A 57,671-nucleotide genomic window follows, 5' to 3' on the forward strand; every position below is an offset into this window, starting at 1 on the left:
ATACTCCCCCGGGCGGTCCCGGAGCACCGGGCCTGCTGGGCGCCGCGGGGGCCCTGGCTTCCGGGGTTCCGGGGGGGGCCCGGCGGCCCGGCCCCCCGCGCCCCCGCCGGCGCCGCGACGGTGATGCCGACGCCGGGCATGTTCGTGGAGTTCAGCAGCCAGGGCGGCCTGGCGGCCGACGGCCGCTGCAAGGCGTTCTCCGCACAGGCCGACGGGTTCGGCCTGGCCGAGGGTGTGGGCGTGCTGCTTCTGGAGCGGCTGTCGGAGGCCCGGCGCAATGGCCACCCGGTGCTTGCGGTGGTGCGGGGGAGCGCGGTGAACCAGGACGGGGCGAGCAACGGCCTGACGGCCCCGAACGGGCCGAGCCAGCAGCGGGTGATCCGCGCGGCGCTCGCGGACGCGGGCCTGTCGGCGAAGGACGTGGACGCGGTCGAGGCCCACGGGACCGGCACCCGCCTGGGGGACCCGATCGAGGCGCAGGCGCTGCTCGCCACGTACGGGCAGCAGCGTGCTGAGGAACGGCCGTTGTGGCTGGGCTCCCTGAAGTCCAACATCGGCCACACCCAGGCCGCCGCCGGTGTCGGCGGCGTGCTGAAGATGGTCCTCGCGATGCGGCACGGACTGCTGCCCCGGTCCCTGCACATCACCGAGCCGACGCCTTACGTGGACTGGAGCACGGGCGACGTACGCCTGCTCACCGAGCCCACACCCTGGCCGCGGGGCGAGGGGCCCCGGCGGGCCGGGATCTCCGGTTTCGGGATCAGCGGGACGAATGCGCACGTGATCGTGGAGGAGGTGCCGGAGGAGGTCGTCGAGCAGGCTCCTGAGGTGGGTGTGCCGGTGCCGTGGGTGGTGTCGGCGAAGTCGCCGGAGGCGTTGCGGGGGCAGGCGGAGCGGCTGCTTGAGGTGTGCGGTGAGGATGTGCGGCTGGGGGACGTGGGTCTCTCGCTGGCCGTTACCCGCGCGCTTCACGAGTACCGGGCCGTGGTGGCCGGGGACAGGGAGCAGCTGCTGTCCGGTGTACGGGCGTTGGCGGCCGGTGAACCGTCGCCGTTCGTGGTGTCGGGAAAGGCGTCGGGGCCGGGAAAGACGGTGTTCGTGTTCCCGGGGCAGGGGGCGCAGTGGGTGGGCATGGCCCGTGAACTCCTGGAGGAGTCGGCGGGGTTCGCGGCTTCGATGGGGGAGTGCGAGGCGGCCCTTGCGCCGTTTGTGGAGTGGTCGTTGCTGGATGTGGTGCGCTCGGGTGAGGGGCTTGAGCGGGTCGATGTGGTGCAGCCGGTGCTGTTCGCGGTGATGGTGTCGCTGGCGCGGTTGTGGCGCGCGTACGGGGTTGTTCCTGATGCGGTGGTGGGGCATTCGCAGGGGGAGATCGCGGCGGCGGTGGTGGCCGGTGGTCTGTCGTTGGCTGACGGGGCGAAGGTCGTCGCGTTGCGCAGCCGGGCGATTGTGCGGCTGGCGGGGCGTGGCGGGATGGTGTCGGTGGCGTTGCCGTCCGCCGAGGTGGAGGAGCGGCTTGCCGCCTGGGGTGGGCGGTTGTCGGTGGCCGCGGTCAACGGGCCGTCGGCGGTGGTGGTGTCGGGTGACTCCGACTCCCTGGATGAGTTGTTGAGCAGCTGTGCGGCCGAAGGGACACGGACCCGCCGCATCGATGTCGACTACGCCTCGCACTCGGCGCATGTGGAGGCGATCGAGCATGAGTTGGCGGAGGCTCTGAGGGGGATCGAGCCGGTCGGTGGTGACGCGCCGTTGTTGTCGACGGTGACGGGGGAGTGGCTGGACACCTCGGAGATGGACGCCGCGTACTGGTACACGAACCTGCGCCGCACCGTCGGCTTCGAGTCGGCCGTCCGCACCTTGGCTGCCGACGGCTTCGGCGCCTTCATCGAGGTGAGCCCGCACCCGGTGCTGACGATGGCGGTCGAGCAGACGCTGGAGGCGGCCGGGCGGAGCGGTGTGGTGCTCGGCACGCTCCGCCGCGACGAGGGCGGCTCGCAGCGCATGCTCCTGGCCCTCGGCCAGGCCCACGCCCACGGCATCCCCGTGGACTGGTCGCCCGCCTTCGACGGTACCGGTGCCACCCGCGTCGACCTGCCCACCTACCCCTTCCAGCGCGAGCGGTTCTGGCTGGAGACCCCGTCGACAGCGGCCGGTGCGGCCGACGGGACGGACGGGCTGTGGGAGGAGCTCGCGGCAGCGGAACCGACGCGTCTCGCCGAGACGTTGAGGGTGACCCCCGCTGCCCTGGACGAGGTGCTGCCCGCGCTGACCGCCTGGCGGGCCGGCCGGACGCGGGAGCGGCGCGTCGACTCCTGGCGGTACCGCGTGGGCTGGCGACCGCTGGACATGCCGCCTGCCCCTGCGCCGTCCGGGCACTGGCTGGCCGTATGCCCCGAAGACGGGGCCGCCGCCGCGGACGTCGTGGGCGGTCTTGAGGCGATCGGCCTCGATCTGACCGTCGTACGGGCCGAAGGGCCCGGGCAGAGCCGCGCCGCGCTGGCCGCCGCGCTGGCAACCGCCGCCGGTCGGCGCCCTGTGGCCGGAGTCGTCTCCCTCCTCGCGGACGAACGCCGCCCCCATCCCGAACACGCCGGACTGCCCGGCGCGCTCGCGCTCACCCTCGCGCTGGTCCAGGCGCTCGGTGATGCCGGGTTCGACGCGCCGCTGTGGTGCGTGACGCGCGGCGCGGCCGGGGTCGGGGTCGGGGAGCGGCCGGGCGCCCGCACGCACGCGGCCGTCGCGGGGCTCGGCCGCTGCGCCGCGCTGGAGCATCCCGACCGCTGGGGCGGCCTCGTAGACCTTCCCCACGAGCCGGACGAACGGACGCTGCGGCGGCTGTGCGCCGTGCTGGCGTCCGTGACCGACGAGGACCAGGTCGCGGTGCGGGCGACCGGGGTCCACGGACGGCGACTGCTGCCCGCGCCGGTGCACGGCGATCCACCCGCGCCCGACGAGGCGTTCCGGCGCGGCACGGTCCTCGTCACCGGCGGCACCGGAGGGGTCGGCTCCCACGTGGCGCGGTGGCTGGCCGCACGCGGCGTCGGGCGGCTGCTCCTCGTCGGCCGACGCGGGCCGGAGGCGCAGGGCGCGGAGGCGCTGCGGGCCGAACTCGCGGAGTCGGGCGCGGCCGTGACAGTGGCGGCGTGCGACGTCACCGACCCGGAGCAGGTGGCGGAGCTGCTCGGGGCACTGCCGGAGGACCGGCCGCTGACCGCTGTCGTGCACGCGGCGGGCGTCCTGGACGACGGTGTCCTGGACGCCCTCACCCCCGCGCGGCTCGCCGTGTCGCTCCGCGCCAAGGTGACCGGCGCCGACGTGCTGCACGAGGCGACCGCCCACCTCGGCCTCTCGGCGTTCGTCGTCTTCACCTCCGTCATGGGAGTCGTGGGCAACGCGGGACAGGCGGGCTACGCGGCGGCCAACGCCGCGCTGGAGTCCCTCGTCGCCTCCCGCCGTGCCGACGGGCTGCCCGGCACGGCCCTCGCTTGGGGCGCCTGGGCCGCGGGCGAGGGCATGCTCGCCGACGAGGTCGCCGGACGGCTGCATGACCGCGGCCTGGCCTCCATGGACCCCGCGGCGGCCGTCACCGCCATCGGGCGCGCCTTGTCGCAGGACGATGGGCTCGTCGTGGTCGCCGACGCGGACTGGCGCCGGTTCGCCGGTACGACGGGGCCGCGCGCCGCCACCCTGCTCTCCGAGCTGACCGGCCGTGACGAGGGCGAGGGCGAGGGCGCGGGCGAGAACCGGACCGGCGCTGGTGAGGGGGCGTTCCGCGAGCAGGTCGCCGCCGTGCCCGCCGCCGAACGGGCGCGGTTCGTCACCGACCTCGTACGTACGCACGCGGCGGCCGTCCTGCGGCACACCGCCCCCGACGCCGTACGCCCCGAACGGGCCTTCACGGACATGGGGTTCGACTCGCTGACGGCGGTCGAGCTGCGCAACCGCCTCGCCGCCGCCACCGGCGTACGACTGCCCGCGACCGTGCTCTTCGACCGGCCCACACCGGCCGTCCTGGCCGACCACCTCCTGACCGAACTCGGTACGCCCGGCGAACTCGGTACGCCCGGCGAACTCGCCAGGGAGGGCACAACCGTCGGCGCCCGGGCCCTGTCCGGGACGTCCGCCGCCCGGGACGGCGAGCCCATCGCCGTCGTCGGCATGGGCTGCCGGTTCCCCGGCGGCGTACGGCGCCCGGCCGAGCTGTGGCGGCTGCTCACCGAGGGCCGGGACGCCGTCACCCACTGGCCGTCGGACCGGGGCTGGGACGCGGCCGGGCTCTACGACCCGGACCCGGACCGGACCGGCACCACGTACTGCACGCAGGGCGCGTTCGTGTCCGGCGCCGCCGACTTCGACGCCGAGTTCTTCGGGATCTCGCCGCGCGAGGCGCTCGCCATGGACCCGCAGCAGCGACTCCTCCTTGAGACCTCCTGGGAGGCCGCGGAGCACGCCGGGCAGGATCCGGCCGCGCTGCGCGGGCGCCGCATCGGCGTGTTCGTCGGCACCAACGGCCAGGACTACATGGGCCTCGCGGACGCCGACCCCGAGGTGTCCGAAGGGCACCTCCTCACCGGCAACACGGCCAGCGTGATGTCCGGCCGCATCTCCTACGTCCTCGGTCTCCAGGGGCCCGCCCTCACCGTGGACACGGCCTGCTCATCGTCGCTGGTCGCCGTGCACCTCGCCGCCCAGGCGCTGCGGCGCGGCGACTGCGACCAGGCGTTCGCGGGCGGCGCGACGGTGATGAGCACGCCCCGCCTGTTCGTCGAGTTCAGCCGCCAGCGCGGTCTGGCCCGCGACGGACGGTGCAAGGCGTTCGGGGCGGGCGCGGACGGCACCGCGTGGGGCGAGGGCGCCGGAGTGCTGCTTCTGGAGCGGCTGAGCGACGCCCGCCGCGCAGGCCACCGGGTGCTCGCCGTGATCCGCGGCTCGGCCGTCAACCAGGACGGCGCGAGCAACGGCCTGACCGCTCCGAACGGACCCGCCCAGCAGGCGGTCGTCCGCGCCGCGCTCGCCGACGCGGGCCTGCGCCCCCACCAGGTCGACGCCGTGGAGGCGCACGGCACCGGCACCGTGCTCGGTGACCCCATCGAGGCGCAGGCGCTCCAGGCAGTGCACGCCGGGCGGCCCGCCGGAAGGCCGCTGTGGCTCGGCTCGGTCAAGTCCAACATCGGGCACACCCAGGCCGCGGCCGGGGTCGCCGGGCTCATGAAGATGGTGCTCGCCCTCGGCGCCGGAGAACTGCCCGGCACCCTCCACGCCGACGAACCGAACCCGCACATCGACTGGTCCGCGGGCGACGTACGGCTGCTCACCGGGCCCACGCCCTGGCCCGAGACGGGTGTACCGCGGCGGGCCGGGGTCTCCTCGTTCGGCATCAGCGGCACCAACGCCCACATCGTCGTCGAACAGGCGCCACCCGCCGAGGTCCCGGCATCGGACGGCGCACCCGACACGGCCGTAGCCGTGCCGCTGCTCCTCTCCGCCCGCACCCCGGACGCCCTGCGCGCCCAGGCCACCCAGTTGCGCACGCATCTCGGCGAACACCCCACCGGCGACCTCGCGGACGTGGCCCGCGCCCTCGCCACCGGGCGTGCCGCGCTGGAGCACCGCGCCGCCGTCCTCGGCCGCGACCCCGACGCGGTCCTCGCCGCCCTGGACGCCCTGGCCGAGGGGGTCTCCGCCGGGCGGCTCGTCACCGGCCACGCGGGCGCCCCCGGCCGGACGGCCTTCCTCTTCCCCGGCCAGGGCAGCCAGCGCCCGGGCGCAGGCGCCGAGCTGTACCGCACGGAACCGGCCTTCGCCGACGCGCTCGACGACGTCCTCACCCACTTGGCACCCCATCTCTCCCCGGACCTCGAACCGCCCCTGCGCGACGTCATGTTCGCCGCCCCCGGCACCCAGAACGCCGCACTCCTGGACCGCACCGGCTGCACCCAGCCCGCGCTGTTCGCCCTCCAAGTGGCGCTGTTCCGGCTCATGGAGCACTGGGGCGTACGCCCGGACGCACTGCTCGGGCACTCCATCGGCGAGCTCACCGCCGCCCACGTGGCCGGAGTCCTCGACCTGCCGGACGCCTGCGCCCTGGTCGCCGCGCGCGGACGCCTCATGGACGCACTGCCCGACGGCGGCGCCATGGTGGCCGTGGAAGCCGACGAGGCGGAGGTACGGGCGCTGCTCGCGGACCCCCGCACCGACGCGAACGGCGCCCCGGTCGACGGTGGCGGCAACCCGGTCAACACGGACGGCGTCTCCATCGCCGCCGTCAACGGGCCGCGCTCCACTGTCCTTTCCGGTGACCGCGCGCCCGTCCTGCACCTCGCCGAGGCCTTCCGGGCACGGGGCCGCCGCACCAAGGAACTCGCCGTCAGCCACGCCTTCCACTCGGCGCGCGTGGAGACGACGCTCGACGCGTTCCGTTCGGTCGCGCGGCGCATGACGTACGCACCGCCGCGCATCCCCGTCGTCTCCAACCTCACCGGCGAGCGCGCCACCGCCGAGGAACTGTGCGATCCCGAGTACTGGGTACGGCACGTCCGCGGCACCGTCCGCTTCCTCGACGGCGCCCGCGCCCTGCTCGCGGAGAACACCACCAGCTGCCTCGAACTCGGCCCCGCCGGCGCCCTGTCCGGCCTCGTCGAGGAGTGCCGCACCGCCGACGACGACTGCCGCGCCGTACCGCTGCTGCGCGCGGGCCGCACCGAAGCCGAGTCGCTGGCCGGGGCCCTCGCCGCCCTGCACGTACGGGGCGTGCCCGTCGACTGGACCGCGGGCACCCCAGGCACCACAGGCGCAGGCACCGCAAGCACCGCGCCCCCGCTGGACCTGCCCACCTACCCGTTCCAGCGCCGCAGGTACTGGCCCGCGCCCCGCCCGTCCCGTACCGCCGACGCGACGGACGCCTGGACCTACCGCGTCACCTGGCGCCCCCTGCCCGACCCGGCCCCCGCCCGGCTGACCGGCACCTGGTTGCTCGTCGTCCCCGAGGCGGACGTCGACGCGCCGCTCACCGAGGCGTGCCGGGGCGCGCTCACCGAGCACGGCGCCGAGGCGGCCGTCCTCGCCGTCCCCGACGGCACCGACCGGTCCGGGCTCGCCGCGCGCGTACCGTCCGGCGTGAGCGGCGTACTGTCGCTGCTCGCCCCTTCCACCGGGCCCGACGCCACCCTCCTGCTCGTCCAGGCCCTCGGTGACGCGGGCGCCGAGGTGCCGCTGTGGTGCGTCACCACCGGTGCCGTCGCCGTGGACGGCAGCGGCCCCGACGACCCCGTACAGGCCCAGGTGTGGGGGCTCGGCAGGGTCGCCGCGCTGGAACACCCGCAGCGCTGGGGCGGTCTCGTGGACCTGCCCGAACGGCCCGACGACACCGCCCTGCGGCGCCTGTGCGCCCTGCTGTCCGGGTCCGTGCGCGCCCACGACGGCGGCTGCGCCGAGGACCAGGTGGCCATCCGCGAGGACGGTCTCCACGGCCGCCGCCTGGTCAGGGAATCGACGGCCGCCGAAGACCGTATGCCCGAACACGGCGCGTCCGCGTGGACCGTACGCGGCACGATCCTGATCACCGGCGGCACCGGCGGTCTCGGCGCCCGGGTGGCCCGCCGTCTCGCCCGAAGCGGCGCCGACCACCTCGTCCTGACGAGCCGTCAAGGGCCAAAGGCCCCCGGTGCGGCCGAACTCGCCCGCGAACTCACCGCGTCGGGCACGCGTACCACCGTCGCGGCCTGTGACGTCGCCGACCGGTCGGCCCTCGCGGACCTCCTCGCCCGCCTCGCGGCCGACGGCGACACCGTACGGGCCGTCTTCCACGCGGCAGGTGTCACCTCCGACACCCGGATCGCCCACTGCACGACCGCACAGCTCACCGAGGAGAGCGCGGCCAAGGTGCGCGGAACGGCCCATCTGGACGCGCTGCTCGGCGACGACCCGGACGCCTTCGTGCTCTTCTCGTCGGTCTCCGCCGTCTGGGGCAGCGGGGGACAGGCCACCTACGCGGCCGCCAACGCCTTCCTCGACGCCGTCGCCGAGCGGCGGCGCGCACAAGGGCGCGCCGCGACCTGTGTGGCCTGGGGACCGTGGGCCGGGGCGGGCATGGCGCAGGGAGAGACCGGCGCGAAGCTGCGTGGCCTCGGCCTGGTCCCGATGGCGCCCGAGGCGGCGCTCGACACGCTGTGGCGGGCCCTGGAGCGCGACGACAGTGGCATCGCCGTAGCGGACATGCACTGGGCGCGCTTCGCCCCGGCCTTCCGCTCGGGTCGTGAGAGTGCTCTGTTCAGCGACCTTCCCGATGCGATGTCGGATGCGATGTCCGAAACGGCGTCCGAGGAGGCTTCCGGGCGGGCGCCCGACGTGGCATCCGACGCGGTCGTCCGCTGGCGCGAGCGGCTCGCCGCCCTGCCCGGCGGCGCCGAACGGCACCGCGCGCTCACCGAGTTCGTGTGCACCGAGGCAGCCGCCGTCCTCGGGCACGACTCGGCGGCGGCCGTCGACGCCGGACGGCCCTTCCACGACATCGGCTTCGACTCGCTCACCGCCGTCGAGCTGCGCAACCGCCTCGCCACCGCCACCGGCCTCACCCTGCCCGCCAGCACCGTCTTCGACCACCCCACGGCCACCGCGCTCGGGGCACACCTGCACCGCGAACTCACTGGCGACGGCTCGGAGTTGCAGGACGCTTCGCCCGCGCCCACCGCCGCTGCCACCGCTGTCGCCGACGAGCCGCTGGCCGTCATCGGTATGGCCTGCCGTTTCCCCGGAGGAGTACGCAGCCCCGAGAACCTGTGGAACCTCGTCACGAGCGAGCGGGACACGATCGGCCCGCTCCCCGACGACCGCGGCTGGCCGCTCGACGCCCTCTACGATCCCGACCCCGCCCGCGAAGGGACCTTCTACACGAGCGGCGGCGGATTCCTCGACGGCGCCGGGGACTTCGACGCCGAGTTCTTCGGGATCTCGCCGCGCGAGGCGCTCGCCATGGACCCGCAGCAGCGCCTCCTCCTTGAGACCTCGTGGGAGGCCCTCGAACGCGCGGGGCTCGACCCCACGACGCTGCGCGGCAGCCAGGGCGGCGTCTACCTGGGAGTCGCCGGACAGGGGTACGGCGCCGGGCCGCAGGACCCCGCCGCAGACGTGGAGGGCCACCTGCTCAGCGGCACGGTCACGAGTGTCGCCTCCGGACGCATCGCCTACACCCTCGGCACCGAGGGCCCCGCCGTCACCGTCGAGACCGCCTGCTCCTCGTCGCTGGTCGCCCTCCACCTGGCCGGGCAGGCGCTGCGTGCGGGGGAGTGCTCCTTCGCACTGGTCGGCGGCGCCGCCGTCATGGCGTCCCCCGACGCCTTCGTGGAGTTCAGCCGCCAGCGCGGGCTCTCGCCCGACGGCCGCTGCCGGTCCTTCGCGGACACCGCCGACGGCACCGGCTGGGGCGAGGGCGTCGGCGTCGTGGTGGTCGAAAGGCTCTCCGAGGCCCGCCGCCGGGGCCACCCGGTCCTCGCCGTCGTACGGGGCTCCGCCGTCAACCAGGACGGGGCGAGCAACGGCCTCACCGCCCCGAGCGGCCCCGCGCAGGAGCGCGTCCTGCGCCGGGCGCTCGCCGCCGCGGGGCTGAGCGGGGGCGACGTCGACCTCGTCGAGGCGCACGGCACCGGCACCACCCTCGGCGACCCCATCGAGGCGCAGGCCCTCCTCGCCGTCTACGGCCAGGACCGGCCCGAGGACCAGCCGTTGTGGCTCGGCTCGCTGAAGTCCAACATCGGCCACACCCAGGCCGCCGCGGGCGTCGCCGGCGTCATCAAGACGGTCATGGCCCTGCGCCACGGCCTGCTGCCCCGCACCCTCCACGCCGACACGCCGTCCACCAAGGTGGACTGGTCCCGGGGCGCTGTACGGCTGCTGACCGAGGCCCGGCCGTGGGACGACACCGGCCGCCCGCGCCGCGCCGGGGTCTCGTCGTTCGGCATGAGCGGCACCAACGCGCACGCGGTGCTCGAACAGGCGCCGGGCGACGCTCCCTTGACGGCGCTGCCCGTCGAGTCCGCCGGGCCCACCGCTCTCGTCACGTCCACCGCGTCCGAACCACTCGCCGGTGACACCGTCGCGCTGCCCCTGTCCGCGGCCTCCGCTCCCGCCCTGCGCGCGCAGGCCCGCCGCCTGTGCGAGCACGCGGAGGCCGACCCCGAGCGGCCGCTCGCGGATCTCGCCCACGCGCTCGCCACCACCCGCACCGCGTTCCGCCACCGCGCCGCGGTGACCGGCCGCACCCGGCCGGAGATCCTCGGCGCGCTCACGGCGCTGGGGAACGGGGCGCCCGCAGCCGGCGCCGTCACGGGCCGCGCGGGCGAGGCACGGACCGTGTTCGTCTTTCCCGGTCAGGGGTCGCAGTGGCCGGGGATGGCGCGTGAACTTCTGGACGGTTCGCCGGTGTTCGCGGCTCGGATCGGTGAGTGTGCCGAGGCTTTGGCTCCGTTCACGGAGTGGTCGTTGGTGGATGTGTTGCGTGGGGTGCCGGGTGCTGCGTCGTTGGAGCGGGTGGATGTGGTGCAGCCGGTGTTGTTCGCGGTGATGGTGTCGTTGGCGGGGGTGTGGCGGTCGTACGGGGTGGAGCCTGCCGCGGTGGTCGGGCATTCGCAGGGGGAGATCGCCGCTGCTTGTGTGGCCGGGGCGCTGTCCTTGGAGGACGCCGCCCGCGTCGTCGCCCTGCGCAGCAGGGAACTCCTGCGCCTCGCCGGGCGCGGCGGCATGGTCTCCCTGGCGGCGCCCGAAGAACGCGTACGGGAAATGCTGCTCCCGTACGACGAGCGGATCGGCGTGGCCGGGGTCAACGGCCCGCAGGCCGTCGTCGTCGCGGGCGAGCCCGCCGCCCTGGAGGCACTCCTCGCCGACTGCGCACGCGAGACCGTACGGGCCCGACGGCTGCCCGTCGACTACGCCGCCCACTCCGCCCAGGTCACCGACGTCGGCGACGCGCTGCGCTCCGCCCTCGCCGGAGTACGGCCGAGGACACCGGACGTGCCGCTGTACTCCACCGTGACCGGCGACGTCGTCGACGGCGCCGTGCTGGACGCGGCCTACTGGTACCGCAATCTGCGCGAACCGGTCGAGTTCGCACGCGCCACCGAGACCCTGCTCGCCGCCGGGCACGACCTGTTCGTCGAGATGAGCCCGCACCCGGTGCTGACCGCCGCGGTCGCCGACACCGCCGAGCGGTCCCGGCGTCCTGTGGCCGCCGTCGGCACGGTACGCCGCGACGACGGCGGCACTGACCGCCTCCTCGCCTCCCTCGCCGAGGCATGGACGCACGGCGCCCCCGTCGACTGGGCCACCGTGCTGCCCCCGCCCACCACCGCGCACACACCCCTGCCCACCTACGCCTTCCAGCACGAGCGCTACTGGCTGCCCACCCCGGGCCGGGCCGCCGGCGCCGCGCCCCGGCCGGTGACCGCCCAGCCGCCCGCGGCCGGGCCGACCGCGAAGGACGGGACGGGCCCCGCGGCCGAACTCGCGGCACAACTGGCCCCGTTGGACGAGACCGACCGCCGCCGCACCGTCCTCGACCTGGTCGTCACGCACGCCGCCGCCCTGCTCGGCCACTCCGGCACCGCGGCCGTCGAGCCCGAACGGCCCTTCTCCGAAGCGGGGTTCGACTCGATGCTCGCCGTGACGTTCAGAAGCCGCCTCAGCGCGGCGACCGGGGTTCCGCTGCCGCCCACCGCGGTCTTCGACCACCCCACGCCCGCCGCCCTCGCCGCCCACCTCCACCAACGGCTGGCCGCGCCACCCGAACCGGAGCGGCCCCTCCTCGCCCAGTTGGACCGCCTCGCCGACGCCCTGGCCACCGCGGGCACGGACACCCCCGACGCCGACGAGATCGGCGCCCGCCTGCGAGACCTGCTGCGCGCCTGGAACGGCCGTCGACCACAGAACGGCGACGCCGACGGGGCGGAGGGCGCCGACACGGCCACCGCCACCGCCGACGAACTGTTCGAACTGCTCGACAACAACTACGGCGCCTGAGGGAGAAGCGAGACACCCATGCCGGACAACGACAAGCTCCTCGAATACCTCAGGCGCGCCACCGCGGACCTGGGAGACGCCAGGCGGCGGCTGCGCGAGGCGGAGGACGCCCGCCACGAGCCCGTCGCGATCGTCGCCATGAGCTGCCGCTACCCCGGCGGCGCCGACACCCCCGAGCGGCTGTGGGACCTCGTCGACAGCGGCACCGACGCCATCACCGAATGGCCCACCGGACGCGGCTGGGACACCGAGGCGCTCTACCACCCGGACCCCGACCACCCCGGCACCTCCGCCACCCGCCACGGCGGATTCCTGCACGACGCCGCCGACTTCGACCCGGGCTTCTTCGGGATCTCGCCGCGCGAGGCCCTCGCCATGGACCCGCAGCAGCGCCTCGTCCTTGAGACCGCCTGGGAGGCCGTCGAGCGCGCGGCCATCGACCCGGCCGCACTGCGCGCCACCCGGACCGGCGTGTTCATCGGCGCGATGCGCAACGACTACGGCAGCGCCTCGCGCGACGTCCCCGAACTGCAGGGCCTCCTCGACACCGGCACGGCAGCGAGTGTCGTCTCGGGCCGCGTCGCCTACACCCTCGGCCTCGAAGGCCCCGCGATCAGCGTCGACACCGCCTGCTCGTCGTCCCTGGTGGCCCTGCACCTCGCGGTCCGTTCACTGCGCGCGGGCGAGTGCTCCCTCGCCCTCGCGGGCGGCGTCGCGGTGATGGCGACACCGGACGCGTTCGTCGCCTTCAGCCGCCAGCGTGCCCTGTCCGCGGACGGGCGCTGCAAGGCGTTCGCGGCCTCCGCCGACGGCACCGGCTGGTCCGAGGGCGCGGGCGTCGTCGTCCTGGAGCGCCTCGCGGACGCCCGCCGCAACGGCCACCGGGTGCTCGCCGTCGTCCGAGGCTCCGCCGTCAACCAGGACGGCGCGAGCAACGGCCTGACCGCGCCCAACGGCCCCGCCCAGGAGCGTGTCATCGCCGACGCCCTCGCGGACGCCCGGCTCGCGCCCGGCGACGTCGACGCCGTCGAGGCGCACGGCACCGGCACCCGCCTCGGCGACCCCATCGAGGCGCAGGCCCTGCTCGCCGCGTACGGGCAGCGGCGGGACTCCGAACGGCCGCTGTGGATCGGCTCGCTGAAGTCGAACATCGGCCACACCTCGGGCGCGGCCGGGGTCGGCGGCGTCATCAAGATGGTCATGGCGCTGCGCCACGGGCGGCTGCCCCGCACCCTGCACGTCGAGGAGCCGACCCCGTTCGTCGACTGGTCGCAGGGCGCCGTCCGCGTGCTGACCGAGTCCCGCCCCTGGGAGACGCGCGGGCGCCCGCGCCGGGCCGGAGTGTCCGCCTTCGGCGTGAGCGGCACCAACGCCCACCTCGTCCTCGAAGAGGACGTCGCACAGGACGCCGCACCGGACGTCGCACCGGACGCCGAGGAGCCGGGGGCCGCGCCCGCCGCGGGCCCGCTGCCGTGGGTGCTCTCCGCCCGCGACGAGGACAGCCTGCGCGCCCAGGCCGCGCGCCTGCTCGCGCACGTCGGGGCCACGACCGGGGATGCCCCGGCCACGGACGGCGCCATCGGCCGGGCCCTCGCGACCACCCGGTCCGCCTTCGAGCACCGCGCCGCCGTCGTGGCGGACGACCGGGCCGGGTTCACCGAGGGGCTGACCGCGCTCGCCGGGGGCGTCCCGTCCCCGCGCCTGGTGCGGGGGACCACCGGGCCCGTCGGCAAGACCGTGTTCGTCTTCCCCGGGCAGGGTTCGCAGTGGCCGGGCATGGCGGTCGGCCTCCTCGACGCGGCACCGGTGTTCGCGGCCAGGATGGCGGCGTGCGAGCGCGCTCTGTCGCCGTACGTGGACTGGTCGCTGGAAGAGGTGCTGCGCGGCACCGCCGGAGCCCCGTCCCTGGAGCGCGTCGACGTGGTGCAGCCCGCGCTGTTCGCGGTGATGGTGTCGCTGGCGGAGCTGTGGCGCTCGTACGGGATCGAGCCGGACGCGGTGGTCGGGCACTCCCAGGGGGAGATCGCCGCCGCTTGTGTGGCGGGCGCGCTGTCCCTGGACGACGCGGCCAAGGTCGTCGCGCTGCGCAGCCGGGCGCTTGGGGAGATCGCGGGGCGCGGCGGCATGGCGTCCGTGCCGCTGCCCGCCGCCGACCTCGGCCCGCACCTGGAACCGTGGGCGGGGCGGCTGTCCGTAGCGGCCGTCAACGGGCCCTCCAGCACGGTCCTCTCGGGGGACACGGAGGCTGTCGAAGGCGTGGTGGCCGCCCTCGTCGCGCAGGACGTACAGGCCCGCGTCATCCCCGTCGACTACGCCTCGCACTCCCCGCACGTCGAGGAGATCGAGGAACGGCTGCACACCGTCCTCGCGGGCATCACGCCGCGCGCCGGCGAGGTGCCGTTCTACTCGACGGTCGACGCCGACTGGGTGTCCGACACGACGGTTCTGGACTCCGCGTACTGGTACCGCAACCTGCGCCAGACCGTGCGGTTCGAGGAAGCCGTCCGCGGCCTGCTCGACCAGGGGCACGGCTTCTTCGTCGAGACCAGTGCCCACCCGGTGCTCACCGTGGGCGTGGAGCAGACCGCCGAGTCCGCGGGCCTCGAGCGGCCCGCCGCCGTGCTCGGCACGCTCCGCCGCGACGAAGGGGGCCAGGACCGCTTCCTGCTGGCCCTCGGTGAGGCCCACACGCGCGGTCTCTGCCCGGACTGGTCCCGCGTGTTTGCGGGGCACGCGGCGGCGGCCGACCTGCCCACGTACGCCTTCCGGCGGCGCCCGTACTGGCTGGAGTCGCCGCCCGCGCCGACCGCGGCGGCGCCCGTCGACCCCGTGGAGGACCGCTTCTGGGAGGCCGTCCGCACCGGCGATCTGCCCGAGCTGACCGCGACCCTCGGCGTCGGGCCCGACGAGCCGCTCAGCGCCGTCCTGCCCGCGCTCGCCACCTGGCGGGAGCGGCGCGCGGAGCTCGCCACCGTCGACTCCTGGCGCTACCGCCCCACGTGGCAGCCCCTGCCCGAGCCCGCAGCCGCGCGCCTGACCGGCACCTGGCTCGTGCTGTCCCCCGCCTCGACCGGCACCGGGGACGCGTGGAGCCTCGCCTGCGTACGTGCCCTGGAGGACGCCGGGGCCACCGCCGTCACCGTCGTCCTCGACGAACCCGACGCCGAACGCGGTCCGCTGGCCGCCCGGCTCACCGACGCCCTGGCGGGCACCGTGCCCACGGGCGTCCTCTCGCTCCTCGCCACCGACGAACGCCCGCACTCACGCCGGCCCTCGATGTCCGTCGGCGCCGCCCTCAACCTCACCCTGGTGCAGGCACTCGGCGACACCGGCGTCGAGGCACCGCTCTGGTGGGCCACGTGCGGCGCCGTCGCCGTCGGTCCCGCCGACCCGCCCGTCAGCCCCGCCCAGCACGTGAGCTGGGGCCTCGGCCGGTGCGCCGCCCTGGAACACCCGCGCCGCTGGGGCGGTCTCGTCGACCTGCCGCCGGAGCCGGACGCGCGGGCCGCGGCCCGGCTCCGCGCGGTGCTCGCCGCGCCCGCCGCCGAGGACCAGCTCGCCGTGCGCGGTGCGGGCGTGCACGGCCGCCGGCTCGTCCGCGCCCCGCTCGGCGACGCCGCGCCGCCCCGCACCTGGACCCCGCGCGGCACCACGCTGATCACCGGCGGCACCGGCGGCCTCGGCGCGTACATCGCCCGCTGGCTCGCCCGGCAGGGCGCCGAGCACCTCGTCCTCGTCAGCCGCCGCGGCCCCGAGGCGCCCGGCGCCGAGGAACTCGTCGAAGAGATCGCCGACTTGGGAGCCCGCGCCACGGTCGCCGCCTGCGACATCACCGACCGGGACGCCCTCGCCGCGCTCGTCGCGGACCTGGCGGCGGACGGCTGCGAGATCCGCTCCGTGCTGCACGCCGCCGCCGGGGGCTCGCTCGTGGCACTCGACGAGACGGACCCGGCCGAGTTCGCCGACACCCTGCACGCCAAGGCGCTGGGCGCCGCGAACCTGGACGCGCTGTTCGACCGGGACACGCTCGACGCGTTCGTGCTGTTCTCCTCCATCTCCGGCGTGTGGGGCAGCGCGATCCACGGCGCGTACGCCGCCGCCAACGCCCACCTCGACGCGCTCGCCGAGAACCGCAGGGCGCGGGGGCTCACCGCCACCTCCGTCGTGTGGGGCATCTGGAGCCCCGAGGACGGCGGCGGCATGGCGGCGAACCTCGCCGAGGACCAACTGCGCGCCCAGGGCGTGCTGTTCATGCCGCCCGCCACCTGTGTCACCGCTCTCAAGCAGGTCCTGGACCACGACGAGACCCTCGCCGTGGTCGCCGACATCGACTGGGACCGGTTCGCCACGGTCTTCACCACCAGCAGGCCGAGCCCGCTCATCGGCGGCGTCCCCGAGGCCCGCGCCGCCCTGGAGCCGGGCACCGCCCCGGCCGATGACGACGCAGCCCCGGCCGCGGGGAGCCTAGGCGAACGGCTGCGCGACCTGAGCGACCCGGAGCGCGAGCGCGTCCTGACCGACCTCGTGCGCACCGAGGCAGCGGCCGTGCTCCGTCACGACGACGCCGACTCCATCGCGCCCGAGCGGGCCTTCCGCGACCTCGGCTTCGACTCGCTGACCGCGGTGGAGATGCGCAACCGGCTCACCGCGGCGACCGGCCTGCGGCTGCCCGTCACCGTCGTCTTCGACTACTCCTCGCCCGGCGCCCTCGCCCGCCGCCTGCGCACCGAACTCCTGGGCGGCCAGGCACCCGCGCCCACCGTGTCCCCGGTGGCGCGGGCCGCCGCGGACGAGGACGACCCGATCGTCGTCGTCTCCATGAGCTGCCGCTACCCGGGCGGCGTCACCACCCCCGAGGAGCTGTGGCGGCTCGTCGCCGAAGGCCGCGACGCGGTCGCCGAATTCCCCGCCGACCGGGGCTGGGACCTGGACGCGCTCCACGACGCCGACCCCGGGCGGTCCGGCACCGGCTCCGCGGCGGCGGGCGGCTTCGTCTACGACGCGGGCCGCTTCGACGCCGACTTCTTCGGCATCTCGCCGCGCGAGGCCCTCGCCATGGACCCGCAGCAGCGCCTTCTCCTGGAGACTTCGTGGGAGGCCCTGGAGCGGGCCGGTATCGACCCGCGCACGCTGAGCGGCAGCCGCGCCGGCGTCTTCGCGGGCGCCGCCTACCAGGGGTACGGCGGCAGCATGGACGACGTCCCCGAAGAGCTCGAAGGCCTCTTCGTCGCGGGCATCTCCACCAGCGTCCTGTCCGGCCGCGTCGCGTACACGCTCGGCCTCCAGGGCCCGGCCGTGACGGTGGACACGGCCTGCTCGTCCTCGCTCGTCGCCGTCCACCTGGCCGCGCGGGCGCTGCGCAACGGTGAGTGCTCCCTCGCGCTCGCGGGCGGCGCCACCGTGATCGGCTCGCCGCTGACCTTCACCGGGTTCAGCCGCCAGCGCGGGCTCGCCTCCGACGGGCGCTGCAAGTCCTTCGCGGCGTCGGCCGACGGCTTCGGCATGGCCGAGGGCGTCGGGCTGCTGCTCCTGGAGCGGCTGAGCGACGCCCGGCGCCTCGGCCACCCCGTGCTCGCCGTCCTGCGCGGCTCCGCCGTCAACCAGGACGGGGCGAGCAACGGCCTCACCGCCCCCAGCGGCCTCGCCCAGCAGCGCGTGATCAACGAAGCCCTCGCCGACGCCGGTCTCACCGCCGCCGACGTCGACGCCGTGGAGGCGCACGGCACCGGCACCACGCTCGGCGACCCCATCGAGGCGCAGGCCATCCTCGCCACGTACGGGCAGAACCGCCGACAGCCTCTGTACTTGGGCTCGTTGAAGTCCAACATCGGGCACAGTCAGGCCGCCGCCGGTGTCGCGGGCATGATGAAGATGATCCTCGCCCTGCGCCACGAGGTCCTCCCCGCGACCCTGCACGTGGACGCGCCGTCCCCGAACGTCGACTGGTCGACCGGAGCCGTCTCGCTCCTCACCGAGCCCGCGCCCTGGCCCGCCGACGGCCGCCCCCGGCGCGCCGGGATCTCCTCCTTCGGCCTGAGCGGCACCAACGCCCACGTCATCCTCGAACAGCCGCCCGCGCAGGAGCAGCCCCCGCAGGCCGGTGCCCCGGACGCGGACGTGCCGTGGGTGCTCTCCGCGCGCACCGCCGACGCCCTCCACGAGCAGGCCGTACGACTGCGCGCCCACGTCGCCGCCCGGCCGGAACTGCGCCCCGCCGACGTCGGATTCTCCCTCGCCACCACGCGCACCGCCTTCGAGCACCGCGCCGCCGCCGTCGGTCACGACCGGGGCGCCCTGCTCGCCGCGCTCGACACCCTCATCGACGGGCGCACCGGCCCCGGCGCCGTACGCGGCACCGCAGCCCGGGACCACCGCGCCGTGTTCGTCTTTCCCGGTCAGGGGTCGCAGTGGCCGGGGATGGCGCGTGAACTTCTGGACGGGTCGTCGGTGTTCGCGGCTCGGATCGGTGAGTGTGCCGAGGCTTTGGCTCCGTTCACGGAGTGGTCGTTGGTGGATGTGTTGCGTGGGGTGCCGGGTGCTGCGTCGTTGGAGCGGGTGGATGTGGTGCAGCCGGTGTTGTTCGCGGTGATGGTGTCGTTGGCGGAGGTGTGGCGGTCGGTCGGGGTGGAGCCTGCCGCGGTCCTCGGGCATTCGCAGGGGGAGATCGCCGCTGCTTGCGTGGCCGGGGCACTGTCCTTGGAGGACGCCGCCCGCGTCGTCGCCCTGCGCAGCAAGGCACTGGTGGCGCTGACAGGGCGGGGCGCGATGCTGTACGTCCCGCAGCCCCTGGAGAGCATCGAGGCCCGACTCGCGCCCTGGGCAGGGCGGTTGGACGTCGCCGCCGTCAACGGCCCCACGACGGTGACCGTCTCGGGCGACCCGGACGCCGTGGCCGAGCTGCACGGCGCGCTCGCCGACGAGGGCGTGCTGTGCTGGCCCATCCCCGGCGTCGACTTCGCCGGGCACTCCCCGCAGGTCGAGGAGATCCACGACGAACTGCGCACCCTCCTCGCCGGAATCACCCCGCGCCCCTCCCGCGTGCCGTTCTACTCGACCGTCACCGGCACCGCGCTCGACACCACAGCCCTCGACGCCACGTACTGGTACCGCAACCTGCGCGAGCCCGTCGCCTTCCACCGCGCCGTGGACGCCCTCCTCGCCGACGGGCACCGCCTCTTCGTCGAGACCAGCACCCATCCGGCGCTCACCGTGTGGATCCAGGAGGCCCTGGAGACGGCCGGCGGCGCCGGGGGCGTCGTGGGCACCCTGCACCGGGGCGAGGGCGGTCGCGCCCGCCTCCTCACCTCCCTGGCCGAACTCCACGTACTCGGCCACCCGGTGGACTGGGACGCGGTCTTCGACGGCACCGGCGCCCGCCGCTGCGAGCTGCCCACGTACGCCTTCCAGCGCCGCCACTACTGGATGCGGCCCACGCCCCGGAGCGCGGTCACGGACACCACGGGCCCCGTCGACGACGGCTTCTGGGACGCCGTGGCCGGACAGGACCCGGACGCCCTCGCCGACCGGCTGCGTATCGAGGACGACGACGTGCGCGCGGCCATGAGTACCGTGGCGCCCGCGCTCTCCGACTGGCTGCGCGGCAGCCGGACCAGGTCCACGCTGCACTCGTGGCGCCATCGCGTCGTCTTCAAGGCCCTCGCCCAGGAGGGGAGCGCGAGCCTCATGGGCACCTGGTGGCTCGCGATCCCCGAAGCCGCCGCCGAAGACCCGGCCGTGGCCGCCTGCGCCCAGGCCCTGCGCGAGCACGGCGCACACCCCGTCCTGGTGGAACTCGGCGCCGCGGACGCGGGGGAGAGCGGGCGGCGGCCGCTCGCCGACCGCCTGCGCGCCCTCGCCGAGAACTCCCCGGCCGACGGCGTGCTCTCCCTGCTGGCCCTCGACGAATCCCCGTACGCCGACGGGACCGTACTGCCCACGGGCCTGGCCCTCACCACCGCGCTGCTCCTGACGCTCGGCGACGCCGACGTGCGGGCCCCGCTGTGGTGCGCGACCCGGGGCGCGGTCGCCGTGGGCCGCTCCGACCGGCTCGACGCACCCCTCCAGGCGCTCCACTGGGGCCTCGGCGGGGTCGCCGCCGTCGAGTACCCCGAGCGCTGGGCCGGCCTCGTCGACCTGCCCGAACGCCTCGACGAGCGCGCTTGCGGCAGGCTCGCCGCCGTCCTCGCCCACCCGGACGGCGAGGACCAGCTCGCCGTGCGCGCCTCAGGAGTCTTCGGCAGGCGCCTGGCCCACGCGGAACCACGCCGCGAGCGCGAGGCCACCGGCTGGACACCCGACGGCACCGTCCTCGTCACCGGCGCCACCGGCGGGCTCGGCGCCCGCATCGCCCGCAGGCTCGCCCACAGCGGCGCCGCGCACCTCCTGCTCACCAGCCGCGGCGGCCCCGACGCCCCCGGCGCCGAATCTCTCGCCGCCGAACTCGCCGCGCTGGACGCCGAGTTCACCATCGTGGCCTGCGACGCCGCCGACCGCGACGACCTCGCACGGCTCCTCGACGGCATCCCGGCGGACCGCCCGCTGCGCGCCGTGTTCCACGCCGCGGGCGTCCTGGACGACGGCGTGCTCGACACCCTCACCCCCGAGCGCGCCGCCGGAGTGCTGCGCCCCAAGACGGACGCCGCACTCCACCTCGACGCGCTCACCCGGGACACGGATCTGACGGCCTTCGTGCTGTTCTCCTCGCTCGCCGGGACCCTCGGCGGCACCGGGCAGGGCAGCTACGCCGCCGCCAACGCCTCCCTCGACGCCCTTGCCCGGTCCCGCCGCGACCACGGCCTGCCCGCCACCTCCGTGGCCTGGGGCCTGTGGGGCGGCGACAGCCTCGCCGCGGGCGCCACCAGCGAACGCCTCGTACGGGACGGCCTGCCCGCCATGGACCCGGAGCTCGCCGTCGACGCCCTGTGGCAGGCCCTGGACGACGACGAGACGTCTCTGATCGTCTCCGACTTCGCCTGGGACCGTTTCGTCCGCGCCTACACCGCGCTGCGGCCCAGCCCTCTCCTCGGCGACCTTCCCGAAGCGCGCCGTGCGCTCGCCGAGAGCGCCGCCGCGCCCGGCGGGGGAGAGGACGGTTTCGCCGCCCGGCTCGGCGCACTGTCCGAGGCCGAACGCACCGAGGAACTGGCCGTCCTGGTGCGGGCGCGGGCCGCCGACGTCCTCGGCCACGACGACCCCGCCGCCATCGAACCGGAGCGGGCGTTCAAGGACCTCGGCTTCGACTCGCTGACCGCCGTCGAACTCCGCAACCGCCTGGCCGAGGCCACCGGCCTGCGCCTGCCCGTCACCCTCGTCTTCGACCACCCGACCACCACCGCGCTCGTCGACCACCTGAGCGCGGAGCTGCCCGGCGCGCCGAGGCCCGCCGCCGTACCCACCCCCGCGCCCCGCGCCCTACGGGACGACGACCCCGTCGCGATCGTCGCGATGAGCTGCCGCTTCCCCGGCGGCGTCACCAACCCCGAGGAGTTCTGGCAGCTCCTGGCCGAGGGCACCGACGCCGTCTCCGGATTCCCCACCGACCGCGGCTGGGACCTGGAGGGCCTCTACGACCCGGACCCGGAGAAGGCGGGGCGCACCTACACCCGCGAGGGCGGCTTCCTCTACGACGCCGACCACTTCGACCCCGCCTTCTTCGGCATGTCGCCCCGCGAGGCCCTCGCCGTCGACCCGCAGCAGCGCCTCCTCCTCGAAACCGCCTGGGAGGCGTTCGAGCGGGCGGGCATCGACCCGAGGACCGTCAAGGGCAGCGACGGCGGCGTCTTCGTCGGCTCCAGCCACCGCGACTACGGCTCCCGCGTCACCGAGCCGCCCGAGGAGCTGGAGGGCTACCTCGGCATCGGCAGCGCGGGCAGCGTCGCCTCCGGGCGCATCGCCTACACCTTCGGCCTGGAAGGCCCGGCCGTGACCGTGGACACGGCCTGCTCGTCCTCCCTGGTCGCCCTCCACATGGCGGCGCAGGCGCTGCGCGGCGGCGAGTGCTCCCTGGCGCTCGCGGGCGGTGTCACCGTGATGGCGACGCCGGGCGCGTTCGTCGAGTTCAGCCGCCAGCGCGGCCTCGCGGCCGACGGCCGGTGCAAGCCGTTCGCGGCCGCCGCCGACGGCACCGCGTGGGCCGAGGGCGCGGGCATGGTGCTCCTGGAGCGCCTCTCCGACGCCCGCAGGAACGGCCACCCGGTGCTCGCACTCGTCCGCGGCTCCGCCGTCAACCAGGACGGCGCGAGCAACGGCCTCACCGCCCCGAACGGACCCTCCCAGCAACGCGTCATCCGCCAGGCCCTCGCCGGCGCGGGCCTGGCCCCCGGCGACATCGACGCCGTGGAGGCGCACGGCACCGGTACGAAACTCGGCGACCCCATCGAGGCGCAGGCCCTGCTCGCCACGTACGGGCAGCGCCCCGCCGAACGGCCGCTGCTCGTCGGGTCGCTGAAGTCCAACATCGGGCACAGCCAGGCCGCCGCGGGCATCGCCGGGATCATCAAGATGGTCCTCGCCATGCGGCACGGGACGCTCCCGGCGACCCTCCACATCGACGAGCCGACGCCGTACGTGGACTGGTCCGCGGGCCATGTACGGGTGCCCACCGAGAACACCGCCTGGCCCGACGGCGACCGCCCGCGCCGCGCCGCCGTGTCGTCCTTCGGCGTCAGCGGCACCAACGCCCACACCATCCTGGAACACGTCCCCGCCCCTCCGGTGCCCGCCGCGGCACCGCCGAGCGGCCCCCGCCCGCCCTGGCTGCTCTCCGGCCGGGGCGAAGGCGCCCTGCGCGCGCAGGCCCGCCGCCTCCTCGACCGCGTCACCGCCGACCCCGCGCCGCCCGACCCCGACGCCGTCGCGAAGGGCCTGGCCACCGGCCGCAGCTCCTTCGAGCACCGGGCCGTCCTCTTCGGCGCCGACCGGGACGCGTTCGAGGCCGCCCTGACCGCGCTCGCCGACGGCACCGCGTCGCCCGACGTGATCACGGGCATCGCCGGGCGGGGCGGCAAGACCGCCTTCCTGTTCCCGGGCCAGGGCAGCCAGCGCCTCGGCATGGGTGCCGAACTCCTGGCCCGTTTCCCGGTGTTCGCCGATGCCTTCGACGCGGTGTGCGCGGAGTTCACCCCGATCCTGGACCGGCCGCTGCGCGACGTCGTCCACGCCGCGCCGGGCAGCCCCGACGCGGCGCTGCTCGACACCACGGCCTACACCCAGCCCGCCCTCTTCGCCCTGGGCGTCGCCCTGCACCGGCTCGTCGAGTCGTACGGGGTGCGGCCCGACCTCGTCACCGGGCACTCCGTGGGGCAGCTGGCCGCCGCGCACGTCGCCGGAGTGTTCTCGCTCCCCGACGCCGCCGCCCTGGTGGCCGCCCGGGGCCGCCTGATGCAGGCCATGCCCGACGGCGGCGCGATGATCGCGCTCACCGTCCCCGAGGCGGAGTTGCTGCCCCAACTGGCGGGCAGGGAGAGCGAAATCGCGGTCGCGGCCGTCAACGGGCCCGCCGCGACCGTCCTGTCCGGCGACGCCGCGGCCGTCGAGGAGATCGCCGCGCACTGGCGCGGCAAGGGCGCCAAGACCCGGCGGCTCACCGTCAGCCACGCCTTCCACTCCCCGCACATGGACGGCATGCTCGCCGACTTCCGTGCCGTGGCCGAGCAGGTGGCCTATCACGAGGCGAAGATCCCCGTCGTCTCCGACCTGACGGGCGCGGTCGCCACCGCCGAGGAACTGTGCGACCCCGGCCACTGGGTCCGCCACGTCAGGTCCACCGTCCGCTTCCACGACGTCGTACGCACCCTGGAGGCCCAAGGAGCCACCGCCCTGGTCGACCTCGGACCCGACGGCGCCCTGGCCGCGCTCGGTCCCGACTGCCTGACCGGGGCCGCCGACGACGTCGTATCGGTGCCGCTGCTGCGCAAGGACGCAACGGAGCCCGCCGCGCTCACCGCCGCCCTGGCCCGCCTGCACGTCCACGGCGTGCGCGTCGACTGGGCACCGCTCTTCGCCGACGTACCGGACGCCCCCGTCGCGCTGCCCACGTACGCCTTCCAGCGCTCCCGCTACTGGCTCCCGCCCACCCCGGCGGCGAGCGACATGCCCGCGGCGGGCCTCCTGCCGTCCGCGCACCCGCTGCTCGGCGCGGGCTCGCCGCTCGCCGACACCGGTGGCCACCTGTTCACCGGCCGGCTGTCCGTGGCCGCCCACCCCTGGCTCGCCGACCACGCCGTCCTCGGCGTCGCGCTGTTCCCCGCCACGGCCTTCCTCGAACTCGCCGTCCACGCGGGCGACCTGACCGGCTGCGCCGAGGTCGAAGAACTCACCCTGGAAGCACCGCTGACCCTGCCCGAGTGCGGCGCCGTCACCCTCCAGCTCGCCGTCCAGGCACCCGACGCGACCGGCGGGCGGGCCTTCGCCGTCCACGCGCGGCCCGAGCACGCCGCACCCGACGAGCCCTGGACCCGGCATGCGAGCGGTCGCCTCGGCGACGGCCCGCCGACGCGGACCGACGACCTCACCGCGTGGCCGCCCGCCGGAGCCGAACCCCTCGACGTCGACGACCTCTACGAGCGCCTCGCCGAGGGCGGCTTCGCCTACGGGCCCGCCTTCCAGGGCCTGCACGCCGCCTGGCGCCTGGGCGCCGACATCTACGCGGAGGCGCGGCTGCCCGAGGAGCAGCAGCCGGACGCGGGCCGCTACGGCCTGCACCCGGCGCTCCTCGACAGCGTGCTGCACTCGCTGGCCTTCGGCGTACTCGAAGGCAGCGACCAGGGCTGGCTGCCGTTCTCCTGGAGCGGCGTGCGGCTGCACGCGTCGGGTGCGGCGGCCCTGCGGCTGCGCATGACGCCCACGGGGCGCGACGCCGTCGCCCTCACGGTCGCCGACCCCACGGGGGCTCCGGTCGCCTCCGCCCGCTCCCTGGTGCTCAGGCCGGTGACGGCCGAGCGGATCCAGGAGTCCCGTACGGGCGCCGGGTCCCGCACGGGAGCGTACGAGGACATGTTCCGTCTGGAGTGGCCCGTCGCGACGACCGCCGCGGACGCGCCCGGGTCCGTGGCCGGGCTCGGGGACGACTTCGCCGGCCTCGCGCCGGTCCACGCGGACCTCACCGCCCTGGGCGCGGCGATCGACGCGGGCGCCGAGGTGCCGGGCCTCGTGCTGACCGCCCTGCCGGGCTCGGAAGGCGATGATCCGGCCCGGTGCGCGCACGAACTCACGGCTCATGTACTTGAGTTGGTGCGGGCATGGCTCGCCGACGAGCGCTTCGAAGGGGCGCGGCTGGCCCTCGTCACCGAGGGCGGCGTCCCCGTCGATCCCGACGACGACGTGCCCGACCCGGCACACGCCGCCGTGTGGGGCCTGGTCCGTTCCGCGCAGACCGAGCACCCCGACCGGTTCGTACTCGTCGACACCGACGGCGACGCGGCCTCACGCGCCGCCCTGACCGCGGCACTCGCCACGGGCGAGCCCCAACTCGCGCTGCGCCGCGGGCAGGTGCACACGGCCCGGCTGGCCCGCGTCCCCGCCTCCCTGCCGACGGGCGAAACCCCCTGGGACCCCGACGGCACCGTCCTGATCACCGGCGGCACCGGCTCCATCGGCGCCCTGGTCGCCCGCCACCTCGCGGGCGAGCACGGCGTACGGCACCTGCTGCTCGCCAGCCGCAGCGGGCCCGATGCCGACGGCGCGGACGAACTCCTCGACGACTTGGCCACGTTGGGCGCGGACGCCGAGATCGTCGCCTGCGACGCCGCCGACCGGGAAGCCCTGGAGAAGCTCCTGGACTCCCTGGAGCATCCGCTGCGCGGTGTCGTGCACACCGCGGGCGTCATCGACGACGGAGTGGTCGCCGACATGACGCCCGAGCAGCTGCACCGCGTGCTGCGCCCGAAGGTCGACGCCGCCGTCAACCTGCACGAGCTGACCGCCGACCAGGATCTCACCGCGTTCGTCGTGTTCTCCTCCATCGCCGGTGTCTTCGGCGGCATGGGCCAGGCCAACTACGCGGCCGCCAACGCCTTCCTCGACGCCCTCGCCCACCGGCGGCGCGCCCGCGGCCTGCCCGGCGCCTCGCTGGCCTGGGGCCTGTGGTCCACCGGCGGCGGCATGACCGGGCACCTCGGCGAGGCCGACCTCGCCCGCATCGCCCGCGGCGGCATCGTCGCCTTCACACCGGCCGACGGCGTCGCCCTCTTCGACACGGCCACCGCCCTGGACGCGCCCGCTCTCCTGCCACTGCGCCTGGACACCCGCGCCCTCGCCGAACAGGCCGCCGCGGGTGGGGTGCCCGCCTTCCTGCGCGGGCTCGTCCGCACCCCCGTACGGCGGGCCGCGGCGGGCGAAGGGCCAGGACCCGACGCCGCGGATGCGCTGCGCCAGCGCCTGACGGGCCTGCCCCCGGCGCAGCGCGAGCGGGTCCTCGTCGACGTGGTCCGCACCCATGCCGCGCTGATTCTCGGCTTCCCCGACCCGGTCGCCGTCGGCGCCGAGCTGCCACTGCTCGACCTCGGGTTCGACTCACTGACCGCCGTGGAGCTGCGCAACCGGCTGCGGGCCGCGACCGGCCTGCCCCTGCCCGCGACCCTGCTCTTCGACCACCCCACGGCCGCCGCGGTCGCCCGCCACCTCGCCGAGGAGATCGCCCCCGTAAGCGGCACGGGCGGACCCGCCCCCGCGGTCCTCGCCGAACTCGACCGCCTGGAAGCCGTGATGCGCGACACAGTGCACGACGACGGGGCACGCACCGCCCTCACGGCCCGGCTCCAGGACCTCCTGGAGACGCTGCGCCCCGACGCCGGCCCCGAAACGGAGGCCGTCGAGGACCGCATGGGCTCCACCGACGACGAGCTCTTCGACTTCATCGACAGCGAACTCGGCGGGCCATGACGTAGCCCCCCAGCCCGGACGCCCCCCGCCCGCCCCGCGTACCAAAGGTGACGATGCACGGTGAATGACGACAAGCTGCGCGACTATCTCAAGCGGGTGGCAGCCGACCTGCACCGGACCAAGCAGCGCCTCGGCGAGGCCGAGGCCAAGGACCGGGAACCCGTCGCCGTCGTCGCGATGGGCTGCCGCTACCCCGGCGGTGTGCGCACCCCCGAAGACCTGTGGCACCTCGTCTCGACGGGCACCGACGCGATCACGCCCTTCCCCGCCGACCGCGGCTGGGACCTGGCCGCTCTGCACGACCCGGCGGGGGAGCGCCCCGGGACCACGTACAGCGCCGAGGGCGGCTTCCTCGACGACGTCGCGGGATTCGACCCCGGCTTCTTCGGGATCTCGCCGCGCGAGGCCCTCGCCATGGACCCGCAGCAGCGGCTCTTCCTGGAGACCACCTGGGAGACGTTCGAACGCGCCGGGATCGACCCGCACACCCTGCGCGGCAGCCGCACCGGCGTCTTCGCCGGGGTGATGTACCAGGACTACGCGGTCCGGCTGCGCCAGGTGCCCGACGACGTCCGGGGCTACCTCGGCAACGGCAGCTCCGACAGCGTCGCGTCCGGCCGCATCGCCTACACCTTCGGCCTCGAAGGCCCCGCCGTCTCCGTCGACACCGCCTGCTCGTCGTCCCTGGTCGCCCTCCACCTGGCCTGCCAGGCGCTGCGGCAGGGCGACTGCACGCTCGCGCTCGCCGGCGGCGCCATGGTGATGTCCACGCCGGTGCCGTTCGTGGAGATGAGCCGGCAGAACGGTCTCGCCGCCGACGGGCGCTGCAAGTCCTTCTCGGCCGCCGCCGACGGCACCGGCTGGGGCGAGGGCGTCGGCATGCTCCTCCTCGAGCGCCTGTCGGAGGCCCGCAGGAACGGCCACCCGGTGCTCGCGCTCGTACGCGGCTCCGCCGTCAACCAGGACGGCGCGAGCAGCCGCCTCACCGCGCCCAACGGGCCCTCCCAGCAGCGCGTCATCCGCCAGGCCCTCGCGCACGCCCGGCTGACGGCGGCGGACGTCGACGTCGTGGAGGCGCACGGCACCGGCACCCCGCTCGGCGACCCCATCGAGGCGCAGGCGCTCCTCGCCACGTACGGCCGTGAGCACACTGCCGAACGGCCGCTGCTGATCGGCTCGTTGAAGTCCAACATCGGCCACACCCAGGCCGCCGCGGGTGTGGGCGGCGTCATCAAGATGATCCTCGCCATGCGGCGCGGCGTGGTGCCGCCGTCCCTGCACGGCACGGACCTCACCCCGCAGGTCGACTGGTCCACGGGATCGCTGAAGCTGGTCACGGACACCATCGACTGGCCCGCGACGGGGCGTCCGCGCCGCGCCGCCGTGTCCTCCTTCGGCGTCAGCGGCACCAATGGCCACGTCGTCCTCGAACAGGCCGAGCCCGCCGAGGAGCCGCCGCTCAGCGAGGAGCCGCCGCCCGCCGACGAGTACTCCGGCCCCGTGCCCTGCGTCGTCTCCGCGCGCGGCGGCGACGCCCTGCGCGCCCAGGCGGCCACCCTGCGCGCCCACCTGGCGGACCACCCCGGCCTGCGTCTGCCGGACATCGCCCACACCCTGGCGACGGGCCGGGCCGCGCACGAGTACCGGGCCGCCCTCGTCGTCGAGGACCGTCAGGCGCTGCTCGACGGGCTCGACGCGCTCGCCCGCGACGCCGACCCGCTGCCGCCCGGCATCGTGCGCGCCGCCGCCCGCACCGGCGAGGCCGTCGCCTTCGTCTTCCCAGGCCAGGGCTCCCAGTGGCCCGGCATGGCCCGTGAACTCCTGGACACCTCACCGGAGTTCGCCGCCCGCCTCGCCCAGTGCGCCGACGCCCTCGCCCCGTACACCGACTTCGCACTCCTCGACGTGGTCCGCGGCGCCCCCGGCGCCCCGGGGTTCGACCGCGTGGACGTCGTGCAGCCCGCTCTGTTCGCGGTGATGGTCTCCCTCGCCCAGGTGTGGCGCGCCCACGGTGTCGAGCCCGCGGCCGTGGCCGGGCACAGCCAGGGGGAGATAGCCGCGGCCTGTGTCGCCGGGGCCCTCACCCTCGACGACGCCGCGAAGGTCGTCGCCCTGCGCGCGAGGGCGCTGCGGGCGCTGGCCGGGCACGGCGGCATGGCGTCGGTGTCGCTGCCCGCCGACCGGGTACGGGAACGGGTCGCGCCCTGGGGCGGGCGGCTCGCGCTCGCCGCCGTGAACGGCCCCGAGTCGGCCGTCGTCTCCGGTGCCCCCGAGGCCCTGGCCGAGCTCCTCGCCGCCCTCGAAGCCGACGGCGTACGGGCCCGCACCATCCCCGTCGACTACGCCTCGCACGGCCCGCACGTCGAGCGGATCCGCGCCGAGCTGTCCGAGGCGCTGGCGGACATCGCGCCACGCCCGGCCGACGTGCCCTTCTACTCGACCGTCACCGGCGGCCTCCTGGACACCGAGCGCCTCGACGCCGCCTACTGGTACGACAACCTCCGCCACACCGTCGAGTTCGAGCAGGCCACGCGGGCCCTGCTGGCCGACGGCCACCGCGTGCTCATCGAGGTCAGCCCGCACCCCGTGCTGACCGCCGCCCTCCAGGACACCGCTGCCGCCGCCGGCACCGACGCCCTCGCCCTCGGCACGCTGCGCCGCGACGACGGCGGCCCGCGCCGCCTGCTCACCGCGCTCACCGAACTACACGTGCGAGGCGTCCACGTCGACTGGGACGCCGCCCTCACCCCGCAGAACCCCCGCCGCGCCGACCTGCCCACGTACGCCTTCCAGCGGGAGCGCTACTGGCTGGAGGACTCAGGAGCGCCCGCGGGCGACGCCGCCTCACTGGGCCTGGACCCCTCGGGGCACCCGCTCCTCGGTGCCGTCGTCGCGCTCGCCGACAGCGACAGCCTGCTGTTCACGGGGCGACTCTCGCTCCGCACCCATCCCTGGCTCGCCGACCACACCGTCCAGGGTGACGCCCTGCTGCCCGGCACCGCATTCCTGGAACTCGCCGTCCTCGCGGGCGACCGCACCGGCTGCTCCCGCGTCGACGACCTCACCCTCGAAGCCCCCCTGACGCTGCCCCCGGACGGCGGCGTCGTGCTGCGCCTGACCGTCGGCGCACCGGCCGCCGACGGCACCCGCACCCTCGCCCTGCACGCGCGGCCCGACGACCCGGACACGGACGAGGAGTGGACCCGCCACGCCACCGGCATCCTCGCCCCGGCGGCCCCCGCCCCGGCCCACGACACCCGGGCTGTCTGGCCCCCGCCCGGCGCCGACCCCGTCGACCTCGACGGCATGTACGCGCGCTACGCCGAGGGCGGCTTCGCCTACGGGCCCGCCTTCCAGGGACTCACGGCGGCGTGGCGGCTCGGCGACGACCTGTGCGCCGAAGCGGAGCTTCCGCCCGAACTCCACCAGGACGCCGGGCAGTTCGCCCTGCATCCGGCGCTGCTCGACGCCGCTCTGCACGCCAGCGGACTCACCGCCGACGACGCGGGGAACGACGGCGGCCGCATGCCGTTCGTCTGGTCGGGCGTCACCCTGCACGCGTCGGGCGCCACCGCACTGCGCGTCCGCCTGACCCGGACCGCGCCGGACACTCTCACACTCGACGTCACCGACGCCAACGGAAACCCCGTCGCCACCGTTCAGGCCCTGACCCTGCGCCCGGCCGCACCTGACGCCCTCACGACCCGCACCCACCACGACTCGCTGTTCCAGGTGGAGTGGACCCCCCTCACCTGCCCACCCGCTCCGGTGGGCACCGACTGGGCAGTCATCGGCCCCGACAACAGCAGCCTGCCGACGTCGACCGCCTACCCCGACACCGCTGCACTCATCACCGCCCTCGACGCGGGCACAGCACCTCCGCAGCTCGTGTTCGCACCTCAGGACCGGACTTTCGCACCTCAGGACCGGCCTGCCGACACCGACCCGGACGGCGTGCACACCGCCGTCCACCGGGCGCTGGAAATCCTCCGGACCTGGCTCGCCGACGAGCGTCTCGCCGACACGCGGCTCGTCCTGGTCACCCGGGGCGCCGTCGTCACCGGGGACGCCGTCGGTGACGCGCCCACCGATCCGGCCCGCGCGGCCGTGTGGGGCCTGGTGCGTTCCGCCCAGTCCGAACATCCCGGCCGCTTCGTCCTCGTGGACCTCGACGAAGAGGCGGCGCCGCAGACCGTCGCAGCGGCGCTCACGAGCGGGGAACAGCAACTTGCCGTACGGGGCGACAGGGCCCTCACCCCCCGCCTCGCCAAGGTCCCCGCCACCGACCCGGCCCCGGTCACTCTCGACCCCGACGGCACCGTCCTCGTCACCGGCGGCACCGGACTGCTCGGCTCCCGCGTGGCCCGCCACCTCGTTGCCCGGCACGGCGTCCGTCACCTCCTCCTCGCCGGGCGACGCGGCCCCGACGCGCCGGGCGCCGCGGAGATCGCCGAGGAACTCACCGCGCTCGGCGCCCACGTCACCGTCGCCGCCTGCGACGCCGCCGACCGGGACGGGCTCGCCGCCCTCCTCGACGGCATCCCCGCCGACCACCCCCTGACAGCCGTCGTACACGCCGCGGGCGCCCTCGACGACGGCGTCATCACCTCCCTCACGCCCGACCGCGTCGACACGGTGCTGCGCCCCAAGGCCGACGCCGCCCTGCACCTGCACGAGCTCACCCGCGACAAGGAACTGCGGGCCTTCGTCCTCTTCTCCTCCGCCGCGGGCACCTTCGGCGGCCCCGGACAGGGCAACTACGCAGCGGCCAACGCCTACCTGGACGCCCTCGCCCAGCACCGCCACGCCGAAGGCCTGCCCGCGCACTCCCTCGCCTGGACCCTCTGGGAGCAGCGCTCCACCCTGACCGGCCACCTCGACGACGCCGACCTGCGCCGGCTGGCCCGCTCCGGCATGCCGCCGCTCACCACCGACGAGGGCCTCGCGCTCCTCGACGCCGCCCTCACCGTCGACGCCCCGGCGCTGCTGCCGCTCCGGCTCGACGCGCGCGCACTGCGGGCCCGGGCCGCCGAGGGGGAGGCCGTGCCTCCGCTCCTGCGCTCGCTCGTACGCGTACCCGTACGCAGGCCCACGGCCGCCGCCGTGCGGCCCGGCGGCACCGACGCCGCACTGCCCGAGCGCCTTGCCGCCCTGCCGGAGGCCGAACGCCTGCGCACGCTCGTCCAGTTGGTGTGCGCGCAGGCCGCGGCCGTACTCGGCCACACCTCCGACAGCGCGGTCGTACCGGCACGCGCCTTCCGCGACCTCGGCTTCGACTCGCTCGCCTCCGTCGAACTGCGCAACCGTCTGAACGCCGCCACCGGCCTGCGGCTGCCCGCCACGCTGGTCTTCGACCACCCGTCACCGCAGGCGCTCGCGGCGCACCTGCGCGACGAACTCGGCGGGACGGGCCCCGAACCCGCCGGGGCGGGCTCCGGAGCCACCGCGACCGCGTCGTCCGCGGACGAACCGATCGCGATCGTCGCGATGGGCTGCCGCTTCCCCGGAGCCGTCCGCACCCCCGACGACCTGTGGCGGCTCGTCGCGTCCGGCGGCGACGGCATCTCCGCCTTTCCCACCGACCGCGGCTGGGACCTCGACACGCTCTACGACCCCGACCCCGCACACACCGGCACCTCGTACGTGCGCGAAGGCGGATTCCTCGCCGGCGCCGGCGACTTCGACCCCGACTTCTTCGGCATCTCGCCCCGCGAGGCGATCGCCATGGACCCGCAGCAGCGCCTCCTGCTCACCCTCACCTGGGAGACGTTCGAACGTGCAGGCATCGACCCGGCCGCGGTGCGCGGCACCCCCGCGGGCGTCTTCATCGGTCTGATGCAGCAGGACTACGCGGTACGGCTCCTTCCGCACATCCCCGAGGACGTCGAGGGCTTCCTGGGCACCGGCAACTCCGGCAGCGTCGTGTCCGGCCGCATCGCTTACGCCTTCGGCCTCGAAGGCCCCGCCCTCACCATCGACACGGCGTGCTCCTCCTCGCTCGTGGCCCTGCACACAGCGGTGCAGTCGCTGCGCCGCGGCGAGTGCGCTCTCGCGCTCGCGGGCGGGGTCACCGTGATGTCCAGCCCCGAACTCTTCGTCGAGTTCAGCCGCCAGGGCGGCCTCGCGGCCGACGGCCGCTGCAAGTCCTTCGCCGCGGGCGCGGACGGCACCGGCTTCGGCGAAGGCGCCGGAATCCTGCTCCTGGAGCGGCTGTCGGATGCCCGGCGCAATGGCCACCCGGTGCTTGCGGTGGTGCGGGGGAGCGCGGTGAACCAGGACGGGGCGAGCAACGGCCTGACGGCCCCGAACGGGCCGAGCCAGCAGCGGGTGATCCGCGCGGCGCTCGCGGACGCGGGTCTGTCGGCGAAGGACGTGGACGCGGTGGAGGCGCATGGCACCGGAACCAAGCTCGGAGACCCGATCGAGGCGCAGGCGCTGCTCGCCACATACGGGCAGGGGCGTCCGGAGGGGCGGCCGTTGTGGCTGGGTTCCCTGAAGTCCAACATCGGCCACACCTCCGCGGCGGCCGGTGTCGCCGGGGTGATGAAGATGGTCCTCGCGATGCGGCACGGGACGCTGCCGCAGACCCTCCACGTCGACGAACCGACCCCTCAGGTCGACTGGACGGCAGGGGACGTGCGGCTGCTCGCCGAGGCGCGCGCGTGGGACGCCGCCGGCGGGCCGCGCCGGGCCGGGGTGTCGTCGTTCGGCGTGAGCGGGACGAACGCGCACGTGATTCTGGAGCAGGTGCCGGAGGACACCGCCGCGCGGGCGTCCGAGCCGCGGACGCCGGTGCCGGTGCCGTGGGTGCTCTCGGCGAAGTCGCCGCAGGCGTTGCGGGAGCAGGCCGCGCGACTGCTCGAGGTGTGCGGCGAGGACGTCGTCCACGTCGGTGACGTGGGCCTTTCGCTGGCGGTGACCCGGGCGCTCCACGAGTACCGGGCCGTGGTGGTCGGAGACCGGCAGCAACTGATGCAGGCTGTGCGCGCGTTGGCGTCCGGAGAGCCCTCGCCGCAGGTCGTGACGGCGAAGGCGCAGGTGCCCGACGGCACGGTGTTCGTGTTCCCGGGGCAGGGCGCGCAGTGGGTGGGCATGGCTGGTGAACTGCTCGACGCGTCGGCGGAGTTCGCCGGGTTCATGGCGGAGTGCGAGGCGGCGCTCGCTCCGTACACGCAGTGGCCGCTGCTCGACACCGTGCGCTCGGGCGAGGGGCTTGAGCGGGTGGACGTGGTCCAGCCGGTGCTGTTCGCGGTGATGGTGTCGCTGGCGAGGCTGTGGCGCTCGTACGGTGTCGCGCCCGATGCCGTCGTCGGGCACTCCCAGGGGGAGATCGCGGCAGCGGTGGTGGCCGGTGGGCTGTCCCTGGCGGACGGAGCGAAGGTCGTCGCCCTGCGCAGCCGGGCCATCGTGCGCCTCGCCGGGCGCGGCGGGATGGTCTCGGTGGCGCTGTCGTCCACCGCGGTGGAGGAGCGGCTGACCGCCTGGGGCGGGCGGCTGTCGTTGGCCGCCGTCAACGGACCCTCGGCCGTGGTGGTGTCGGGCGACTCCGACGCCCTGGAGGAGTTCCTGTACAGCTGTGCGGCCGACGGGGTACGGGCCCGCCGCATCGACGTGGACTACGCCTCGCACTCGACGCATGTGGAGCAGATCGAGGCGGAGTTGAGGGAGGCCCTTGAAGGGGTCGAGGCGGCCCCCGGTGACGTCCCGCTGTTCTCGACCGTGACGGGGGAGTGGCTGGACACCTCGGAGATGGACGCCGCGTACTGGTACACGAACCTGCGCCGCACCGTCGGCTTCGAGTCGGCCGTCCGCACCTTGGCTGCCGACGGCTTCGGCGCCTTCATCGAGGTGAGCCCGCACCCGGTGCTGACCATGGCGGTCGAGGAGACGCTGGAGGCGGCCGGGGCGAGTGGCGTGGTCCTGGGCACGCTGCGTCGGGACGAAGGCGGCCTTCAGCGGATGCTGCTCGCTGTGGGGCAGGCCCACGTGCACGGCCTCGCGGTCGACTGGTCGGCCGTCTTCGAGGGAACTGGTGCCGTCCGTACCGACCTGCCCACCTACCCCTTCCAGGAGCGCCGTCTCTGGCTGGACGTCCCGACCACCAGCTGGGACGTCGCCTCCGCGGGGCTCGGCACGACAGGGCATCCGCTCCTGGGCGCCGCCGTGGAGATCGCCGACACGGGTGAACTCCTGTGCACGGGGCGGCTTTCGCGGCGTACGCATCCGTGGCTCGCCGAGCACGCGGTCCAAGGCGCCGTCCTGTTGCCCGGCACCGCCTTCCTGGAGCTCGCGCTGCGGGCCGCCGCCGAAGCCGGCTGCGCCACGGTGGACGAACTCACCCTGTCCGCACCGCTCCTGCTGCCCGAAGAGGGCGCCGTGCACATTCAGGTGCGGCTCGGGGCGCCCGACGGTGAGGGGCGACGGGCGCTCGGCCTCTTCTCGCGTACGGAGCGGGAGACCGAGCCGGATTCCGGGGACGCCCCCGTGTGGACCGCCCACGCCACCGGAACCGTCGCCCCCGCCATCCGCCCCGCAGGGCCCGCCCTCGTCGCCTGGCCGCCACCCGGGGCCGAGGCCGTGGACATCGGGGACCTCTACGAGCGGTTCGCGGCGGCCGGATACACGTACGGGCCCACGTTCCAGGGGCTCCGTGCCGCCTGGGCCAGGGACGGCGAGATCTGCGCCGAACTCGTCCTGGACGAGCGCCAGCACGCCGACGCCCCCGGGTACCGCCTGCACCCGGCGCTCCTGGACGCCGCCCTGCAGAGCGCCGCCCTGCTGCCCGCCAGTGACGACACCGCACGTCTGCCGTTCAGCTGGAACGACGTGACCGCGCACGCCACGGGGGCCACCGCCGTACGGGTCAGGCTCACCGCCGAGGGTCCTGACGCCGTCGCCCTGACCGTGTACGACCTCGCGGGGCAGGAGGTCCTCTCGGCCGGTTCGCTCGCCCTGCGGCCCGCTTCTGTGGGTGGCTCGCCGCGTGCGGGAGACGGGCGGGACGGGCTGCACCGGGTGGACTGGGTGGCCTTGGAGCCCGCGCCGGACGCCGACGGCCTTTCGCCGACGCCCGACTGGGGCGACCTGGCTGCCCTGCGCGCCGAACCGGACAGCCCCGTGCCCGCCCTGGTCGTCGCCGACTGCCCGCGAGGGAACGCCGCGCAGAGCACGGGGGCCGAAGGCCGGGACAGCGGCGCGGAGTTCCACGCCGTCACCGCCGAATGCCTCGCCCTCGTACAGGAATGGCTGGCCGACGAGCGGTTCGACGGCTCCGTTCTCGCCGTCGTCACCCAGGGCGCGGTGAGCACGGGGCCCGGCGACCGGGTGGCGGACTGGACGCGGTCCGGTACCGGTGGCCTCCTGCGGACGGCGCAGGTCGAACACCCGGGCCGATTCCTGCTCGTGGACCTGGACGGCCGCCCGGAGTCGCGGGCCGCCCTGCCCGCCGCGCTCGCCTCGGGCGAACCCCACGTCGCCGTGCGCGCCGGGGAGATCCTCGTGCCGCGCCTGACCGCGGGGCCCGGCCGGGACACCCTGCCGCCGCCCCCCGACGGTGCGGACGGCTGGCGGATCGCCCTGTCCGGGGACGGCACGGTCGACGGGCTCACGACCGTCCCCGCGCCCGACGCGCTCGCCCCGCTCGGCGCGGGCCAGGTGCGTGTCGCCGTGCGGGCGGCGGGCCTCAACTTCCACGACGTGGTGGTCTCCCTCGGGCTCGACCCCGACCAGACGACGCTCGGCAGCGAGGGCGCAGGAGTCGTCCTCGAGGTCGGCGCGGACGTCGGCGATCTGGCTCCGGGGGACCGGGTGATGGGCGTGTTCGGCGGTGCCTTCGGGCCGACCGCCGTCGCCGACCGGCGCACCCTCGCCCGGATCCCGGCCGGCTGGACCTTCGCGCAGGCCGCGTCGGTGCCGATCGCCTTCCTCACCGCGTACTACGGCCTGTTCGACCTCGGCGGGCTGCGGCGCGGCCAGTCGGTCCTCGTGCACGCGGCGGCAGGCGGCGTCGGCATGGCCGCCGTCCAGCTCGCCCGGTACGCCGGAGCCGAGGTGTACGGGACGGCGAGCCCCGCCAAGCAGGACGTGCTGCGGGCGGCAGGTCTGGCCGACGACCACATCGCCTCCACGCGCACCGTCGACTTCGCCGACCGCTTCCTCGGTGTCAGCGGCGGCCGGGGCGTGGACGTCGTACTCGACTGCCTGGCACGGGAGTTCGTCGACGCGTCACTGGCGCTGCTTCCGCGCGGGGGCCGGTTCGTGGAGATGGGCAAGACCGACGTACGCGACGCCGACGACGTGGCGCGCGACCACCCCGGTGTCCACTACCGGGCCTTCGACCTGATGGAGGCCGGAGCGGAGCGGGTCGGCGCCATGCTCGCCGAGATCCTGTCCCTGTTCGAGCGGGGCGCCCTGACGCCGCTGCCGCTCACCTGCTGGGACCTGCGCCAGGCACCGCGGGCGTTCCGCCACCTGAGCCAGTCCCGGCACATCGGCAAGAACGTCCTCACACTGCCCGCGCCCCTCGACCCGGACGGCACCGTGCTGATCACCGGCGGCACCGGCACCCTCGGCGGACTCGTCGCCCGCCACCTGGTCACCGCCCACGGCGTACGCCGTCTGCTGCTGACGGGGCGCCTCGGCGCGGACGCCCCGGGGGCCGGACAGCTCCTACGCGAACTGCGCGATGCGGGCGCCGAGGTGACCGTCGAGCCGTGCGACGCGACCGACCGCGCCGCCCTCGGCGACCTTCTCGCGGGCGTGCCCCGGTCGCACCCGCTCACCGGTGTCGTGCACGCCGCCGGAGTCCTCGACGACGCCACCCTCACCGCGCTCACACCGGAGCAGCTCACCCGCGTCCTGCGGCCCAAGGCGGACGCCGCGCTCGCCCTGCACGAGCTGACCCGAGAGCACGACCTGGCCGCCTTCGTCCTGTTCTCGTCCGGCGCCGCCCTGCTCGGCGCCGCCGGACAGGCCAACTACGCCGCAGCCAACGCCGCGCTCGACGCGCTCGCCGCACGCCGCCGCGCCGAAGGGCTGCCCGCCGTGTCCATCGCGTGGGGCATGTGGGAGGAGCGCAGCGCCCTGACCGCGCACCTCACCGACGCCGACGTGCGGAAGATGGCGCGGGGCGGCGTCGGCGCCCTGTCCACCGCAGCGGCCCTCGCGCTGCTCGACGCCGCTCTGAGCGCGGCGCAGCCGCACGTACTGGCCGCCGATGTCGACCCGGCCGCACTGCGCGCGGCGGCCGCCACGGGCACCCCACTGCCGCCACTGCTCAGCGGCCTCGTGCGCGGCGCGGCGCGCAAGGGCGCCGCGCCCGCGGCCACCACCGCGCCCGCCGGACCCTCGCTCGCCGAACAGCTGGGCGGCCTGTCGCCCGCCGAGGCGCACCGGGCCCTGCTCGACCTGGTGCGCGGCAACGCCGCCGCCGTCCTCGGCCACGCCTCCACCGAACTGATCGGTGCGGAGCGGCCGTTCAAGGAGCTCGGCTTCGACTCCCTCACCGGCGTCGAACTCCGCAACCGGCTCATGGCGGCGACCGGGACCCGGCTGCCGGCCGCCCTCGTCTTCGACCGCCCCACCCCCGAAGCGCTCGCCCGCCACCTCGCCGCCCGGCTCCTCGCCGGTGCCGCGCCGGCCGCGCCACCCGGCGCCGCCGAACTCGACCGGCTCGACGCGCTCGCGGCCGAACTGGCCAACGCGGGCACCGAAGGGGCACACCGGCGCGCGGACCTGGCCCGGCGGCTGCGCGGCGCCCTCGCCCGCCTCGAACCTGCGGCGGAGCCCGCGGGGGCCGACGGCGGGGCGGACTCCGCCGAAGCCGTCGAGTCCGCCACCAACGAAGAGATCTTCGACCTGATCGACAAGGAGCTGGGCATCTCGTGAGTCCCGTCCAGACCAACGTGAGTCCCGTCCGGGCCACGCCGTCCCGACGCACCCACGGAGGGGCCCGGTGAGCGAACAGAACGAGCAGAAGCTGCGCGACTACCTCAACCGCGTCACCATCGACCTGCGCGACACCCGCAGGCGGCTGCGCGAGGCCGAGGCCCGCGGCCGTGAGCCGATCGCCGTGGTGTCGATGAGCTGCCGCTTCCCCGGCGGCGTCCGTACCCCCGAGGAGCTGTGGGAGCTCCTGGCCGCGGGCCGGGACACCGTCACCGGCGTGCCCGGCGACCGCGGCTGGGACACCGCCCGGCTCACCGCGGGCGGGGTGCCCTGCCAGGGCGCGTTCCTCGACGGCGCCGCCGACTTCGACGCCGAGTTCTTCGCCGTGTCGCCGCACGAGGCCGTCGCGATGGACCCGCAGCAGCGGCTGCTGCTCCAGGCCGCGTGGGAAGCCGTCGAGCGCGCGGGCATCGACCCGGCGTCGCTGCGCGCCACCCGCACCGGCGTGTTCGCCGCCGCCATCGACCAGGGCTACGCCCAGCTCGGCACCGGCGCCCCCGAGATCGTCCAGGGCTTCCTGATGACCGGCAACTCGATGAGCGTCATGTCCGGCCGCGTCGCCTACACCCTCGGCCTTGAAGGACCCGCGGTCACCGTCGACACCGCCTGCTCGGCCTCGCTCGTCGCCCTGCACCAGGCGGCGCGGGCGCTGCGCGCCGACGAGTGCTCGCTCGCGCTCGCGGGCGGCGTGACCGTGATGTCGCGGCCGTCGGTGTTCACCGAGTTCAGCCGCCAGGGAGCCATGGCCGCCGACGGCCGCTGCAAGCCGTTCTCGGCCGCCGCCGACGGCACCGGCTGGGGCGAGGGCGTCGGCATGCTCCTCCTGGAGCGCCTGTCGGACGCCCGCCGCAACGGCCACCCCGTCCTCGCCGTGCTGCGCGGCTCCGCCGTCAACCAGGACGGCGCCAGCAACGGCCTCACCGCGCCGAACGGCCCCAGCCAGCAGCGCGTCATCCACGACGCCCTCGCCGACGCGGGCCTGTCCGCCGCCGACATCGACGCCGTCGAGGCGCACGGCACCGGAACCACCCTCGGTGACCCCATCGAGGCCGACGCGCTGCTCGCCACCTACGGCCGGGACCGCCGCGGCGAACACCCCCTGTGGCTCGGCTCGTTGAAGTCCAACATCGGTCACACCCAGGCCGCCGCCGGGGTCGCGGGCGTCATCAGGACGGTCCTCGCGCTGCGCCACGGGGTGTTGCCCGCCACCCTCCACATCACCGAGCCGACCCCGCATGTGGACTGGAGCGCGGGCGCCGTCGCGCTCTTGACCGAGGCCAGGCAGTGGCCCGGGACCGGCGGTCCGCGCCGCGCGGGCGTCTCCTCCTTCGGTATGAGCGGCACCAACGCCCACGTCATCCTGGAACAGGCCCCGGAACCCGAGCCGGTGCAGCGGCCCACGGGCACCGCGCCGGACGCCGTGCCGTGCCTGCTCTCCGGGCGCACCGCGGCTGCCCTGCGCGACCAGGCCGTACGCCTCAGGGCGCGCCTCGCCGCGGACCCGGATGCGCGCCCCGCCGACATCGGCTACTCACTCGCCACCACGCGCACCGCGTTCGCGCACCGTGCCGCCGTGACGGCCGCCGACCGCGATGAACTCCTCGCCTCGCTCCATGAGCTGGCCCGCGGCCCGGAGAGCGCCGCCGGCGCCGTCACCGGCCTCGCGGAGCCCGGGGCGGGCCGGGTCGTCATGCTCTTCCCGGGGCAGGGTGCGCAGTGGCCCGGCATGGGCCGCGAACTCCTGGACGGCGCGCCGGAGTTCGCCCGCTCCATGGCCGCCTGCGAGGACGCGCTGTCCCCCTTCGTGGACTGGTCGCTGCACGACGTCGTACGCGGCGATCCCGGCGCGGCGCCGCTGGAGCGGGTCGACGTGGTGCAGCCCGCGCTGTTCGCCGTGATGGTGTCGCTGGCCGCCCTGTGGCGGTCCTGGGGCGTCGAACCGGACGCCGTGGTGGGGCACTCGCAGGGAGAGATCGCCGCGGCGGTGGTCGCCGGGGCGCTGTCCCTGGCGGACGGGGCGAAGGTCGTCGCCCTGCGCAGCCGGGCCATCGCCGCGCTCGCGGGCGACGGCGGCATGGTCTCGCTCGCTGTGTCCCGTGAGCGGGCCGAGGACGTGATCGCCCCCTGGGCCGAGCGGCTGTCGGTCGCGGCGGTCAACGGCCCGGCGTCCGTCGTCGTGTCCGGTGACGCGGCGGCCCTCGCCGAGCTGACCGGGCAGTGCGCGGTGCGCGGCGTACGGGCGCGTACGATCCCCGTCGACTACGCCTCGCACTCCGCGCACGTCGAGGGTATCGAGGAAGACATCCTCACGGCCCTCTCCGACATCACTCCGGCCGCCTCACGCACCCCGCTCCTCTCCACCGTCACGGGGGAGCGGCTGGACACGACAGCCATGGACGCCGGGTACTGGTACCGGAACCTGCGCCACACCGTGCGCTTCGACACCGCAGTCCGCGTACTCGCCGAGCAGGGGCACGGCGTCTTCCTCGAAGTCTCCCCGCATCCGGTCCTCACGGTGCCGGTCCAGGACACCGTCGAGTCGGCGGGCGTCCCCGACGCCGTCGTCACCGGCACCCTGCGCCGCGACGAGGGCGGCATCCGCCGCGCCCTGACGTCCGCGACCGAACTGTGGGCGCGCGGCGTACCGGTCAACTGGCGGAAGGTGTACGAGGGTTGGGGCGCGCGCCGAGTCGACCTGCCCACGTACCCGTTCCAGCAGCGCCGCCACTGGCTGACACCTGTCGCGCCGTCACCCGTCGAGCGTGAGTCCCTCGACTCCTCCGCCCCCTCCGACTCCACCGACGCCTGGCGCTACCGCGTGGACTGGCACCCCGTCCCCGACCCGGCGGCACCCGCGCTCACGGGCACGTGGCTGGTCCTGGTACCGGAAGGCCACGAGGAGAGCGAGACGGTACGGGGGGTCGTGCGGGCGCTTCGGGTGCATGGGGCCGAGGTGGTCACGGTGGGCAGTGGGGTGGCGGAAGGGGCGTGCCGCGCCCGTCTCGCCGCTGCCGTCAGCACCGCCACCGGTGGCCGCCCCCTCGCCGGGGTTCTCTCCCTTCTCGGTCTCGCGGACCACCCGCACGCACAACACCCGGGTCTGCCCACCGGTACGGCTCTGACCCTCGCGCTCGTGCAGGCGCTGGGCGACCTCGGCGTCACCGCGCCCCTCTGGTGCGCCACCCGTGGCGCCGTCTCCACGGGCGCGGGCGATCCGCTCACCGCGCCCGCGCAGGCGCAGGTGTGGGGCACCGGGGTGGTCGCCGCCCTGGAACACCCGCGGCGCTGGGGCGGGTTGATCGACCTGCCGGACACGGTCGACGCCCGCGCCGGGGAACGGCTCTGCGCCGCGCTCGGGGGCCTGGACGGCGAGGACCAGCTCGCGGTGCGCCCCACCGGCCTCTACGCCCGCCGTCTCGTCCGCGCCCCCCGCCCCGTTCGCCCCGCGCGTGTCTGGAAGCCCCGAGGCACCGTCCTGCTCACCGGCGGCACTGGAACCCTGGGCCCGCACCTGGCGCGCTGGCTGTCCCGCCGCGGCGCCACCCACCTGGTCCTGCCCGGGCGGCGCGGGGAAGACGTGCCCGGAGCGGGCGCACTCCGTGCGGAGCTGGCCGAGTACGGCGCGACGCTCGCGATGCCCGCCTGCGACCTGGCCGACCGCGACCAGGTCGAACGGCTCCTCGCCGGGCTCGAAGCGGACGGCGCACCCGTCACCGCGGTCGTGCACGCCGCCGCGCACATCGCGCTCGCCCCGCTCGACACCATCCCCGTGACGGCGTACGAGCGTGTCGTCGCCGCCAAGGCGGCGGGCGCGGCGCATCTCGACGCCCTGCTCGACCGCGAGCTCGACGCGTTCGTGATGTTCTCCTCGATCGCCGGCGTCTGGGGAAGCGGCGACCACGGCGCGTACTCCGCGGCCAACGCCCACCTCGACGCCCTCGCCCAGTACCGGCGCGGTCGCGGCCTGAGCGCGACCACCGTCGACTGGGGCATCTGGCGGGCGGCGCCCCCGGCCGGTGCGGACGGCGCGCCGTCCACCGACGTCGCCGATGCCGATGCCGATCTCTTCAACCTCGAAGAGCACGGCCTGCCCCGGATCGACGCCGAGCGGGCGCTCGCCGCGCTCCAGCAGATCCTCGACGACGACGAGACGCTCGTGACCGTCGCCGACGTCGACTGGGAGCAGTTCGCCCCGGTCTTCACCACCGGCCGCCCCAGTCCGCTCCTGAGCACCGTCCCCGAAGCGCGCCGCGCTCTGGAGGGGCACGGCGAGGATGACGTCCCGGCCGCATCCGACCTGCGAAGGCGACTCACCGCGCTGCGGCAGCCCGTCGAACGGGACCGGCTGCTGCTCGACCTTGTCCGCGGCCACGCCGCCGCCGTCCTCGGCCACGACCGTGCCGACGCCGTACCGCCCACCAGGGCGTTCCAGGAGCTCGGCTTCGCCTCCCTCACCGCCGTCGAACTCCGCAACCGCCTCAACAAGGCGACCGGCCTGCGGCTGCCGTCGACCCTCGTCTTCGACCACCCGTCGGCCGCCGCGCTCGCCACGCACCTGAAGTCCTGCCTGCTCGGGGCGGATGAGACGGCGGAGGCAGCGGGGGTGGCGGCGGTGGCGGCCCCCCGTTCCGAAGCGGCCGACGAATCGATCGCCATCGTCTCCATGGGCTGCCGCCTCCCCGGCGGTGTCGCCTCGCCCGAGGAACTCTGGCGACTGCTCTCAGAGCGGGGCGACGCCGTCACCGGATTCCCGGCCGGGCGCGGCTGGGACCTCGACGCGCTCTACGACCCGGATCCCGAGAACCCGGGCACCTCGACCACCCGGCACGGCGGATTCCTGCACGACGCCGCCGACTTCGACGCGGCCTTCTTCGGCATCTCACCCCGCGAAGCCCTCGCCATGGACCCGCAGCAGCGGCTCCTCCTGGAGATCTCCTGGGAGGCCCTGGAACGCGCGGGCCTGGACCCGGAGGCGCTGCGCGGCAGCCGTACGGGCGTCTTCACCGGCGTCAACTACAGCGACTACGGCGCCGCGGTGGCCCGCTCCGCACAGGGCGAGGGCCATCTGCTGACCGGCAGCGCCCCCAGCGTCGTCTCCGGGCGCGTCGCCTACACCCTGGGTCTGGAGGGACCCGCGGTCACCGTCGACACCGCCTGCTCCTCCTCCCTGGTCGCCCTGCACCTGGCAGCCCGCGCGCTGCGCGCCGGGGACTGCTCGCTGGCCCTGGTCGGCGGCGTCGCGGTGATGGCGACACCCGGCGCCCTCATCAGCTTCTCGCGGCAGCGCGGCCTCGCGGCCGACGGCCGGTGCAAGGCGTTCTCCGACGACGCCGACGGCATGGGCATGGCCGAGGGAGCCGGGGTGCTGCTCGTCGAGCGGCTGAGCGAGGCCCGCCGCAACGGCCACCCCGTCCTCGCCGTCCTGCGCGGCTCCGCCGTCAACCAGGACGGCGCGAGCAACGGTCTCTCGGCCCCCAACGGACCCAGCCAGCAGCGCGTCATCCGCGCCGCCCTCGCCGACGCGGGACTGACCGGCGCGGACGTCGACGTGGTGGAGGCGCACGGCACCGGCACCACCCTGGGCGACCCCATCGAGGCCCAGGCGCTCCTCGCCACGTACGGCCAGGACCGGCCCGCGGGGCGGCCCCTCCTGATCGGCTCCCTCAAGTCCAACATCGGCCACACCCAAGCCCTTTCGGGCGTCGCGGGCGTCATGAAGACGGTCCTTGCCCTGCGCCGCGCCACCGTCCCGGCAACGCTCCACGCCGAACGGCCCACCACCCACGTGGACTGGACGGCGGGCGACGTCGCCCTCGTGACCGAGGCCGAGCAGTGGCCCGACACGGGCAGGCCGCGTCGCGCGGGCGTCTCCTCCTTCGGGCTCAGCGGCACCAACGCCCACGTCGTCCTGGAGGAGGCCCCCGAGCCCGCCGGGCCCGCCGAGCCCCACTCCCGACCCGACGGGCCCGAGCGCGCCCGCACCATTCCGGTCGTCCCCTGGTGCCTCTCGGCCCGCTCCGCCGACGCCCTGCGCGACCAGGCCGAGCGCCTGCTCCGCCGACTGACCCGGACGGACCCGGCCGACGCGGCGGACGTCGCCCTCTCCCTCGCGGGACGCACCGCCTTCCCGCACCGCGCCCTCCTCGTCGGCGGCCGGGACCGCCTCCTTCCGGCCCTGAAGGAGTGGGTGGAGGGCGGGGACCCCACGGTGAGCGGTGTCGCCGATCACGAGTCCCGCACCGTCCTGATGTTCCCGGGACAGGGCTCGCAGTGGACCGGCATGGCCCGACAACTCCTGAACGAGAGCCCCGAGTTCGCCGACAGCATGGACGCCTGTGCACAGGCCCTCGCCCCGCACGTCGACTGGTCGCTGCTCGACGTCGTGCGCGACGGCAGCGGCCTGGACCGCGTCGACGTGGTGCAGCCGGTCCTCTTCGCCGTGATGGTGTCCCTCGCGCGGCTGTGGCGTGCGTACGGTGTCGTCCCGGACGCCGTCGTCGGGCACTCCCAGGGTGAGATCGCCGCGGCCGTGGTGGCCGGCGCGCTGACGCTGGAGGACGGGGCGAAGGTCGTCGCCCTGCGCAGCCGCGCGCTCGCCCGGCTCGCCGGACGCGGCGGCATGGTGTCGCTCGCGCTGCCCTCGCGCCGGGCCGCCGAGCGGATCGCGGCCTGCGAGGGACGGCTGTCGTTGGCGGCGGTCAACGGCCCCTCGTCGGTGGTGGTCTCCGGTGACGTGGACGCGCTGGAGCAACTCGTGGAGGCGTGCGCGGCCGACGGCGTACGCGCCCGGCGCGTCGACGTCGACTACGCGTCCCACTCGGCCCACATGGAAGCCCTGGAAGCCGAACTGGCCACCGCCCTCAAGGACATCGAGCCCACTGCGCCCGACATCCCGCTGTACTCCACCGTGACCGACGGCTGGCTGGACACGGCGACGATGGACGCCCGCTACTGGTACGCCAACCTCCGCCGCACCGTGGGCTTCGAGTCCGCCGTGCGCGCCCTCGCCGCGGCGGGCCACCGTACGTACATCGAGGTGAGCCCGCACCCGGTCCTCACCCCGGCCGTGGAGGAGACCCTGGAGTCGGCGGGCGCCGACGACGCGGCCGTGCTCAGCACCCTGCGGCGCGACGAGGGCGGCATGGAGCGGGTGCTCCGCTCCCTCGGCGCCGCCTGGGCGCACGGCGCTCCCGTCGACTGGGCACCGCTCTTCGCGGACACCGCCGCCCACCGCGTCGACCTGCCCACGTACGCCTTCCAGCACCGCCCCTACTGGGCCGTGCCGGGCCCCGACACCGGCGCCGACGTCACGGCGGCGGGTCTCGGTGCGACCGGACACCCGCTCCTGGGCGCGGCCGTCGAACTCGCCGACACCGGCGAGACGCTGCTCAGCGGGCGGCTCTCGGTGCGCACCCACCCCTGGCTCGCGGACCACGCCGTATCGGATGTCGTGCTGCTGCCCGGCGCCGCGTTCGTGGACCTCGCCGTCCGCGCAGGGGACGAGGCAGGATGCCCCGCCCTGGAGGAACTGACCCTTCAAGCCCCCCTGTTGCTCCCCGCGAGCGGCGGCGTACAGCTACAGGTGCGGGTCGGCGCCCCGGACGGCACCGGCCGCCGCACGGTGGACGTACACGCCCGGCCGGACGCCGCGGCCGACGCGCCGTGGACCCCGCACGCCACCGGGTTCCTGGCCGAAGCGGCCGATGCGGCCGATGCGGCCGAGGCGGCCGAGGCGGGGCCACTGGTGGACGGGACGGGGCGGCCCCCGGCCGGGGCCGAGACCGTCGACGTCGACGACCTCTACGAGCGCTTCGCCGCGGCTGGATACGGCTACGGCCCCGCCTTCCAGGGGATCCGCGCCGCGTGGCGCCACGGGGACGACCTGTACACCGAGGTACGCCTGGGCGAGGATCAGCAGGCGGCGGCCACCGCCTTCGGCATCCACCCCGCACTGCTCGACGCGGCGCTCCAAGGACTGTGGCTGACACCCGGTGGCACCGGGGGCGCGGACCTCGCACCGGGCACCGCGCGGCTGCCGTTCGCGTGGACCGGTGTGACCCTGCACGCCTCCGGAGCCACCGCGCTGCGCGTCCGCCTCTCCCCGGACACCGAGGGGGCCGTGTCCCTCACCGCGCACGACCTCTCCGGCCGCCCGGTGATCACGGTGACCGGACTGGCCGTCCGCCCGGTCGACGTCGAAGCCCTGCGCACCACCAAGGCCTCGCCGACGGACGACTCCCTGTACCGCCTGGAGTGGACACCCCTCCCCACTCCGGCCACCGACCGCACCCCGCCCACCTCATGGGCCGCCCTCGGCTCCGGCGCGCCGCCGCTCGACACCTACCCCGACCTCGCCGCCCTCGTCGCGGCCGTCGACCGCGGGGCATCCCTGCCGGACGTGCTCCTCGTGCCGTGCCCCGTGCCCGACGGGGGCGGTGGGACTGCTGGGGACGGCGGGTCTGCTGAGGACGATGGGGAAGACGCGTCCGCCGTACGGGCCGTCGTCGGCGCCACCCTCGCGCTCCTGAAGGCATGGCTCGCCGACGACCGGTTCGCCGATACCCGCCTGGTGTTCCTCACTCGTGGTGCCGTCCGCACGAGGCCTGACGACTTCCTGAGCGATCCCGCCGCCGCGGCGGCCCGGGGCCTGGTGCGCTCGGCCCAGGCCGAGCACCCCGACCGGTTCGTCCTCGTCGACGCGCCGGACCGGGAGGACTTGCTCGCCCTGTTGCCGGGCGCCCTGGACCTCGGCGAGCCCCAACTAGCCGTACGTGAAGGGCGATTGCTCGCTGCGCGCCTCGCCCCCGTACCGCCGCCGGGACCGGCCGATGAACGATCCGTGCCGCTGGACCCCGAAGGCACCGTCCTCGTCACCGGCGCGGGCGGTGTGCTCGGCGGGCTCGTCGCCCGGCACCTCGCGGCCCGGCACGGTGTGAAACACCTTCTCCTGGCCGGGCGGCGCGGAGCCGACACGCCCGGGGCCGCCGCGCTCCTCGCCGACCTGCAAAGGCTCGGCTGCGAAGCGGAGTTCGCGGTGTGTGACGTCGCCGATCGGGCCGCCGTCGCGGAGCTGCTCGCGAAGGTGCCGGTCCAGCATCCCCTGACGGGTGTCGTGCATGCCGCCGGTGCCCTCGACGACGGCGTGGTCACTTCGCTCACACCCGAACGTCTCGACCGCGTCCTGCGGCCCAAGGTCGACGCGGCCCTCGCCCTGCACGAGGCGACCCGCGAGCTGCCCCTGTCCGCGTTCGTCCTCTTCTCCTCCGCGGCGGGCGTCATCGGCAACGCCGGCCAGGCCAACTACGCGGCCGCCAACGCCTACCTGGACGCCCTGGCCCAACGCCGCGACGCGGATGGGCTGCCCAGCCAGTCCCTTGCCTGGGGGCTGTGGGAACAGCGCAGTGAGATGACCGGCACGCTGGACGGCACCGGACTGCGGCGGATGGCCCGCGGCGGTGTCGCCGCACTCTCCGACGCCCAGGGCCTCGCGCTGTTCGACGCCGCGCTGCGCCTCGACGACACCCTGCTCGTGCCCGTACGCCTCGACACCGCCCGACTGCGGGCGGGCGCCACGCGCGGCTCCGTGCCGCCGCTGCTGCGGGGTCTGGTGCGCGGTGCCAGGCCCACCGCGACGAGGGCCGACGCGACGCAAGTGGCCACGCTGCGCGACCAGTTGGCGTCCCTGGGCGGTGAGGAGCGCCGGGAGCGGGTCGAGGAGCTGGTACGGGCCCGCGTCGCCGACGTCCTCGGGCACGAAGGCCCCGAAGCGATCGACCCGGAGCAGGCGTTCAAGGACCTCGGCTTCGACTCCCTGACCGCCGTCGACCTCCGCAACCGCCTGAACGCGGCCACCGGCCTGCGCCTGCCCGCCACCCTCGTCTTCGACCACCCCACCCCGGCCGCCGCCGCCGCGTACGTGACCGCCCGCCTCGCCCCGCCCGCCGAACCGGCCGCCCCCGTCGAACCGGCCGCCCACGCCGACGCGGACGGCGACCGGGAACTGCGACGGCGGATCGCCGCAGTCCCGGTGACACGGCTGCGCGAGGCCGGACTCCTGGAAGCGGTACTCCGCCTCACCGAGGCCGGCAGCGAGGCACCCGACAGCGGCGGCACGGGCCCCGCGGACGACACCGACGCGATCAAGGAGATGGAAGTGGACGCACTCGTGCGGATGGCGCTGGGCGGCGGCGAGCGTGCCTGACCCGGCGCGGGACGAAAGGAAGAACATGTCCACGGACCAGGACCAGGTGGTCGAGGCACTGAGGGCCTCCCTCCTCGACAACCAGCGCCTGCGCCAGGAGATCAGCAGACTCACCGACGAGGCGGACGGGACGGACGGGGCGGACGGGGCGGGCGGTGCCCGCGAGCCGGTCGCCGTCGTGGCGATGAGCTGCCGTTTCCCCGGTGGCGTCGACTCCCCCGAAGACCTGTGGGAACTGCTCGTCAAGGAGCGGGACGCCGTCACCGGCTTCCCCGCCGACCGGGGATGGGACCTCGACGGCGTCTTCGACGACGACCCGGACGCTCCGGGCACCTCGTACACCCGCCAAGGCGGATTCCTCCACGACGCCTGCGCCTTCGACCCCGGCTTCTTCGGGATCTCGCCCCGCGAGGCCCTCGCCATGGACCCGCAGCAGCGCCTTCTCCTGGAGACCTCCTGGGAGGCGATCGAGCGCGCGGGCATCGACCCCCGCACGCTCAAGGGCAGCCGCACCGGCGTCTACGCGGGCGTCATCTACAGCGAGTACGGCTCCCGCCTCACCCGCGTACCCGAGGAACTCGAGGGCTTCCTCGGCACCGGCTCCATCGCCAGCGTCGCCTCGGGGCGCGTCGCCTACACCCTCGGCCTCCAGGGCCCCGCGGTCACCCTGGACACCGCCTGCTCCTCCTCGCTCGTCGCCCTCCACCTGGCCTGCCAGGCCCTGCGGGCGGGCGACGCCACCCTGGCCCTCGCGGGCGGCGTGACCGTGATGGCGACGCCCGGCTTCTACGTCGGGTTCAGCAGGCAGCGCGGCCTGGCACCGGACGGCCGCTGCAAGTCCTTCTCCGCCGCCGCCGACGGCGCGGGCTTCGGCGAAGGCGCCGGCATGGTCCTCCTGGAGCGCCTGTCGGACGCCCACCGCCACGCCCACCCGGTCCTCGCCGTCATCCGCGGCTCCGCCGTCAACCAGGACGGCGCGAGCAACGGCCTGACCGCGCCGAACGGCCCCGCCCAGGAACGCGTCATGCGCCAGGCACTGGACAGCGCCGGGCTGGCCCCGGCCGAGGTCGACGCCGTCGAGGCGCACGGCACAGGGACCGTACTCGGCGACCCCATCGAGGCGCAGGCGCTGCTCGCCACGTACGGGCAACGGCGGCCCGCAGAGCGGCCGTTGTGGGTCGGCTCCCTCAAGTCGAACCTCACGCACACCCAGGCCGCCGCCGGAGTCGGCGGCGTCATCAAGACGGTCCTCGCGCTCCGCCACGGCCTGCTGCCGCGCACCCTGCACATCGACCGACCCACCCCGCAGGTCGACTGGACCGAAGGCGCCGTCCGGCTGCTCACCGCCGCGACGCCGTGGCCCGCCACGGGCCGCCCGCGCCGCGCCGGGGTCTCCTCCTTCGGGGCCAGCGGCACCAACGCCCACGTCATCCTGGAGCAGGCCCCCGAGGAGCGGGAACCGGCGGGTGAGCAGGGGGAGTACGAAGGACCCGTCGCCTGGCCGCTGTCCGCCAAGGGCACGACGGCGTTACGCGGCCAGGCCGCCGCCCTGCACGCCCACGTCCTGGCCGACCCGGGACTGCGCCCCGCCGACATCGGCCTCTCCCTGGCCACCGGCCGCTCCCGGTTCACCGACCGCGCCGTCGTCGTGGGCTCCGACCGCGCCCGACTGCTCGACGGCCTCGGCGCATTGGCGCGCGGCGAACTCCTCGCCGAAGGCGCCACCGGCACCGCCCCGCGCGGCGGACGCAAAGCCGTCTTCGTCTTTCCCGGGCTCGGCGCGCAGTGGCCCGGCATGGCGAGCGGACTCCTCGACGCCTCACCGGTGTTCGCCGCCCGCATGGCCGACTGCGAGCGGGCCTTCGCCCCGTACCTCGACTGGTCGCCGAGCGCGGCGCTGCGCGGTGATCCCGGCGCGCCGTCCCTCGACCGCGTGGAGGTCCTGCAGCCCGCGCTGTTCGCCGTGATGGTGTCCCTCGCGGCCGTGTGGCGCGCCCATGGCGTCGAGCCCGCGGCGGTCGTCGGCCACAGCCAGGGCGAGGTCGCCGCGGCGTGCGTCGCCGGAGCCCTCACCCTTCAGGACGCCGCCCGGGTCGCGGCCCTGCGCAGCCGCGCCCTGGCCGGGGTCACCGGCGGGGGCGGCATGGCCACCTTGATGATGTCGGGGCGGGAGGCCGAGCGGCTCCTGGCCGAGCGCGGGGGAGAAGTGTCGGTCGCGGCGGTCAACGGACCGCGCGTCGTGGTCGTCGCGGGCCCCTCCGCGGCCGTCCGCGATCTCGTCGCGGACCTGTCGGAGCAGGGGCTCATGGCCTGGAACATCCCGGTCGACTACGCCTCGCACTCCGGCGCCGTCGACACCGTGCGGGACGAACTGCACACCGCGCTCGCCGGTATCGAGCCGCGCACGCCCGACGTGCCGCTGCTCTCCGCCGTCGACGCCGACTGGCTGACCGCCGACGGCATCACCGCCGCCTACTGGTACCGCAACCTGCGCGAGCCCGTCCGCTTCCACGCGGCCGTGAACCGGCTGCTCGACGCGGGCCACCGCACCTTCGTCGAGGTCAGCCCGCACCCCACCCTCACCTACGGCATCGCGGACACGGCGGCCGACGCCGACGTGCACGACGTAGAGGTGATCGGCACCCTGCGCCGCGACGAGGGCGGCCCGCGGCGACTGCTGCTCGCCCTGGGCGAGGCGTACGCGGCGGGCCTTCCGGTCGACTGGCGGCCCGCGTACGAGGGAACCGGGGCCCGCCGCGTCGACCTGCCCACGTACGCGTTCCAGCGGCAGCGCTACTGGCTCGACGCGCCCGCCCCCGGCGGCGACCCGGCCACGACAGGACAGAGCGACCCCGGTCACCCCCTGCTCGGCGCCGCGGTCGATCTGCCGGACGGCGGCACCCTCTTCACCGGGCGGCTCTCGACGGCCGCCCACCCGTGGCTCGCCGACCACGCCGTCTCCGGCACCGCCCTGCTGCCCGGCGTGGCCTTCCTGGAGATGGCGGCCCACGCCGGCGCCCGGCTCGGCTGCCCGCGGATCGAGGAGCTGACCCTCGCCGCCCCGCTGCCCCTGCCCGCCGCGGGCGAGGCCGCGGGCGTCCAACTGCGGCTCGGCGTGGGCCCGGTGGACGAGCGGGGGCGGCGCGCGGTCGCGTTCCACTCCCGGCCCGAGGACGCGCCGGGCCAGGAGTGGACCCAGCACGCGAGCGGCCACCTCGCACCCGGCACGGCGGAACACGCGGCGCCTGCCGCGCCCGCGGCCTGGCCGCCGGAGGGCGCCCGGCCGCTGAGCGTCGACGACCTGTACGGCGCGCTGGAGTCCCGGGGCGTCGAGTACGGCCCCGCCTTCCAGGGGCTGCGCGCCGCCTGGGGCCTCGGCGACGAGGTCTTCGCCGAAGTGAGCCTGCCCGACGGCGTGACGGACGCCTTCACCGTGCACCCCGCGCTGCTCGACGCGGCCCTCCAGACGGCGGGGCTGCGTACCACTGCCTCGGACGTCGGCGACGCCAGTGGCGGGGCATCGGGCGTGCCCCTGCCGTTCTCGTGGAGCCGCGTCACCCTCGGCTCGGGCTCGGGTTCGGGGCGTACGCTGCGAGTGTCCCTGCGCACCGACGGCACCGACGGCACCGACGACACGGACGCGGTGAGCGTGCGCATCACCGGTGAGGACGGTCGACTCGTCGCGGACATCGGGTCACTGACCTTGCGCATGGCCTCGTACGACGGACTGCGCGCCCTCGACCGCTCGCTGTACCGCGTGGACTGGATCCGGGCGGAGCAGCAGGCCGCCCCATCCGCCCACGGCCGCTGGGCGGTGCTCGGGGAAGCCGACGCCCGGCTGCTGCCGGCAGGGTTCCCCGCCACGCCCCTCACGGCCGACGCCGTCGACGCGGTCCTGCTGCCCTGCCCGCCGCCGACCGGACCCGACACGCCCGAGGCCGTGCACCGCGTCACCGCGACCGTCCTGGACCGCCTGCGCGCCTGGCTCGCGGACGCCACGTCACCCGCCGTCCCGCTGGTCGTCCTCACCCGAGGAGCGCCCGGACCCGGCACGCGACCCGCGCAAAACGTGTCCGGTGCGTCCGCCGCCGTCTGGGGGCTGCTGCGCTCGGCCCAGCTCGAACACCCCGGCCGGTTCGTCCTGCTGGACACCGACGACCCGGACGCGACGGCCGCGGCCCTGCCCGCCGTACTCGCCGCCGATGAGCCGCAACTCGCTCTGCGGGACGGTGTCCTGTACGCGCCCAGGCTCGTGCACGCGCCCAGGATCGAGCGCGAGCACAGGACCGAGCGCGCCCCCGGCTCCGTTCGCGCCGCGCCGCCCGCCGGGAGCGGCGAGGGGCCGTTCGACCCGGACGGCACCGTCCTGCTCACCGGCGGAGGCGGCGTCCTCGCGGGCATCCTCGCCCGCCACCTCGTCGCCCGGCACGGCGTACGCCACCTGCTGCTGCTCGGCCGCCGGGGAGCCGACAGCCCCGGCGTGGCCGAACTGACCGAGGAACTGAGGGAATCGGGCGCCGACGTGACCACTGCGGCCTGCGACATCGCGGACCGCGAGACCGTCGCCCACGTCCTGGCCGGGATACCGGCGAACCACCCGTTGCGCGCCGTCGTCCACACCGCGGGCGTCCTGGACGACGGCCTGCTGGAGGCGCAGACCGCCGAGCGGCTGCGCGCCGTGCTGCGGCCCAAGGTGGACGGGGCCCACCACCTGCACGCGCTCACCCGGGACGCGGGCCTGACGGCGTTCGTCGTCTACTCGTCGGCCGCCGGCGTCTTCGGCAGCCCCGGCCAGTCCACGTACGCCGCGGCCAACTCCGCACTCGACGCCCTCATGGCACAGCGGCACCACCTCGGCCTGCCCGCCACCTCACTGGCCTGGGGCCTGTGGGAGCAGCGCAGCGGCCTGACCGCCGGCCTCTCCGACACCGACCTGCGGCGCTTGGACCGCAGCGGCGTGCGCGGCCTTTCGGCGGGGGAGGGCATGGCGCTGTTCGACCGTGCGCTCGGCCTCGGCGAGCCACTCCTGGTACCCGTCCACCTCGATCTCGCCGCCTACCGGGCCCAAGGCGTGCCCCCGCTCCTGCGCTCCCTCGTCAAGACGCGGGCCGTATCCCGAACCGCGCCCGACAGCGAGCCCCTGCGCCGACGTCTGGCCACCGCCGACGAGGATGAGTACGCACAGATCCTCCTCGACCTCGTCCTGGGCGAGGCCGCCGACGTGCTCGGACACGCCACGCCCGAAGTCCTGGCCGCGGACGACGCGTTCCTCTCCGTCGGCTTCGACTCGCTGACCGCGGTCGAGCTGCGCAACCGGCTAGCCACCCGCACCGGCCTGCGGCTGCGCCCCACCACGGTCCTCGACAGCGGCACCCCCGCCCGCCTCGCCGGACTGCTGCGCACCGAACTGGCCACGGCGGCCGTGGACGACCCCGGGCCCGCGACCGGGCGGCCCACGACCACCGATCCCGTCGGCACCCTGTTCCGGCAGGCCTGCGACCTCGGCCGGGTCGACGACGGCATCGCCCTCCTCAAACACGCCGCCGCCCTGCGCCCCGACTTCCGCACCGGAAGCGAACTCATGGCCGCGGCGGCCAAGCCGGAGCTACTGCGGCTGTGCCGCGACGACAGCGCCCCGCAGCTGGTGTGCTTCGGCTCCGTCGTCGCGCTGGGCGGCGCGCACCAGTACGCGCGCTTCGCCGCCCGGTTCCGCGACCGGTACGGCGTCAGCGCCCTCGCGGCCCCCGGGTTCCTGCCGGGTGAACCCGTACCCGCCGAGATGTCCGCACTCCTGGACTTCCAGGCGCGCACCCTGCGCGAGGAACTCGGCGAGCGGCCCCTCGTCCTGACCGGCTCCTCCTCCGGCGGCACCCTCGCGCACGGCGTCGCGGCCCGCCTGGAGGAGCTGGGCGCGGGCCCGGCCGCCGTGGTGCTGCTCGACACCTACCTCTCGGACAACGAAGGGATGACCCAGTTCAACGACGTACTGATCGGCGGAATGTTCGCGCGCGAGGAGCGGGCCGCCCCCATGGACGGCACCCGCCTCACCGCCATGGGCCGCTACTTCCGCCTCCTGGACACCTGGACACCGCCCGAGGTGAAGGCGCCCACCCTCCTCGTCCGCGCCAGGGAACCGCTCGGCACACCGGATCCCGGCGCGGGCGACTGGCGCGCCACCTGGCCGACCGCCCGATGCGTCGTCGACGTGCCCGGCGACCACTTCTCCCTCATGGAGGAGCACGTCGGCACCACGGCCCGGGCTGTCGCCGACTGGCTCGACACCGTCCTCGCTCACTCGACCACCACCATCTGATGCCCCACCAGCACCTTAGGAGAGGCGCATGACGCGAGCGCCGCACACCGCCCCCGACCATCGAGCCGACACCGGCCCCCACCGGATCGCCGTCCTCGGCGCCGGGGTCATGGGGGCGGGCATCACCGCCCTCGCCCTCGGACACGGCGTACCGGTCCTGCTCGTCGACGTCGACGAGGAGCGACTCGGCCGGGCCCGGGACGACATCGACCGGGAGCTGCGCATGGCGCAGCTGATGGGCCGCCTCCCGGCCACCGCCGACACCGGAACCCTGACACTGGCCGCCACCGCCGAAGGCGTCGGCGACGTCACCGCCGTCGTCGAGGCCATCACCGAGGTCGCCGAACTCAAGGCCAAGGCGCTCGCCGACGTCTCGGCCCGGGTGCGCCCCGGCACCCCGCTGATCTCGAACACCTCGTCCATCCCCATCGACGAGCTCGCCGGATACGCGGAACGCGCCGAGGACGTCGTCGGCACGCACTTCATGAACCCGCCCTACCTGATCCCGACCGTCGAGGTCATCCGGGGCGCCCGGACCGGCGAGGAGACCATGACCGCCGTCGGCGCCCTGCTCACCGCCCTGGCCCGTGACCAGGTCGTCGTGCGCGACGCCCCCGGCTTCGTCACCAGCCGCGTCCTGCACCCGATGATCAACGACGCGGCCCGGGTCGTGCAGGAGGGCACCGCGACGGCCGAGGCGGTCGACGCCCTCATGGAGGGCTGCCTGGGCCATCCCACCGGCCCGCTGCGCACCGCCGACCTGATCGGCATCGACAACTTGGTGGACTCGCTGCGCGTTCTGTACCAGCACACCAAGGACGAGGGCTGCCGCCCCTGCGACCTGCTGCTCGACAAGGTCCGCCAGGGCGAACTCGGCCGCAAGACCGGCCGCGGATTCTACGCATACCAGGAGGAGAACTGATGAGCAGCTTCGACACCGAGGCCGTCGAGAAGGAGATCCTGCGCTTCCTGGAGGCGCGCACCAAGCGCTCCTGGGAGACCGACGCCGACCTCTTCGCCTCCGGCGGTCTCTCCTCGCTGTTCGCGATGGAGCTCGTCGTGCACCTGGAGAAGTCCTTCGGCGTCTCCGTACGCGGCGCCGATCTGCGGCTGGACAACTTCCGTACCGTGACGTCGATGACGGGGCTCGTGGAGCGGCTCCAGAAGGCGGCGGCCGGAGGAACCGGTGAGTGAGCGGCTGACGGCCGATGGACCCGCCCCGGCGCAGGCGACGGCTCTCGACGAGGCGACCGCCGCCGTCACGGCCCTGGTGGCCGGTGAGGCCGACGCCTGGGACCGCGCGGGGCTGCTCCCCGTCGGCCTGCTGCGCAAGCTCGGTGCCGCCGGGCGGCTGTGCCCGCAGGTGCCGCGGGCGTACGGCGGTTGGGGCCTGTCCAGCGCGGCCGACGGCGCGTTCACCGCGCACGTGGGCAGCCTCTGCAGTTCGGTGCGGTCCGTGCTGACCTCGCAGGGCATGGCCGCGTGGACCATCGAGCGCTTCGGCACCGCCGAGCAGCGCGCGGCGTTCCTGCCCCGGCTCACCGGCGGCGACCTGGCGGCGGCCGGCTTCAGCGAACGCGGTGCGGGCAGCGACCTGTCCGCCATGACGACCCGGGTGCGCCGCGACGGCGACGAGGTCGTCCTCGACGGACACAAGGTCTGGGTGACCGCCGCGCACTACGCCGACCTGCTCGTCCTGTTCGGCAAGTACGAGGACGGCGACGGTGCGGGGAAGGGTGAGGGCGACAGCGGGGCGGGCGCGGGAAGCGGGGACGAGGCGGTGGCCGTCGTCGTTCCCGCCGACACCCCCGGCGTCCGCGTCACGCGCGTCGCCGACCCGCTCGGCTGCCGGGCGGCCGGGCACGCCGACATCGCCCTCGACGCGGTGCGGGTCCCGGTCGCGCATGTGCTCGGCGGCTCGTCGCTGCCCTTGCCGCTGCTGGTCACCACCGCCCTCGCCTACGGTCGCATGTCCGTGGCCTGGGGGTGCGTCGGCATTCTGCGCGGCTGCCTGACGGCCACCGCCCGGCACGCCGCCACGCGCGAGCAGTTCGGTGTCGTGCTTGGCGAGCACCAGCTCGTCGCCCGCCATCTCGCGGAGCTCTTCGTCGCCGAGCAGAGCGCCACCCGGGCCTGCGAGCACGCCTCGCGCTGCTGGGACGAAGGGGCACCGGAGCAGGTCGTGGCCACCGTCCTTGCCAAGCACATCAGCGCGGGCAACGCGGCCCGCGGCGCGGCCACCGCCGTGCAGGTCATGGCTTCGGCCGGAGCACGCGACGGGCACGTGGTGGCCCGCGCCCACCGCGACGCCAAGCTGATGGAAAT

At 75.5% G+C, this 57,671-nt stretch carries 8 protein-coding genes (1 of these 8 running past the window's edge); all 8 read left to right on the forward strand.

The annotated features are described in order from the left end of the window. Nucleotides 1-120: 120 nt before the first annotated feature. Entirely contained in the window at nucleotides 121-12,006 is an 11,886-nt protein-coding gene (locus tag ACFVYR_RS11760) for a type I polyketide synthase (protein ID WP_389611686.1), read from the forward strand. Nucleotides 12,007-12,024: 18 nt separating this feature from the next. Beyond that, a complete protein-coding gene (locus tag ACFVYR_RS11765) occupies nucleotides 12,025-26,886 on the forward strand; it encodes a type I polyketide synthase (protein WP_389611688.1) in 14,862 nt (4,953 codons plus the stop codon). 60 nt (nucleotides 26,887-26,946) lie between these two features. Continuing rightward, nucleotides 26,947-38,772 (forward strand): SDR family NAD(P)-dependent oxidoreductase, encoded by an 11,826-nt coding sequence (locus ACFVYR_RS11770; RefSeq protein WP_384254707.1) that lies wholly within the window; start codon nucleotides 26,947-26,949, stop codon nucleotides 38,770-38,772. Between the two features lie 67 nt (nucleotides 38,773-38,839). Next, a complete protein-coding gene (locus ACFVYR_RS11775; RefSeq protein WP_384254710.1) occupies nucleotides 38,840-49,033 on the forward strand; it encodes an SDR family NAD(P)-dependent oxidoreductase in 10,194 nt (3,397 codons plus the stop codon). Between the two features lie 25 nt (nucleotides 49,034-49,058). Continuing rightward, nucleotides 49,059-55,346, forward strand: a complete 6,288-nt coding sequence (locus ACFVYR_RS11780) for a type I polyketide synthase (RefSeq protein ID WP_384254712.1) — start codon at nucleotides 49,059-49,061, stop codon at nucleotides 55,344-55,346. A gap of 28 nt (nucleotides 55,347-55,374) precedes the next feature. Continuing rightward, the gene (locus tag ACFVYR_RS11785) at nucleotides 55,375-56,268 is read left to right on the forward strand and encodes a 3-hydroxyacyl-CoA dehydrogenase family protein (RefSeq protein ID WP_384254714.1); all 894 of its coding nucleotides are present in this window, start codon (nucleotides 55,375-55,377) and stop codon (nucleotides 56,266-56,268) included. Then, the gene (locus ACFVYR_RS11790) at nucleotides 56,268-56,540 is read left to right on the forward strand and encodes an acyl carrier protein (protein WP_384254717.1); all 273 of its coding nucleotides are present in this window, start codon (nucleotides 56,268-56,270) and stop codon (nucleotides 56,538-56,540) included. Before ACFVYR_RS11785 ends, ACFVYR_RS11790 begins: the two co-directional genes overlap by 1 nt. 73 nt (nucleotides 56,541-56,613) lie before the next feature. After that, on the forward strand, nucleotides 56,614-57,671 hold the 5' portion of the coding sequence (locus ACFVYR_RS11795) for an acyl-CoA dehydrogenase family protein (protein WP_384254885.1). It continues 67 nt past the right edge of the window; the window shows 1,058 of its 1,125 coding nt (coding positions 1-1,058); it begins with the start codon at nucleotides 56,614-56,616; its stop codon lies beyond the right edge, outside the window.

The organism is Streptomyces sp. NPDC058284 (assembly GCF_042881135.1).
In the GTDB taxonomy this organism is placed as follows: Bacteria; Actinomycetota; Actinomycetes; order Streptomycetales; family Streptomycetaceae; genus Streptomyces.

What these genes read in the sequence shown, in the direction of transcription:
- ACFVYR_RS11765 (WP_389611688.1), top strand. Translation starts at nt 12,025, where the DNA reads ATGCCGGACAACGACAAGCTCCTCGAATACCTCAGGCGCGCCACCGCG.
- ACFVYR_RS11780 (WP_384254712.1), top strand. Translation starts at nt 49,059, where the DNA reads ATGTCCACGGACCAGGACCAGGTGGTCGAGGCACTGAGGGCCTCCCTC.
- ACFVYR_RS11785 (WP_384254714.1), top strand. Translation starts at nt 55,375, where the DNA reads ATGACGCGAGCGCCGCACACCGCCCCCGACCATCGAGCCGACACCGGC.
- ACFVYR_RS11790 (WP_384254717.1), top strand. Translation starts at nt 56,268, where the DNA reads ATGAGCAGCTTCGACACCGAGGCCGTCGAGAAGGAGATCCTGCGCTTC.